The following is a 56912-nucleotide window of genomic DNA, read 5'->3' as shown; positions in this document are numbered from 1 at the left end:
TTCGGGTTGGAACGGTCGCCCTTCGCGTAGTACTCCCGCCTGCCGATCAGGAGCGACAGCACGAAGGCGGCGGTCAGGGCCAGCGAGACCCAGTTCTGCGCGTACCTGCGGAACTCCGGGAAGCACATGGCCAGTACGAGCACCAGCAGGAAGAGTCCGCCGATGATCAGGTTGAGCAGCCAGGCGGCCCGCTTGCGGCGGCGCATGGTGATGGCCAGGAAGAGGGTGAAGGCGCCCGAGGCGAAGCCCGCGGTGAGCAGGTAGGGCGTGAAGAAGTACTCGGTGTTGTGCCGGCGCAGGTCCTGGCCGAGGGAGACCCACGCGGCGCCCAGCAGGTTGATGAACGTCACGGCGCGCAGGTACCAGACGGCGAACGCCGCACAGCGGCGCGAGCGGACCGTGGTCAGGGGAGTACCCCCGGCAGATGTACGGACTTCTCCCATGAAACGCGATGATATGGGGCGCCTGGGATCCTGCCGGTAGGTGCGGCGGCCGACGGCAGGCCGACCGCCGCTGTGCTACACCCCACTGTCTCCCGCGGAGGGCTCCGGCGCCACCGAAGTCGCTTCTCCGCCGGGGGAGTTCGGCAGGGATCCGGTCGCGGCGCCGTCGGCGGGGGCGGCTTGGGCGGAGGTCTCCGCGACCGGGGCCGCGAGCCCGCCGGACCCTTCCGCGCCCGGCGCCGCACCGCCCGCCGCGTCCGCCTCCCCGGCGCCGTCCGCTTCCCCGGCGCCGTCCGTCCCCTCCGCCGGGCGTTCCGGCAGCTCCGCCGCCAGCGCCGCCGCCGCCTGCACGAACGGCAGCGCCAGCAGCGCCCCCGTCCCCTCGCCGACCGTCACCCCGTGGTCGAGCAGCGGCGTCAGCGCCATCCGGTCCAGTGCCTTGGCCTGGGCCGGTTCACCGCTGACCTGGCCGGCCAGCCACGACTCGGGGGCACGGAAGGCGGCCCGCTGGCCCACCAGCGCACACGCGGCCGACACCACTCCGTCGAGGATGACCGGCAGCCGCCGCACCGAGCACTGGAGCAGGAAGCCGGTCATCGCGGCCAGATCCGCTCCGCCGACCGCGGCCAGCAGCTCCAGCTGGTCGCCGAGGACCGGGCGGGCCCGGCGCAGCGCGTCCCTGACCGCCGCGCACTTGCGCATCCACACGAGGTCGTCGATGGCAGCTCCGCCGCGCCCGGTGACGACGGAGGCGTCCGTGCCGCAGAGCGCGGCGATCAGGGTGGAAGCGGCGGTGGTTCCGCCGACGCTCAGATCACCCAGCACGACCAGGGCGGTGCCCGAGTCGGCCTCCTCGTCCGCGATGGCCATGCCCAGCCGTACGGCCTGCTCGGCCTCCGCCGCGGTGAGTGCGTCCTCGATGTCGATCCGGCCGGAGCCGCGCCGCACCCGGTGCCGTACGACCTCGTCGGGCAGCAGCGCCGGATCGCAGTCCAGGCCCGCGTCGATGATCCGCACGGGCACGCCGAGCCGCCGGGCCAGCACCGCGACCGGGCTCTCCCCGTCCAGCACGGCCCGGACCAGCAGGTGCGCGCTGCCCGCGGGCCGCGCCGACACATCCAGCCCGGCCACCCCGTGGTCGCCCGCGAACAGCACCACACGGGCCTGGTCGACGGGCCTGACAGGTACCGCGGACTGCGCTGCCGAGAGCCACTCACCCAGCTCGTCGAGCCGGCCGAGCGCGCCGGGCGGAACGGCCAGCCGCTCCCGGCGTTCCTCGGCTTCGCGCCGTACGCCGCTGTCGGGGCGTTCGATCAGATCGGAGAAGTCGTCGAGATTCAGCGCGCTCATTCGCCGAACAGTACCGGCAGCATTCCTGGCGAGATGTCCGCGGACCGCCGCGCGGCCCATACGTTCCACTGTGCGCCGGATTGTGCTCCGGCCACGGCCGGAGCTCAGCCGCGCAGCACGACCGCCTGCCCGGCGACGACCAGCAGGACCTGCTCGCACTCGGCGGCGAAGGCCGCGTTCAGCCGCCCCAGTTCGTCGCGGAAGCGCCGCCCCGACGCGGTCGCGGGCACCACCCCCGAGCCCACTTCGTTGCTGACCGCCACGACCATGCGCCCGGTGGCCCTGACCGCGGCGACCAGCTCGCTCACCCGGGTGCTCAGCGCCTGCTCGCCGCCCTGCGCCCACCGGGCGTCGTCCCAGGCGCCCGCCCGGTCCATCGCGTCGGTCAGCCAGAGCGACAGGCAGTCGATCAGCAGCGGGGGCCCGCCGTCGTCCGCCAGCAGCGGCAGCAGTTCACAGGTCTCCTCGGTCCGCCAGGAGCCGGGCCTGCGCTCACGGTGCAGACCCACCCGCGACGCCCACTCGGCGTCGCCGTCGCGGCTGCCGCCCGTCGCCACGTACACGACCCCGGGGAAGCCCTCCAGCCGGCGCTCCGCCTCCACGGACTTGCCGGAGCGCGCACCGCCGAGCACCAGGGCGCGGCGCGGGAGATCGGGGACCGCGTGGTACTCACCGACGATCAGCGTCGTCCCGTCCGGCACCGCCCGCGCCCCGGCGGCGGCCAGCCGCCGGGTCAGCTCGGGGCCAGGCGGCACCTCGTGGCCGATGTGCACGGCGAGCACATCGGTGGTCGCACTGATGGCGCCGCTCGCCCGCAGCCTGGCCAGGGCGTCCGGCCGTCCGACGACATCGGCGGCCACCATCTCGTACGGGTCCTGGCCGTCCGGGAGCCCGGCCGGTGAGGCTCCGGGCGGCAGGTACAGCAGCCGCTCGCCCTCCGGCGACGTCACCTCGTACCCGGTGCCGGGGGAGTCCATCGCGACCGCTCGCACCCGGTGCCCGCTGATCAGCGTCAGCACCCGTCCGTCCGCCACCCGGCCGGCCGGCGGCAGCCCGGCCGGCAGCTCCACCGGCGGCCCGTCGTGCGGATGGGTGAGCAGCACCTGGCGTACCCCGGCCAGCGAGTGCCCGGCGCGGGCGGCGGCCAGCGCTGCCCCCGGGGTGAGATCGAGCAGCAGTACGCCGTCGAGGAGCAGCGCGGTCGCCGCCCGCGCCCGGTCGCCCCGGGCGGCCGCACAGACGGCGCAGGGACAGGCGGGACGGGGCAGGCCGTCGGGGGCACCGGTGCCGAGGAGAGTGAGTTCCACAGGAAGATCCTCCCGCGCCGCCGCTCCCGGTGCGCGCCCGGCTACGCTGCCAGCAGGCTGTGAGCCCGCCCGGGGAGACCCGTGCGGGATCCCGGCCGGCCGAAGACAGCGCGATATCAGCGTGGCATCCAGGAGGCGGACATGGCATGGACGTGGCGGTTCGAGAAGTCCGACGGTACGGAGACGCAGCCGTCGGTGGCGCCGGATGAGTTCACCACGCAGGGCGACGCGGAATCCTGGGTCGGCGAGGTGTGGAAGGAGCTCGCCGAAGGGGGAGCCGACCAGGTGACGCTCTTCGAGGACGGCAACAAGATCTACGGCCCGATGAGCCTGCACCCGCAGGAGCCGGCGGCGGACGCCGCGGACCCCGCGGACGCGGCGGACCCGGCCTGAGCGAGGCGGGGCAGAGGGCAGGGGCGGGGCCCGCGCGGGTGCCGCCCCGTGCCTCTGCCCCGCCCCGGCCTCACATCGTGCCGAGCGTGATCTCGGTGGTCCTCGTCTTGCCTGAGCGCTCGTAGCCGAGCTTGACCTTCTGTCCCGGCTTGTACGACGCGAGTGTCTCGGAGAGCTGCGTCAGCGACGTGACCGGGGTGGAGGCCAGCCGGGTGACGATGTCCCCGGTGCGCAGCCCGGCAGCCTTCGCCGCGCCGTTCCCCGTCAGGGCCACCACCGCGACCCCCGCGGGCTGACCGCCCGCGCTCACGACGGTGCGTCCGGTGATTCCCAGGGCCGCCCGGCCCGAGTTGGTGACCTTGCCGTCCTTGATGATCTGGTCCGCGATGTTGGTGACCATCGAGGACGGGATGGCGAAGCCGATGCCGGGCGCCGCGCCGCTGCCCAGCTGCGGGTCGGTCGCCGCCAGGGTGGGGATGCCGATGACCTTCCCGTCCAGGCCGACCAGCGCGCCGCCGCTGTTGCCGGGGTTGATCGCCGCCGAGGTCTGCACCATGTTCCCGATGGTGGCGCCGGTGCCGCCCCCGGAACTGCCCTCGCTGACGGTACGCCCGGTCGCCGAGACGATCCCCTGGGTGACGCTGCTGGAGAGCCCCAGCGGGGAACCCAGCGCGAGCACGATCTTCCCCATGTCGACCTTGGACGACTGGCTGAAGGAGGCGGCCTTCAGCCCGGACGGCACCTTGTCGAGCTTGATGACAGCCAGGTCCTGCGCGGGGTAGCTGGAGACGAGGCGGGCGTGCAGCTGTCCGCCGCCGGTCGCCGATGTGACCTTGAACTGCTTGGCCTTGCCGACCACATGGGCGTTGGTGACGATGTCGCCCTTGGCGTCGTAGACGATGCCCGAACCGAGGTCGTTGCCCGACTCGATCTGGACGACCGAGGGCAGGACGTTCTTGATCACCTGCTCGTAGTTGCTCTGCAGGGCGTTCCCGCCGGTGGCCGAGGCATCGTCGGACCCGGAGTCGGCGGCGGGCGACGAGGACGGGCCGGAACCGGCTGCGAGGGCGGACCGGGCGCCGGAGCCCGAGCAGCCGCCGAGCAGGGCGACGCCGCAGATCCCTGCGGTCAACGGCAGCAGCAGCCGCTGCACACGGCTGCGGACACGGCCACGGGCAGGACCACGGACACGGTTACGGGAGAGCTCCATGTCCGTAGTGTCGCTTTTGTCAAGAGGGGTCTGCCTGCGGTGCGCCGCCGATCAGGGGAGTGCTGCGGGCGTCAGCCCCGCACGCCGCACAGATGCAGCAGCGCCGCCACGCTCTTGTACGGTTCGGTGCGCCCGGCGCGGTCCTCGGCGGCCAGCAGCTGGTCGAGCTCGTGGGCGGCAGGCAGGACTTCGTCATTGCCCACGTTGTCGGTGAAGACCCGGACCCCGTACCAGGCGTGCAGGGGCGCGGCGATCCCGGCCAGGGTGGCGGTGAGCGCTTCGAGCCGGTCGGCGCGGACCGTCAGGCCCAGCCGGTTGGTGTAGGTGGCGCTGTCGAAGCCGGCCAGCGCGGTCGGCCAGTCGGCCGCCATCCCCGCCCGCATGGCCAGCGCGTCCGCGTTCCGTACGAGCAGCGAGAGCAGCCCGCCGGGTGCCAGCATCCGGGCCAGCCCGGCCAGCATCGCGTCGGGCTCCTGGACGTACATCAGCACGCCGTGGCAGAGCACCACGTCGAAGCTGCCGGGCAGGAAGTGCGCACCGGTCTCCCGGCCGTCGCCGTCCAGCAGCCGCATCCGCTCCCTGATGCCCTCGGGCTCGGTGGCCAGGGCCTCCCTGGCCACCTTGAGCATCGCGGGGTCGGACTCCAGACCGGTCACGGTGTGCCCGGCGCGGGCCAGGCGCAGGGCCTGAGTGCCCTGCCCCGTGCCGACGTCGAGGATCCGCAGCCGCTGGCCCACCGGGAAACGTGCCGCGAGCTGCTCGTCGAGCTGGCGCGCGACGAGCTCCTGGCGGACGGTGTTGCGGAGCCCTCCCAGACCCTTCAGCCATGCTGCCGAAGCGCCGTCGAACCCCGGTGCGCCCGTGCTCAGGGCCGCTCTCCGCGCTTGACCTGGGGCTTGGGAAGCCGCATCCGGCGCATCTGGAGCGTACGCATCAGGCCGTAGGCCAGGGCGCCGCGCTTGGGCTCGTCGGGGAAGCGCTCGTTCATCTGCTTCCGCATCCGGAACCAGATGCCGGCCGAGTCGATGATGATCAGCACGATCACGATGAGCCAGAGCAGCAGGGCGATGCTCTGCACGCCGGGCAGCTGGATGACGCTCAGGACCAGGATGACCACGGCGAGCGGCAGGAAGAACTCGGCGAGGCACCAGCGCGAGTCCACGTAGTCCCGCGCGAAGCGGCGGACCGGGCCCTTGTCCCGGGCCGGCAGATAACGCTCGTCACCGCTGGCGAGAGCCTGGCGCTGCTTGGCCATGTCCGCGCGGCGGGCCTCGCGCTGACGCTTGGAGGCCTCCTTGCGGTCGGTCGTAGGAGTGACCGCGCGGCGTCGCTGGGACTGCGCATCATTCCGCTTGGGGGTGGGGCGACCCTTGGGAGCCTGCGGGTCGCGGGGCTGCTTGGAGAGGTCCGGAGTCACCTTCGCGGTGCGGACCTTCTCTTCATTGGCGCGGCTTCGGAACACAAAACCCAAGGGTACGGGGTGGCGTGCGGGGCACCAGGACCGAGGGGGAACGATCCCGCAACGGTCTGCTGGGCCGCGTGTCCTCCGGGTGGCCGCCATGGGCCCGTACGCGGGCCGGGCGATGCCCTCCTCACGGGCGCACCCGCCGTCGTTTCCGCCGGTTCTGCCCGGTCTGCAGGGCTTTCCCGGGGTCGCTCCTACTCCCTGGGCGTGAGCGGATCCGCCTCAGGTCGTCCTGGAGGAGGAGCGCATCCGCTCCCGAACAGTGCGGTAATGGATGCAGGCCCCGTAGTGTGGGTTCAAGTGCTGGAGCTGAAGTCCGTCAGAAGGGGGCGCGCGAAGCCCATGAGCGGTGTCATGAAGCGTATGGGAATGATCTTCCGCGCGAAGGCCAACAAGGCCCTGGACCGGGCCGAGGATCCGCGTGAGACCCTCGATTACTCGTACCAGAAGCAGCTCGAACTGCTGCAGAAGGTACGCCGGGGGGTCGCCGATGTGGCCACCTCGCGCAAGCGTCTCGAACTGCAGCTGAACCAGTTGCAGGGACAGTCCGGCAAGCTGGAGGACCAGGGGCGCAAGGCCCTCGCGCTGGGCCGTGAGGACCTGGCCCGGGAGGCACTGTCGCGCCGTGCCGCCCTCCAGCAGCAGGTCACCGACCTGGAGACGCAGCACCAGACGCTGCAGGGCGAGGAGGAGAAGCTCACTCTCGCCGCCCAGCGTCTGCAGGCCAAGGTCGACGCCTTCCGTACGAAGAAGGAGACCATCAAGGCCACCTACACGGCCGCTCAGGCACAGACCCGGATCGCCGAGTCCTTCTCGGGCATCTCCGAGGAGATGGGCGACGTCGGCCAGGCCATCGCACGGGCCGAGGACAAGACGGCCCAGCTGCAGGCCAGGGCGGGCGCGATCGACGAGCTGCTCGCCTCGGGCGCACTGGACGACCAGTCCGGCATGGGCAAGGACGACATCTCCGCCGAGCTGGACCGGATCTCCGGTGGTACGGATGTGGAGCTGGAACTGCAGCGCATGAAGGCCGAGCTGGCGGGCGGGTCCTCCGGGAACCAGCAGGCCATCGAGGGCAATCAGCCGCAGGACAGGCCCCATCCGAATCTGGACAAGCAGTAGGGACGCGTCATGATCGTACGGATCATGGGTGAAGGTCAGATGGAGCTGGCCGACAGCCATCTGGCCGAGCTCAACAAGCTGGACGACGATCTGCTCACCGAGGTGGAGGGCGGCGACGAAGCGGGCTTCCGTCGCACACTCCTCGCCCTGCTCGACAAGGTCCGTGAGCTGGGCGCACCGCTCCCGGACGACTCGCTGGCCCCCTCGGAGCTGATCCTGCCGCCCGCCGACGCGACCCGCGCGGACGTCAGGGACATGCTCAACGACGACGGTCTGATCCCGGGCTGAGCCCCTTCCGGCCCGGCCGGATCCCACCGGCGGCATCCTGTCCGGCGCCCCGTCCGTCCCGCCCTCCCACCAGGCGCGGAGAAGGGCGGGGCGCCGTGCTGTGCGCACGGCTCCGGGACCTGGAGCGGCAGCGGAGAACGGGCCGTCCGGACCACGCGGCGGTACGCCGTACCGTTGCTCGACGTGACCTCCCCGTCGAAAGCCGCCACCCGCTACGCCCGGGCCAGCGGCTGGCTGCGCGCCCATCCGCTGGCGCTCGACGCCGTGCTGGCCCTGGCCGTGCTCGTCTGCATGATCACCGGTTCGTTCGCCGACACCGGCGGCCCCGACGGCCCGACCTTCGGCACCAGGAGCCCGGAGCTGCGCAGCGTCGTCCTGATGGTGGTGGGCGCCGCGGCCCTGGTGCTGCGGCGGCGCCGTCCGATGCCCGTCCTGGCGGTGACCGGAGCGGTCACCCTGGTCGAGCTGATCGCGGGGGAGCCGCCGGCGCCGGTCGCGATGAGCGCGGTCATCGCGCTCTACACCGTCGCCTCCCGCACCGACCGCCCCACCACCTGGCGGGTCGGGCTGCTCACCATGGCCGTGCTGACGGCGTCGGCCATGTGCTTCAGCCGGACCTCGTGGTACTCCCAGGAGAACCTCGGGATCTTCGCCTGGACCGGTATGGCATCGGCCGCCGGGGACGCCGTACGCAGCCGCCGCGCCTTCGTCGACGCGATACGGGAGCGGGCCGAGCGGGCCGAGCGCACCCGTGACGAGGAGGCCAGACGCCGGGTCGCCGAGGAGCGGCTGCGGATCGCCCGCGACCTTCATGATGTCGTCGCCCACCACATCGCCCTGGTCAACGTCCAGGCCGGCGTGGCGGCGCACGTCATGGACAGGCGTCCGGACCAGGCGAAGGAGGCGCTCGCCCACGTACGGGCTGCGAGCCGCTCCGCGCTGAACGAACTGCGCGCCACCGTCGGCCTGCTGCGCCAGTCCGGCGACCCCGAGGCACCCACCGAGCCTGCCCCGGGACTCGCGGTGCTCGACGCGCTGGTGGACACCTTCCGCAATGCCGGGCTCCCGGTGGAGGTGGCCTGCAGCCACGAGGGGACCGAGATGCCCGCCGCGGTCGACCTGGCCGCGTACCGGATCATCCAGGAGGCCCTGACCAATGTGCGCAAGCACGCGGGGCCCGGCGCCAGGGCCGAGGTCAGTGTGGTGCGGGTGGGCCCGGCCGTGGAGGTCACCGTCATCGACGACGGCGCGGGCGGCGAGGCGGCGGCAGGATCGGAGAGCGCCGGATACGGCACGGCTCAGGCGGGCGGGGGGCACGGTCTGATCGGGATGCGCGAACGGGCGGCCGCGCTGCGCGGCTCCTGCTCGGCGGGGCCCCGCTTCGGCGGTGGCTTCCGCGTACAGGCGATACTGCCGGTCACGGCCGGAGCGGGGGAGGACGTATGACGATCAGGGTGTTGCTCGCCGACGACCAGACGCTGCTGCGCAGCGCGTTCCGGGTGCTGGTGGACTCGGAGCCCGACATGGAGGTCGTCGGGGAGGCGGCGGACGGCGCGCAGGCGGTGGCCCTCGCCCGCTCGGAGGCCCCCGACGTCGTCCTGATGGACATCCGGATGCCCGGCACGGACGGGCTCGCCGCCACCCGCACGATCAGCACCGACCCCGAACTCACCGCGGTACGCGTGGTGATGCTCACCACCTTCGAGGTGGACGAGTACGTCGTCCAGTCCCTGCGGGCCGGCGCGTCCGGCTTCCTCGGGAAGGGCGCCGAGCCGGAGGAGCTGCTCAGCGCGATCCGTATCGCGGCGGCGGGGGAGGCACTGCTCTCCCCGGTGGCCACCAAGGGGCTCATCGCGCGATTCCTTGCCCAGGGCGGCAGTTCGGACGGATCGGACCCCGAGGCGTACGCGGGCCGGCTCGCCGCGCTCACCGTCCGCGAGCGTGAGGTGCTCGTCCAGGTCGGCGGCGGCCACTCCAACGACGAGATCGCCGAACGGCTGGCGGTCAGCCCCCTCACCGTCAAGACCCATGTGAACCGGGCGATGGCGAAGCTCGGCGCCCGCGACCGGGCCCAATTGGTGGTAATTGCCTACGAATCGGGCCTGGTCCACCCAAGGGCGTAGCGACGGCATACTCCACCTGCGGTATGTGCCGGATAAGTAAGGGACCTGGGAGCGACGAATCCGGCCCGCCGGATGGCAGAAGGTAGGAGTGGGTCACACGTGCCCCTTCATCCCTTCGGTTACACCTGCCTCGCACGCCACAGAAGAGAGACCCCATGTCCTGGCTGTCCAGATTCAGCCTCGCGCAACGGGCCCTGATCGGGCTGATATCGATCGTCGCCGTCGTCTTCGGTGCGATCGCGATACCGCAGCTCAAGCAGCAGCTGCTGCCCACCATCGAACTGCCGATGGTCTCGGTGCTCGCCCCGTACCAGGGCGCGTCCCCCGACGTGGTCGAGAAGCAGGTCGTCGAACCGCTGGAAGACACCATCAAGGCTGTCGACGGCATCAAGGGCGTCACCTCCACGGCGAGCGAGGGCAACGCCGTGATCATGGCCCAGTTCGACTACGGCAACGGCACCAAGCAGCTCGTCGCCGATGTCCAGCAGGCCGTGAACCGCGCCCGGGTGAAGATCCCGGACTCGGTCGACCCGCAGGTCGTCGCCGGTTCCACCGACGACATCCCGACGGTCGTCCTCGCCGTCACGTCCGACAAGGACCAGCAGGCGCTCTCCGACCAGCTCGACCGCTCGGTCGTCCCGGTCCTCCAGGACATCGACGGCGTCGGCCAGGTCAACGTCGACGGTGTGCGGGACCTCCAGGTCACCGTCACCCCCGACGCCAGGAAGCTGGCGACCGCCGGGCTGAACGCGGCGACGCTCAGCCAGGCACTCCAGGCGGGCGGCGCCACGCTCCCGGCCGGTGCGTTCTCCGAGGACGGCAAGAGCCGCACGGTCCAGGTCGGCGGCGGCTACACCTCGCTGAAGCAGATCGAGGACCTGCGCGTCACCGGCCAGGCCGCCCCGGGCGGTGCCTCCCCCTCGGGCCGGGCCCCGAAGCCGGTGCGCCTCGGCGACATCGCCAAGGTCGCCGAACAGCCCGCGAGCGCGGTCTCGATCACGCGCACGGACGGGAAGCCCAGCCTCTCCCTCTCGCTGACGATGGACCAGGACGGCAGCGCCGTCGCCATCTCCGACGCGGTCAAGGACAAGCTGCCCGCGCTGCGCAAGACCCTCGGCTCCGACAGCGACCTGAAGGTCATCTTCGACCAGGGTCCTTCCGTCTCGAAGTCGATCTCAGGCCTCACCACCGAGGGCGCCCTCGGCCTCCTCTTCGCCGTGATCGTGATCCTCGTCTTCCTGGCGTCGCTCCGCTCCACCCTGGTGACGGCGCTCTCCATCCCGCTCTCGGTGCTCCTGGCACTGATCGTGCTGTGGACCCGTGACCTCTCGCTCAACGTGCTCACCCTCGGCGCGCTGACCATCGCGATCGGCCGGGTGGTCGACGACTCGATCGTCGTCCTGGAGAACATCAAGCGGCATCTGAGCTACGGCGAGGAGCGCCAGACGGCGATCATCGGCGCGGTCCGTGAGGTCGCGGGCGCGGTCACGTCCTCCACCCTGACGACCGTGGCCGTCTTCCTGCCGATCGGCCTCGTCGGCGGCATGGTGGGACAGCTCTTCGGCTCGTTCTCCATCACGGTCACCGCGGCGCTGCTGGCCTCGCTGCTGATCTCGCTGACCGTGGTCCCGGTCTTCTCGTACTGGTTCCTGCGGGCGCCCAAGGGCTCGGCGGGCGTCGACCCGCAGGAGCTGCGCCGCAGGGCCGAGGAGAAGGAGGAGCGCAGCCGCCTGCAGCGCTTCTACGTCCCGGTGCTCCGCTTCGCGACCCGGCGCCGTATCACCAGCCTGGTCATCGCGGCCGTGGTGCTCGTCGCCACCTTCGGGATGGCTCCGCTGCTCAAGACCAACTTCTTCGACCAGGGCGACCAGGACACCCTCTCGCTCACCCAGAAGCTCGACCCGGGCACCAGCCTGCAGACCGCGGACGCCGCGGCCAGGAAGGTCGAGAAGGTGCTCGACGGCATCGACACGATCAAGGACTACCAGGTCACGGTCGGCTCCTCCGGCTTCGCAGCCGCCTTCGGCGGCGGTACGGGCGCCAACCAGGCCTCGTACCAGGTGACCCTGAAGAACGCGTCGGACTACGACAAGACCCAGGACCGCATCGAGAAGGGCCTGGCCGGGCTGCACGGCATCGGCGACGCCAGCGTCGGCAGCGGCGGCGGCTTCGGCGACCAGGACCTCAGCGTCGTGGTCAAGGCGGGCGACGGCGACACGCTCAAGAAGGCGTCCGAGCAGGTACGGGCCGCCGTGGCCAAGCTCGACCACGTCAAGGACGTGGAGAGCGACCTCTCGCAGAGCGTGCCGCGGATCTCCGTGAAGGCCAACTCCAGGGCAGCCGCCGCGGGGTACAACGAGACGACGCTGGGCGCTGCCGTGGGCCAGGCGGTCCAGGGCACCACGTCGGGCAAGATGATCCTGGACGACACCGAGCGGGACGTCGTCGTGAAGTCGGCGCAGCCGGCCACCACCCTCGCCCAGCTGAAGAAGCTCAGCCTCGGCGCGGTCAGGCTCGGCGACATCGCCACGGTCGAGCTGGTCCCCGGACCGGTCTCGATGACCCGCATCGACGGCGCCCGCGCCGCGACGATCACGGCGAAGCCGACCGGCGACAACACGGGCGCGGTCACCACCGCGCTCCAGTCGAAGATCGACGGCATCAAGAAGGCACTGCCCAGCGGCGCGACCGTCCAGATCGGTGGCATCTCGTCCGACCAGAGCAGCGCGTTCAAGAACCTGGCGCTGGCCATGCTGGCGGCCATCGCGATCGTCTTCATGCTGCTGGTGGCGACGTTCCGCTCGCTGGTCCAGCCGCTGATCCTGCTGGTCTCGATCCCGTTCGCGGCCACCGGCGCCATCGGCCTGCTGCTCGTCACCGGTACCCCGATGGGTGTCCCGGCGATGATCGGCATGCTGATGCTCATCGGCATCGTGGTCACCAACGCGATCGTGCTGATCGACCTGATCAACCAGTACCGCTCGCAGGGTCTCGGTGTGGTCGAGGCGGTCGTGGAGGGCGGCAGGCACCGTCTGCGGCCGATCCTGATGACCGCACTGGCGACGATCTTCGCGCTGCTCCCGATGGCGCTCGGCGTCACAGGCGAGGGCGGTTTCATCTCGCAGCCGCTGGCCGTGGTGGTGATCGGCGGTCTGATCACGTCGACGCTGCTGACGCTGCTGCTGGTGCCGACGCTCTACGCGCTGGTGGAGCTCCGCAAGGAGCGCCGGGCCGCGAAGAAGGCGGCCAAGCGCGCCAGGAAGGCGGACGGCGCGGACCCGGCAGGTGCCGAGTCGCCGTCGGACGAGCCGGAGCCCGCCAACGTCTGACCGGCACACGCACGAGCGGGCCCCGCACCGGCATCCGGTGCGGGGCCCGCCCGCGTCCTGCCAACGCCCTGGCTCTCCGGGGCTGGCGGCGGCACCACTGCGTTACGGCAGCGCCAGCATCTGCTCCAGGGCCAGCTTCGCGTACTTCTCGGTCTCCGGATCGACCTCGATCCGGTTCACCGTCTTGCCGTCGGCGAGCGACTCCAGTGTCCAGACCAGGTGCGGCAGATCGATCCGGTTCATGGTCGAGCAGAAGCACACCGTCTTGTCGAGGAAGACGATCTCCTTGTCCGGGTGGGCTGCGGCCACCCGGCGCACCAGGTTCAGCTCGGTCCCGATCGCCCACTTCGAAGCGGCGGGCGCCGCGTCGAGCGCCTTGATGATGTACTCGGTCGAGCCCACCTCGTCCGCCGCCGACACGACTTCGTGCTTGCACTCGGGGTGGACGAGGACCCGCACGCCGGGGATGCGCTCACGGACGTCGTTCACCGAGTCCAGCGAGAAGCGTCCGTGCACCGAGCAGTGCCCGCGCCACAGAATCATCCTGGCCCCGCGCAGCTGCTCGGTGGTGAGGCCGCCGTTCGGCTTGTGCGGGTTGTACAGGACGCAGTCCTCCAGCGACATTCCCAGGTCCCTCACCGCGGTGTTGCGGCCCAGGTGCTGGTCGGGGAGGAAGAGGACCTGCTCGCCCTGGCCGAAGGCCCACTCCAGGGCGCGCTGCGCGTTGGACGACGTACAGATGGTGCCGCCGTGCCGCCCGGTGAAGGCCTTGATGTCGGCGGACGAGTTCATGTACGAGACGGGTACGACCCGGTCGGCGATACCGGCATCGGTCAGTACGTCCCAGCACTCGGCGACCTGCTCGGCGGTGGCCATGTCGGCCATCGAGCAGCCCGCCGCCAGGTCGGGGAGTACGACCTTCTGGTCGTCCGTGGTCAGGATGTCGGCCGACTCGGCCATGAAGTGCACACCGCAGAAGACGATGTACTCGGCCTCCGGCCTGGCAGCGGCGTCGCGGGCGAGTTTGAAGGAGTCGCCGGTCACATCGGCGAACTGGATGACCTCGTCGCGCTGGTAGTGGTGGCCGAGCACGAAGACCTTGTCCCCGAGCTTCTCCTTGGCGGCACGTGCGCGCTCGACCAGGTCCGGGTCGGAGGGCGCGGGCAGGTCGCCCGGGCACTCCACACCGCGCTCGCTCTTCGGGTCCGCCTCGCGGCCGAGCAGCAGCAGCGCGAGCGGCGAGGGCTGTACATCGAGATCCTGACGGGGCTGGGCGGTGGTCACGACACGCACCCTTTCTTCTCAAGAAAAAACGCGCGGCTTGTGCCGCTCCGGTGGAGCCGGTGCTTTCACCGGGGCCTTTTCGTCTAAATGACGCTATCTATCATAGCTGCTTCACGTCACCTTGACGATGGCAATCTCGTCAATGTGACGTATCCCTGGACGCCCAGCTTCGTGACGCCGCGCGGGGGGTGTGCGAGCATGAAGGGGCAAAGAGAAGTACCGGGCCCGGAATGAATCCGCGGCCCTGCCGGTTGCAACGGTCGGCAAGCAGTCCGTACTTCCCCCGCCGCTCCGGCGGGGAGACCCTCCCGGGAGTGAAGCAGATGTCCGTATCGGACGAGAAGACCACGGTGAGCGACGGCATCCTCCTGTCCGACGCTGCCGCGTCCAAGGTCAAGGCCCTGCTCGACCAGGAAGGCCGTGACGACCTCGCACTCCGCGTGGCCGTCCAGCCCGGCGGTTGCTCCGGCCTCCGTTACCAGCTCTTCTTCGACGAGCGCTCGCTCGACGGCGATGTGGTCAAGGACTTCGGCGGCGTCAAGGTCGTCACCGACCGGATGAGCGCTCCGTACCTGGGTGGCGCCTCCGTCGACTTCGTCGACACCATCGAGAAGCAGGGCTTCACCATCGACAACCCGAACGCCACCGGCTCCTGCGCCTGCGGCGACTCGTTCAGCTAGTCCGCCGTTCGCGTCCCCGGACGTGTGCAGGCGCCCCGAGGGGGCGGCCCCGGAGAGATCCGGGACCGCCCCCTCGGCTGTTCCTAGCGGCCCATCCGCGGGACGGGGTCACCGGTTGCCGCGTTGACGACCTGCCTGCTGCCCAGCGGCTGCTCCAGCTGCACCTTCTGCGTCACCGGAGCGATGATGTCGGGGCAGACCGCTCCGGGCTTCCGGCTCGGCGCGGTCAGCGCCACCCGCACGGCGCTCCGGCTCTCGGTGGTCCGGATGGTGTACCGCCCGCACACCTGGCCCACGATGCGCAGGGTCAGGCTCCGGCCGTCGGCGCGGTACCCCGTCGGGGCCTGGTCCGAGCCGCCTGGCCGGTTGCTCTCCGCGGGCGGCTCCGGCTTCTTCAGATAGCGGTCCGCCACCGCCGTCGCGGTGACCGTGACGGGCCCCGCCGTACCCGCGGGCCGGGTCTCGAACAGCCATGAGGGGACGAGGAGCTGCTGTCCTCCGGCCATCCGTACCGCGAGCCCCAGCTCCGCGTGGCTGACGGTCACCTGCCGGGGCCCGGACGATCCGGCCGGCGGTGTGCACCCCGCGGACGGCGGTGCGCTCCCCGTACCGGCCCCGGCGGCCGAGCGCGCGGTGAGCGGCTCCATGGTGGCGCAGCCACCGGTCTCGCCGCCGTCCGTTGCGGCGCCGCCCGCCCCGCCCGCGGGCGCGTTGAGGCGCTTCAGTGCCCCGGCCGCGCCGATCAGCGGATACTCCGGCCCCTTGACGGGAGCCTTCAGTGAGCCGCTGCCGCCGGTCAGCCGGCCGTCCGCCCCGATCTGCAGCCCTGTCGTCCACCCGTACGTGGGCAGCCCGCCGATCTCCGGGTCGGCGTTGACCACCCGCACCGACCCCATCACCCGCCCGGCGTCGAGCTTCGCGCCGCTCTCGCCCAGCGCCTTCAGCACCGGTGCCGCCGCGGCCTTCGCCGCCTGCTCACCGACGGGCTTCCCGTCGCCTGCCGATGGCGCCCCGCCGGACGAACAGCCCTTGCCGAGTGGGCAGTTGTCACTTCCGCCGCTGCCGAACCGGGTGAACGTCCAGGCTCCCGGAGCCTGTCGGGTGACCTGGAGCAGTGGCCCCGACCCGTCCTTGCCCGCGCCCACCCTCCAGGCCTCACCCACCCGGCGTGGCGTGCCCGGCACGCCGAGCGCGCCGGCCAGCCGCGCCACCTCGGCGGCGGTGACGGTGCCATCGGCGCGGTACACCGGAGCTGTCTTCGGCGGGTCCGGGAGTGGGCCTTCGGCGCGGTAGACGGCGCCCCGCGGGTCGGGCTCCCCCGGCGCGATGCCCGGGGAACCGCCGCTGCGCGCCGACTGGTCGAGAGCCAGGGGAGGGGGGTCGGCGGCGCCGCCGGGGGCGCCGCTGGTCTCCGTGCCGCCGCTGTCGTGGCCGGCCGCGGTCGCCGCCCAGTAGGCGCCTCCGCCTCCGGCCAGCAACACCGCCGCTGCCACCGAGGTGACGGCGGCGGGGGACCGCCGCCGCCGGGGACGTGCCGTGTCGTGCTCGGGTCGTTCGCTGCTCACCGCATGCTCCTTCGACTCCGCTGCCGCCCACTGCCGTGTGGCATCTCCCCCGTGCGGGGGAACGGTGGTGGGACGGTGCGGGGGAGCTCGCGGTTCCCTCCGCGGCCTCTCCGCCGCCTGCGGGGCCGCTCAGTCGCCGTACTCGGACATGGCGTCGATGAGCCGCGCGGACGCGGGCGGCACGGTGACGCCGTGGATCAGCGACGGGGGGACGGGCGCCGGCGCGGGCCCCGCGGGAACCACCCAGTGGGGCGCCATGCGCGCGCAGTCGCCACGCAGATCGGTGAGGTCGGCTTCGGGCTCGGACGGGGCAGCGGTCCGGGACGCGGTGAAGTTCATATTCCAGCCTAGGCACGGGTCCGCCTGCGGAGAAAGCGCTACTATCGGGTAGTTTCCTCCCCGTGAGCCGCGGGCGTACGAACCGGTAGCGTGAGGTGTCCGCCTCCCTCCTCCGCAGGAGTGCTCGCCGTGCGCATCGCAGTCACCGGCTCCATCGCCACCGATCACCTCATGACCTTCCCCGGCCGCTTCGCCGACCAGCTGGTCGCCGATCAGCTCCACACGGTCTCCCTCTCCTTCCTGGTCGACAACCTCGACGTACGGCGCGGAGGTGTCGGCGCCAACATCTGCTTCGGGATGGGACAGCTCGGCACCGACCCGATCCTGGTCGGCGCGGCGGGCTCGGACTTCGACGAGTACCGCGCCTGGCTCGACCGGCACGGCGTGGACACCGGCTCGGTCCGGATCTCCGAGGTCCTGCACACCGCCCGCTTCGTGTGCACCACGGACGCCGACCACAACCAGATCGGTTCGTTCTACACGGGCGCCATGAGCGAGGCCCGCCAGATCGAGCTCCAGTCGGTCGCCGAGCGCGTCGGAGGCCTCGACCTGGTGCTGATCGGCGCCGACGACCCCGAGGCGATGCTCCGCCACACGGAGGAGTGCCGCGCCCGTTCGATCCCTTTCGCTGCCGACTTCTCGCAGCAGATCGCCCGGATGACCGGTGCGGACATCCGCACCCTGCTCGCCGGTGCCACGTACCTGTTCTCCAACGAGTACGAGAAGGGGCTCATCGAGTCCAAGACCGGCTGGACCGAGGACGAGATCCTCGACCGGGTCGGCCAGCGGGTCACCACACTCGGCGCCCGGGGCGTCCGGATCGACCGCAGGGGCGAGGAGCCCATCGTGGTCGGCTGCGCGGAGGAGGAGGCGAAGGTCGACCCGACCGGCGTGGGTGACGCCTTCCGCGCGGGCTTCCTGTCGGGGCTCTCGTGGGGCGTGAGCCTGGAGCGTGCGGCCCAGATCGGCTGCATGCTGGCCACCCTGGTGATCGAGACGCTGGGCACACAGGAGTACACCCTGCGCCGCAACGACTTCATGGACCGCTTCACGAAGGCGTACGGCGACGACGCGGCGGCAGAGGTCCGGACCCACCTCAAGTAGCGCCGGCCCGCGGCTCACGACACGCGGCGCACCCGGAAGGCGGTACCGCCGTCGACCGGGTGCGCCCCCGCGTACTCCTGTCCGCGCATCTCGCACCACGCCGGTACGTCGAGCCGGGCGGCCTCGTCGTCCGAGAGCACCGTCACCACCCCGCCCAGCGGCACGTCCCCGATGACCTTGGCCAGCTCGATCACCGGGATCGGGCACCGCTTGCCCAGCGCGTCCACGACGAGCCCGTCCGGCCCCGCCCCGCCGTCCGGTCCCGCAGCGGCACCGGGTCCCGCAGCGGTGTGCGCCGGGAGCCGCCCTCGCCGCTCGTCCCGCACCGGCCCCGCGGCGCCCGTCGCGCCGGCGCCCAGCCGCTCCCGCGCGGAACGGACCACCCCCGGCAGCACGGCGAGGAAACGGTCCACTTCCGCATCCGGCGTGCCGAGCGGGAGCGAGACGCGGACGTTCCCCTCCGAGAGCACCCCCATCGCCCGCAGTACATGACTGGGTGTCAGCGTGCTGCTGGTGCAGGACGAACCGGATGACACGGAGAAACCGGCCATATCCAGCTCGTGCAGCAGAGTCTCCCCATCGACATAGAGACAGGAGAACGTCACGAGATGCGGCAGCCGCCGCACCGGATCGCCGACGACCTCGACATCAGGCACCAGCTCGCGCACCGATGCCCTGATCCGGTCCACGAGTCCCCGCAGCCGCACCGACTCGGCCCCGGCCCCGGCCCGTACGGCCCGCAGCGAGGCCGCGGCGGCCACGATCGCCGGGACGTTCTCGAAGCCCGCGGCCCGCCCGGACTCGCGCTCGTCCGCCGGACCCTGGGGGGCGAACCTCACGCCCTTCCGTACGGCGAGCAGCCCCACCCCCGCGGGCCCGCCCCACTTGTGGGCACTGGCGGTGAGCAGCGACCAGTCCCCGCCGACCGGCCCCCACCCCAGGGACTGGGCCGCGTCCACCAGCAGCGGTACGCCCGCGGCCCGGCAGGCACCGGCCACCTCGGCGACCGGCTGCTCCGTGCCCGTCTCGTGGTTGGCGGACTGCAGACAGGCCAGTGCGGTCCCCTCGGTCAGGGCGGCGGCGTACGTGCCGGGGTCGACCGCCCCGGTCCGCCCCACCGGCACCTCGGTGACCGAACCCCCGCCCGCCTCATGGGTCGCCGCCGAATGGAGCACCGACGAGTGTTCGACCGACGAAACCACCAGATGACTGCCGACACGCCGACGGCCGGAAAGTGCTCCAGCAATTCCGGAATGGACCGCCCGGGTCCCCGACGAGGTGAATACGAGCTCGTCCGGACGGCACCCGACGGCCTCGGCCGCCGCCTCCCGGGCCGCGTCGAGCAGCAGCCGCACCCGCCTCCCTTCCCGGTACGGACGGGCCGGATCGGCCCAGCCGTCGTCCAGGGAGGCTTGCAGGGCCTGACGTGCGACGGGGTGCAGGGGCGCGGAGGACGCGGCATCGAAGTAGGACACGGCGTCACGCTAGCCGCCGGGTGCGGACGGCCCGTCCGCCGTCCCCGGGGAGGGACCGTCAGATCCCCGCCGGAAGCCGGGATTCCACCCCTTCGGGGTGTCGGACGGCGCGTTGGGCACCCTCCCCGCGCGGCCCCAAATGGCCTCCAGTAGGGTTTGGTCCGCATAAACATCCAAACCCCTGCCCGAGCAGGACCGGCGACCGACCTCGATGCGGCCGCAGCCGGCCGGCCGGGCGAGACTCTCGGGAAGGCGCTACGTGAGTCCCAACGGCTCCGACCGCTCGTCGCGGCGCCCGATGCGGCGGAAGCTGCCGCAGGTGCTGACTGCGGGCCTGATCCTTGTGACCGCTACAGGTTGCTCGTACAAGGATTTCCCCCGCCTTGGTATGCCCACCCCGGTAACGGAAGAGGCACCTCGGATCCTCTCCCTCTGGCAGGGCTCGTGGGCGGCAGCGCTCGCCACGGGCGTGCTGGTGTGGGGGCTGATCATCTGGAGTGTCATCTTCCACCGGCGTAGCCGGACCAAGGTGGAGGTACCTCCGCAGACCCGGTACAACATGCCCATCGAGGCCCTGTACACCGTGGTCCCTCTCATCATCGTCTCGGTGCTCTTCTACTTCACCGCGCGCGATGAGTCGAAGCTCCTCAACCTCTCGGCGAAGCCCACCCACACGGTCAACGTGGTCGGCTTCCAGTGGAGCTGGGGCTTCAACTACGTGGAGGACGTGGACGGCAACCCCTCCACGGGCAACGCGGCGAAGACCACGGAACTGTCCGACATCCCGGACCGTTTCACCAAGCAGTTCCCCAAGGGAGCCGAGGGCGTCTACGACGTCGGTACGCCGGCCTCCCGGAACCCGCAGACCGGCAACCCGGGGCCGACCCTCTGGCTGCCCAAGGGCGAGAAGGTCCGGTTCGTTCTTACTTCGCGCGACGTCATCCACGACTTCTGGGTGGTGCCGTTCCTCATGAAGATGGACGTTGTCCCGGGCCACACCAACTCCTTCGAGGTGACCCCCAACCAGGAGGGCACCTTCCTGGGCAAGTGCGCTGAGCTGTGCGGCGTAGACCACTCCCGGATGCTCTTCAATGTGAAGGTCGTCTCCCCGGAGCGCTACAAGCAGCACCTCAAGGACCTGGCGGCCAAGCACCAGAACGGCTACATCCCCGCCGGGATCGCGCAGACTGGCCACGCCAAGAACGCGGAGACGAACAACCTGTGAGCATCCTCAACGAACCTCAGGGTGCCGCCGCAGCAGACGACTCCTACGAGAGCGAGCTGCCGGTACGGCGCAAAGAGCCGGGAAACATCGTCATCAAGTGGATGACCACCACTGATCACAAGACGATCGGCACGATGTATCTGGTCACATCGTTCGCCTTCTTCTGCATCGGCGGTGTGCTGGCGCTCGTCATGCGCGCCGAGCTGGCCCGTCCGGGTACGCAGATCGTGTCGAACGAGCAGTTCAACCAGGCGTTCACGATGCACGGCACGATCATGCTGCTGATGTTCGCGACGCCGCTCTTCGCCGGATTCGCGAACTGGATCATGCCGCTGCAGATCGGGGCGCCCGATGTGGCGTTCCCGCGGCTGAACATGTTCGCGTACTGGCTGTACCTCTTCGGCTCGCTCATCGCGGTCGGTGGATTCATCACCCCGCAGGGCGCGGCCGACTTCGGCTGGTTCGCCTACTCCCCGCTGTCGGACGCCGTCCGGTCACCGGGTGTCGGCGCCGACATGTGGATCATGGGTCTGGCCTTCTCCGGCTTCGGCACGATCCTCGGGTCGGTCAACTTCATCACCACGATCATCTGCATGCGCGCCCCCGGCATGACGATGTTCCGTATGCCGATCTTCGTGTGGAACGTCCTGCTGACCGGTGTGCTGGTCCTGCTGGCCTTCCCGGTTCTCGCTGCCGCACTCTTCGCGCTGGAGGCGGACCGCAAGTTCGGCGCTCATGTATTCGATGCGTCAAATGGCGGCGCGCTCCTATGGCAACACCTCTTCTGGTTCTTCGGCCATCCAGAGGTGTACATCATCGCGCTGCCATTCTTCGGAATTATTTCCGAAGTGATTCCGGTGTTCTCCAGAAAGCCGATGTTCGGATACATCGGCCTGGTCGCCGCGACGATTTCGATCGCCGGTCTCTCCGTGACCGTGTGGGCGCACCACATGTACGTCACCGGCGGTGTGCTCCTGCCGTTCTTCTCCTTCATGACCTTCCTGATCGCAGTGCCGACCGGTGTGAAGTTCTTCAACTGGATCGGCACGATGTGGAAGGGGTCGCTGTCCTTCGAGACACCGATGCTCTGGGCCGTCGGCTTCCTGATCACCTTCACCTTCGGTGGTCTGACCGGCGTCATCCTGGCCTCGCCCCCGATGGACTTCCACGTCTCCGACTCGTACTTCGTCGTCGCGCACTTCCACTACGTCATCTTCGGCACCGTGGTCTTCGCGATGTTCTCCGGATTCCACTTCTGGTGGCCGAAGTTCACGGGCAAGATGCTGGACGAGCGGCTCGGCAAGATCACCTTCTGGACGCTGTTCGTGGGCTTCCACGGCACGTTCCTGGTGCAGCACTGGCTGGGTGTCGAGGGCATGCCGCGGCGGTACGCGGACTACCTCGCCGCCGACGGCTTCACCACGCTGAACACCATCTCGACCATCAGCTCCTTCCTGCTGGGCCTGTCGATCCTGCCGTTCTTCTACAACGTCTGGAAGACCGCCAAGTACGGCAAGAAGGTCGAGGTCGACGACCCGTGGGGCTACGGCCGTTCGCTCGAGTGGGCGACGTCCTGCCCGCCGCCCCGGCACAACTTCACGACCCTCCCGAGGATCCGTTCCGAATCCCCGGCGTTCGACCTGCACCACCCGGAGATCGCGGCTCTCGACCAGCTCGAGAACCACGGCTCCGGTGACAAGGTCCTGTCCGGCGGCAAGGAGGCAGGCAAGTGAAGGTCCAAGGCAAGATGTTCATCTGGCTGGCCGTCTTCATCCTCGCCGTGGCGGTCGTCTACGGCGTGTGGTCGAAGGAGGCAGCCGGAACGACGGCCCTCTTCATGGCCTTCGGGCTGAGCATCATGATCGGCTTCTACCTGGCCTTCACGGCCAAGCGGATCGACGCCGGCGCGATGGACGACAAGGAAGCCGATGTCGCGGACGACGCCGGTGAGGTGGGGTTCTTCGCCCCGCACAGCTGGCAGCCGATCTCGCTGGCCGTCGGCGGCGCGCTCGCCTTCCTCGCCATCGCCATGGGCTGGTGGCTGCTGTACTTCTCGGCACCGCTCGTGGTGATCGGCCTGTGGGGCTGGGTCTTCGAGTTCTACCGCGGGGAGAACCAGAACCAGTAGGGGCTGCGCCCCACCGCTGGACCGAACGGGGAGGCCCGGACGCCGATCAGGTGTCCGGGCCTCCCCGTTTGCAGTCATCCGGCGTGCCGTTACCGGGGGATCTTCTTAACGTGTGCATATGAGCCATGCACCTCGAACCCGTACGGTCCTGAGCTGCACGCTGCTGGTCGTGTCCCTTGGGGCAGCGGCGACCGCGTGCGGCAGTTCCGGCAACAGTCCACTCTCCGCGCCGCCGTTCGACGCGGCCGACTCGATCTCCTTCAACGGCCTCCAGAGCAAAGGCAAGGCCGACCCCGACAAGCCGCTGGAAATCACCTCCAAGGACGACGACGGCCGCATCACCGATGTGACGGCCACCGACAGCACAGGGCGCCAGCTGGCGGGCGAACTCTCCGCCGACGGCAGCAGGTGGCACAGCACCGCCCCGCTGGCCGCAGGTGTGCACTACACGGTCCGGGTCGCCACCGAGGACGACGACGGCGCGCCGGGCGGCCGCACGATGTCCTTCGACACGGCGACCGCGTCCCACCGGCTGAACGTCACCTTCGGCCCCAAGGGCGGCGAGTACGGAGTGGGCCAGCCGGTCACCGCCCAGCTCAGCGCCCCGGTCAAGGACAAGGCGGCCAGGGCGCAGGTCGAGCGGGCCCTCAAGGTGGACTCGGTGCCCTCCGCCGACGGCGCCTGGTACTGGGTGGACAGCAAGACGCTGCACTACCGCCCGAAGGAGTACTGGCCCGCGCACGCCACGATCAGCGTGCACAGCAACCTCAACGGCATAAAGGTGAGCGACAAGCTGTACGGCGGCGCCGCCAAGCCGCTCAAGCTGAGGACCGGCGACCGCCTGGAGGCGATAACCGACGCCTCGGCGCACCAGATGACCGTCAAGCGCGACGGTCACGTGATCAACACCATCCCGGTGACCACCGGCAAGCCGGGCTTCTCCACCCGTAACGGCGTCAAGGTCGTGCTGGGCAAGACCTACTTCGTCCGTATGACCAGTTCCAGCATCGGGATAGCCGCCGGCAGCTCCGACTCGTACGACCTGCCGGTCTACTACGCGACGCAGGTCACACTCAGCGGTGAGTACGTGCACGCGGCGCCCTGGTCCGAAGGATCGCAGGGGTCCGCCAACACCAGCCACGGCTGCACCGGGATGAGCACCGGCAACGCCGCGTGGTTCTTCAACCACGTGCGCCAGGGCGACATAGTCAAGGTCGTCGGCAGCGACGGCGACACGATGACGCCGTTCGACAACGGCTACGGCGACTGGAACCTGTCCTGGGCCAAGTGGGCCAAGGGCAGCGCGCTGACGAACGGAAAGCAGAGCACCGCAGCACCCGAGCAGACGGCCCGGCTGAGGCCCGCCGCGCTCTGACCCGCAGCCGGCACCGTTCCTCCGTGGGGGAGGGTCTGCGGACCCGGGTCAGGTCCCCGCGGAGACGGTGCCCGCCGCGAGCCGGCCGCGCACCAGGGCGGCCAGTGCGCCCGCGAACTCCACCGGTTCCACCGGAAGGGTCACCGCGGCGTCCGCGCGGCTCCAGGTGGCCAGCCAGGCGTCCTGCGGCCGCCCCATCAGCAGCAGCACGGGCGGGCAGTGGAAGACCTCGTCCTTGATCTGCCGGCAGACGCCCATACCGCCCGCCGGGACGGACTCGCCGTCCAGGACGCAGGCGTCGATCCCGCCCCTGTCCAGGGCGCCGAGCACCGCATCGAGCGTCGCGCACTCCAGGTACTGCACCGGCGGCACGTCCGCGGCCGGCCTGCGACCCGCCGCGAGCCGTACCTGTTCCCGGGTATTCGCGTCGTCGCTGTAGACCAGGACCGTGGCGCTCGGCTGCATTGTTCCTCCGTGACGGCTGTGTCTTCGGGATCTGCGGGATCTGCGGGGCCCGCGGGGCCCGTTGGGGTTGGACCTTGGCGCGGATGCTACTCCGTCCGACACCCCGTCAACACCGTTACGGCCTGCCTCGCGATGGGCTGTTCGGGCTGGACACGAGCGCCTGACACACCGAACGGCACCCCCCAGGGTGAGGGCGGGATAAGCGACCGACATAATGTCGGTCGTGGCGACAGCAACGACAGTAGAAACCGGGCACGCGCACCCGTCGGTCAATCGGCCGAACCTCACCAGCGTCGGAACCATCATCTGGTTGAGTTCCGAGCTGATGTTCTTCGCGGCCCTCTTCGCGATGTACTTCACCCTGCGATCGGTGACGGGTCCCGAGCACTGGAAGGATATGGCGTCCTCGCTGAACGTTCCTTTCTCGGCGACGAACACCACGATCCTTGTGCTCTCCTCCCTCACATGCCAGCTCGGCGTCTTTGCCGCCGAGCGCGGCGATGTGAAGAAGTTGCGCTCGTGGTTCTCGATCACGTTCGTGATGGGTGCGATCTTCATCGGAGGCCAGATCTTCGAGTACACCAGCCTGGTGAAGGAGGACGGCCTCTCGCTCTCCTCCGACCCGTACGGCTCGGTGTTCTACCTGACCACAGGCTTCCACGGCTTGCATGTGACAGGCGGCCTGATCGCCTTCCTGTTCGTTCTCGGCAGGACATACGCGGCCAAGAGATTCACGCACCAGCAGGCGACCGCAGCCATCGTCGTGTCCTATTACTGGCACTTCGTCGATGTCGTGTGGATCGGCCTCTTCGCGACGATCTACCTGATCAAGTAATCGGGCCCGACGCCCCACTCATCCAGACCGACGCAGAAGATCCTGACACCGGGGTAATCCGTGAAAAAGCTCTCCGCACGACGACGCCACCCGTTGGCGGCGGTCGTCGTCCTACTCCTCGCGCTGGCGGCCACCGGGGGGCTGTACGCCGCGTTCGCTCCCGCGGGCAAGGCGCAGGCCGACGACACCTCCCAGTCCCTCGCCATCAGTGAGGGCAAGAAGCTGTTCTCCGTGGGCTGCGCAAGCTGCCACGGAATGGGCGGCCAGGGCACATCCGACGGTCCCAGCCTGGTCGGCGTCGGCTCTGCCGCCGTGGACTTCCAGGTCGGCACCGGCCGTATGCCTGCCCAGCAGCCCGGCGCCCAGGTGCCGAAGAAGAAGGTCATCTACTCGCAGGGCGAGATCGACCAGCTCGCCGCGTACGTGGCCTCCCTCGGCGCCGGACCCATCGCGCCGACCTCGAAGCAGTACAGCGACCAGGGTGCCGACATCGCAGCCGGTGGCGACCTGTTCCGCACCAACTGTGCCCAGTGCCACAACTTCACGGGCGAGGGCGGTGCCCTGACGCACGGCAAGTACGCCCCGAGCCTCGAAGGCGTGGACCCCAAGCACATCTACGAGGCCATGCAGACCGGCCCGCAGTCCATGCCGAACTTCCCCGACACGACGATGCCGGAGAAGCAGAAGCAGAACATCATCGCGTACATCAAGACCGTCAACGGCGACAACTCCGCCAGTGAGGGCGGCCTGAAGCTGGGCGGCCTCGGTCCGGTCAGCGAAGGTCTCTTCGGCTGGATCTTCGGACTCGGTGCGCTGATCGCAGTTGCCATCTGGGTCGCGGCCCACACCGCTAAGGCCAAGAAGTCATGAGTAGCCAAGAGAATTCCGAAGAGAACCTGCCGAGTGAGCAGGGCACCGCGCACGGCGCGGTGGACACCGTGGACGACCCGTTCGCGGACCCGGGTCTGCCGGCCCACAAGCCGCGCATCCAGGACATCGACGAGCGGGCCGCCAAGCGTTCCGAGCGCGTGGTCGCCTTCCTGTTCACGCTCTCGATGCTGGCGACGATCGGGTTCATCGCGTCCTACGTGATCTTCCCGGTCGACAAGCTCGTCTTCATCTTCCCGTTCGGGCACGTGAGCGCGCTCAACTTCTCTCTGGGTCTGACCCTGGGCGTGGCGCTCTTCACGATCGGCGCCGGCGCGGTCCACTGGGCCCGCACGCTGATGTCGGACGTCGAGATGCCGGCCGACCGTCACCCGATCGAGGCCCCGGCCGAGGTCAAGGCGCAGGTCATGGCCGACTTCGCGGCAGGTGCCGCCGAGTCCGGCTTCGGCCGGCGCAAGCTCATCCGCACCACCCTGTTCGGCGCCATGGCCATGGTGCCGCTCGCCGGTGTGATGCTGCTGCGCGACCTGGGCCCGCTGCCGGAGAAGAAGCTCCGCAAGACCCTGTGGGCGCGCGGCAAGGTGCTCATCAACATGAACACCAACCAGCCGCTGCGTCCCGAGGACGTGGCCGTAGGTTCGCTGACGTTCGCGATGCCGCAGGGCCTGGAGGAGTCCGACGAGGACTTCCAGACGCAGATCGCGAAGGCCGCCCTGATGATCGTCCGCATCCAGCCGGACAACATCAAGGACAAGAAGGAACGCGAGTGGGCCCACGACGGCATCGTCGCTTTCTCGAAGATCTGCACCCACGTCGGCTGCCCGATCAGCCTGTACGAGCAGCAGACGCACCACGTGCTCTGCCCGTGCCACCAGTCCACCTTCGACCTGTCCGACGGCGCCCGCGTCATCTTCGGCCCGGCCGGCCACCCGCTTCCGCAGCTGCGGATCGGTGTGAACGGCGAGGGTAATCTCGAAGCGCTCGGCGACTTCGCAGAGCCCGTCGGTCCTGCCTTCTGGGAGCGCGGATGAGCACCGTGACGGATACACAGCGCAAGGCGCCCGCCGGCGAGCGGGTGGCCGACTGGGCCGATGGCCGGCTGGGCATCTACGGCCTGGCCAAGACCAACATGCGCAAGATCTTCCCGGACCACTGGTCCTTCATGCTCGGTGAGATCTGCCTCTACAGCTTCATCATCATCATCCTCACGGGTGTCTATCTGACGCTGTTCTTCCACCCGAGCATGAACGAGGTCGTCTACAACGGCCCGTACGTGCCGCTCCAGGGCATCCACATGTCCGAGGCGTACGCCTCGACGGTGAACATCAGCCTGGAGGTCCGCGGCGGCCTGCTGATCCGGCAGATCCACCACTGGGCGGCGCTGGTCTTCCTGGCCGGCATGCTGGTGCACATGATGCGCGTGTTCTTCACGGGCGCCTTCCGCAAGCCGCGCGAGATCAACTGGCTCTTCGGCTTCCTGCTTCTGGTGCTCGGGATGTTCACCGGCTTCACCGGCTACTCCCTCCCGGACGACCTGCTGTCCGGTACGGGTGTGCGGTTCATGGAGGGCGTCATGCTCTCCATCCCGATCGTCGGCTCGTACCTGTCGATGTTCCTGTACGGCGGCGAGTTCCCCGGCGGGGACTTCGTCTCCCGGTTCTACTCGGTCCACGTACTGCTGCTGCCGGGCATCATGCTCGGCCTGCTGGTCGGCCACCTGATCCTGGTCTTCTACCACAAGCACACGCAGTTCGCGGGTCCCGGCAAGTCCAACAAGAACGTCGTCGGCATGCCCCTGCTGCCGGTCTACATGGCCAAGGCCGGAGGCTTCTTCTTCCTGGTCTTCGGTGTCATCGCGGCCATGGCGGCGATCGCCTCGATCAACCCGATCTGGGAGATCGGCCCCTACCGCCCGGACCAGGTGTCGACCGGCGCCCAGCCCGACTGGTACATGGGCTTCTCCGAGGGCCTCGTCCGCATCATGCCGGGCTGGGAGATCAACGCCTGGGGTCACACGCTCGTCCTGGGCGTGTTCATCCCGATCGTGGTCTTCCCGCTGGTCCTCGTCGGTATCGGTGTCTACCCGTTCATCGAGTCCTGGATCACCGGGGACAAGCGTGAGCACCACATCCTGGACCGCCCGCGCAACGCTCCGACGCGTACGGGGCTCGGCGTCGCCTGGATCACGCTCTACCTGATCCTGCTCGTCGGCGGCGGCAACGACCTCTGGGCCACGCACTTCGACCTGTCGATCAACGCGATCACCTGGTTCGTCCGGATCGGGATGTTCGTCGGACCGGTCATCGCGTTCATCATCACCAAGCGCTGGTGCCTCGGCCTGCAGCGCCGCGACCGGGAGAAGGTGCTGCACGGACGTGAGTCCGGCATCATCAAGCGCCTCCCGCACGGTGAGTTCATCGAGGTCCACGAGCCGCTCAACGCCGAACAGCTGCACACCCTCACCGCGCACGAGCAGTACAAGCCGCTCGAGATCGGCCCCGAGGTCGACGAGAACGGTGTCGCGCGCAAGGTGTCGCGTCTGACCAAGGTGCGAGCCAAGCTGAGCAAGGGCTACTACGGCGAGCACAGCCAGATCGAGAAGCCCTCTGCCGACGAGTACAAGGAGATCACCAGCGGCCACGGTCACCACTGATCACCTGACCGACTGAAAAGTCGCCACAGCAGGAGCCCCGTCCATTCGCTGGACGGGGCTCTTCGCGCTCCCCGGACCTGGATAAGCTGGCCGCACCCCTATTCGACGGTGGACCCCAGGAGTGGACCATGAGCGTTGTGACCCCGGTCGGCGGCGACAGCGTGGCGGCCCATTCCTGGCCGGGCGTACTCGACTCCCTGCTCCGCGGTGTCGACCAGAGCGCGGACGCCACCGCCTGGGCGATGGACCGCATCATGAGTGGTGAGGCGTCCGATGCGCAGATCGCCGGGTTCGCCGTCGCCCTGCGCGCCAAGGGCGAGACGGTCGCCGAGATCAGCGGTCTGGTGCGGGCGATGTACGCGCACGCCAGGCTGATCGACGTACCGGGGCCGAGCGTCGACATCGTCGGCACCGGCGGCGACGGTGCCAACACCGTGAACATCTCGACCATGTCCTCGATCGTCGTGGCGGGCACCGGCGCCAGGGTCGTCAAGCACGGCAACCGCGCCGCGTCGTCCCAGAGCGGCGCCTCCGACGTCCTGGAGAAGCTGGGCGTCAATCTGCAGCTGACCCCGGAGCGGGTCGTCGAGGTCGCGGCCGAGGCGGGCATCACGTACTGCTTCGCGGTGAAGTTCCACCCCGCCCTGCGGTACGTGGCAGCGGCCCGCAGGGAGCTGGGTATCCGCACCACCTTCAATTTCCTGGGCCCGCTCACCAACCCGGCGAAGGTCCGCGCGCAGGCGACCGGTGTCTCCGACGCGCGGGTGGCGCCCATCATCGCGGGTGTGCTGGCCGAACGCGGCTCGTCGGCCCTGGTGTTCCGCGGTGACGACGGGCTCGACGAGCTGACCACCACGGCCACGTCCAGGGTCTGGACGGTGGCGGACGGCGGAGTGCGCGAGGAGCCCTTCGACCCGCGTGACGTGGGCATCGGGCTGGTCCCTGTGGAGGCGCTGCGCGGCGGCGACGCCTCGTACAACGCGGATGTGGCCCGCAGGCTGCTGGCGGGTGAGGCCGGTCCCGTACGGGACGCCGTCCTGCTCAACTCGGCGGCGGCGCTGGTCGCGCTGGACCCGGGCCCCGGCACTCTCGACGAGCGGATCGCCGCGGGCATCGCCCGGGCGGCCGAGTCCATCGACTCCGGAGCGGCGGGCCGGGCGCTGGAGCGCTGGGTCGCGGCCAGCAACGCCTGACCTCCCCGTACGCGCACACACCGGGACGCAGTCCCGCAGCTTCCGGGCCGGTGACCGGTCTCATGCTGTGGACTGCGTCTTGGCGCGTCCGGATACGTATGGCAGGATTCTCTTCAGGTCATGAGTGACAGCGACTACGGCCCCAGCCCGCTGTCCGGCAACCCTCCGTCCGTGGCGGGGTGCCCTGGGTGAAGACCAGGCCGTGGGCAGTGAAGTCCTCGGCAAGCGCGGATCCCTCGACAGGGATCCTGGTCGTCGAGGGAGTTCTTCCGTGGTTCAGCGAATGCGATAGGGCACTAGCCCCCTTCTCCGCACCTTTCTCCGCACTGCTGTGTGCATACGCAGTGCATTCGCCTGCCCTTTTCCGGGAGTTCGTCATGTCTGTCCCCAGCGCTGCCGTCAACCAGTCGGTTTGTCAGGATTCCTCCGGTAACCTCCCCGTGCTGGGGCGGGACGTCCTCGTCCCGCTCGTGACCGGCGGCGAGGTCACCTACGCGGCCCTCGACTACGCGGCCAGCGCACCGGCCCTCCAGCGGGTCTGGGACGACGTGGCGGCCTACGCCCCCTACTACGGCAGCGTGCACCGGGGCGCCGGGTACCTCTCGCAGCTCTCCACGGACCTCTTCGAGAACAGCCGGACGACCGTCGCGGAGTTCCTCGGCTGCCGCGCCGGCGATCAGGTGGTCTTCACCCGCTCGACCACGGACTCGCTCAATCTGCTGGCCGCCGTGATCCCGGCCGGCTGCGAGGTCTTCGTCTTCGAGACCGAGCACCACGCCTCGCTGCTGCCCTGGCGCGACTCCGCGGTGACCTACCTGAACGCCCCGCACACCCCGCAGGAGGCCGTCGAGACGCTGGAGCGCGCCCTGGCGGCCCGCGCGTCGAAGCAGGCGCCCGCCCTGGTCTGCGTCACCGGCGCCTCGAACGTCACCGGGGAGCTGTGGCCGGTCAGGGAGCTGGCAGCCGCCGCCCACGCCCACGGCGCGCGCATCGTGCTGGACGCGGCGCAGCTCGCCCCGCACCACCCGGTGGACATCGCGGAGCTGGACGTCGACTGGGTCGCCTTCTCCGGTCACAAGCTGTACGCCCCGTTCGGCTCCGGGGTGCTCGCCGGCCGCTCCGACTGGCTGCGCGACGCCGAGCCGTACCTCGCGGGCGGCGGCGCCTCCCGCACGGTGGCACGGCGCGCCGATGGCGGCGTGGACGTCGAGTGGCACACCACCGCCGCCCGCCACGAGGCCGGATCGCCGAACGTCATCGGCGTCCACTCCATCGCCTCCGCCTGCCGGGCGCTCACCGATGCGGGCTTCGACTCCCTGGTCGAGCGCGAGCAGACCCTGGTCACCAAGGTCCTCGACGGGCTCGCCGAGGTGGCGGAGGTCAAGGTCCTCTCGCTCTTCGGTGACCGCGCCCCGCGGGTCGGCGTGATCTCGTTCGTGGTGGAGGGCTGGAACAGCTCGCACTTCGCCGCTGCGCTCTCCGCCGAGTACGGCATCGGGGTGCGCGACGGTCTCTTCTGCGCCCACCCGCTCGTACGGACCCTGCTCGGCAGCGACCCGCAGGACCAGGGTGAGTGCGGGGCTCCGGAGGGCGAGCCGGGCGAGCGTTCGCTCAATGCCGTCCGGGTGAGCTTCGGCGCCGGTACACCCGACGAGCACGTGGACCGTTTCGTGGGCGCGGTGAAGGAACTGGTGCAGGACGGCGCCCGCTGGAACTACCGCACCGAGGACGGCCGCTGCGTGCCGGCTGTCTGACCGCACCGCTCACCGCGGGGCCGCCGTCCACGGCCGTCCGGCGCGGCGGGGCCCCCGGGCCCCGTGCGCGGCCGGGCGGCCGTCTACGCGTCCAGGCCGATGGCGAAGGCCGCTTCCAGGTCGTGCTGGGAGTAGGTACGGAACGCCACATGGGTGTCCGTGGCCTCCACCCCGGGGATCTTGCTGATGCGGCCGGGGATGATGTCCGCCAGGTCGTCGTGGCGGGCCACCCGGACCAGCGCGATCAGGTCGTACGTACCGGTGACGGAGTACACCTCGCTGATGTTCTCCAGGGCGGCGAGCGATTCGGCGATCTCGGGGATCCGGTCCACGCTGGTCTTGATGAGCACGATCGCGGTGATCACGGTTTGCTTTCTCCCTCGGTGGCCGTCGCTGGGAGATTCACTCTAGTCGTACGCCAGTACCTCACCGCCGCGTAGCCGAAGCCGATCACGAACCCCACCAGGTGCGCGGTGTAGGCGACGCCGGGGCCGGTGCCGGACTGCTGGCCGGCCGCGAGCCACTGCAGGACGAACCAGAAGACCAGCACGATCCAGGCCGGGAAGCGCAGCGGGAGGAAGAGCAGGAACGGGAAGATGCTCGTCACCCGGGCCCGCGGGAAGAGGCTCAGGAAGGCGCCGAGCACCGCCGAGATGGCGCCGGACGCCCCCACCAGTGTCTGGTCGGACCCGGAGTGCGTGAGCGCGTACGCCGTCAGGGCGAGGTATCCGCTGACGAGATAGAAGACGGCGAAGTGCAGGCGGCCCATGCGCTCCTCGGCCATCGCGCCGAAGACGTAGAGGAACAGCATGTTGCCCAGCAGGTGCAGCCAGTTCGCGTGGATGAAGAGTGCGGTGAGCGGGGTGAGCAGGGCAGCCGCCGCACCGCTCATCAGTTCGGTGGGAACGACGCCCCAGTGTTCGAAGTACGCGCTCTGGGCGGCGAGCAGATTGTCACCGGTGCCGTAGGCCGGATCGAGGCCCGAGACCGGGCTCATCAGGAAGACCAGGCAGCAGAGGCCGATCAGGCCGTAGGTCACCACCGGCCCGCCGCGTGCGTCCCCGCGCCTGCGGGGCGCCTTCCGTCCGGGTGCGTCCCGCCACGTGAGCATCCACCGAGCATGGCCCAACCGGTCGCAATCGGGCAGATCGCCTCGCCGTGTTCCGCGCGGTCGGCAGGTCCGCCCCCGGGGTATGCCGTAGGCCGTAGGGTTGCGGTGAGTACATCCGCAGTCCGATGGCGCACCGCGACCGAGGCAGTACGAACGAAGAGGACGGCACGTATGACGACGGTTCCCATGCCGACCGCCGCTACACGGTGGCGCTGCACACTCTGCGGCAATCTCACCCGGTTCGATGTGACGCGCTCGTCGAAGGTCGTCGAGTACATACATCTCGACCTGGCCGGTGAGCCCAAGGTGGAGGAGCGCGAGGTGGTCAGTGAGACCATCGAGTCGGTGCGCTGCCGCTGGTGCAACGCGGTGGACCAGATCGAGCTGGTGGACAGGCCGGGCGGCGGCTCCTGAGGGAGCCCCCTGACGAGTGACAGTGGGGTGACGGATGGTGGAGCCTGATCGCGGTGCGGAGCCGGCCGACGCGGCCGGCGACGCCGCAGAGGCGCTCGACCGTCCGCTGCCCGAGGCGGTGCGGCGGCGGGTCGTCGCGCTGGTCTCCGACGCCTTCGGCGGGCTGACCGTCCCCGAACTGCCGGCGCAGCTGCGGCAGTACGCCCGCTTCACCCCCACCAGACGTGCCAAGTTCGCGGGCAACGCGATGGCCGCGGCCCTGGAGGGCGACCCGCTGTTCCGCCGGCGCATCGGCGAGCGGCTGAAGGAGTCGCAGTCCGAACTGACCGGCGCGCTCGAATCCGGCTCGCCCCCCGCGGCCGCCGACCCGGTGGATGTGGCGGCGGCCGCCTACGTGCTGCGCCCGGCCGGCTGGGTGAAGCTCGTCGCCGCCGCGGGCGAGGAGGCCCAGCGCGTCGTCGCCGAGCGCGCCGACGAGGCGGTCCAGCACGAGCTGGAGCGGCTCCGTGCCGAGCTGGCCGAGGCGCGGGCGCACACCAGGACCGAGAACGAAAGGCTGCGTACGGAGCTGGACACCGCGCGCAGGGATGCTGAATCGCTTCAGCGCAAGCTGCGCAGCGCACAGAGCGACGTGAAGCGGGGCGAGGCGGCGCTGCGCAGGTCGGGCTCCGAGATCGACACGATCAGGTCGGAGGCGGCGGCCCAGGTCGCATCGGCGGAGAGCGAGTCGCGACGGCTGAAGGCACGGCTCGGAGAGGCGGAGGCAGCCGTCGAGGCGGGCCGCCGCACCGTTCGCGAGGGGCGTTCCGCCGAGGACATGCGGCTGCGGCTGCTGCTCGACACGGTGCTCGACGCGGCCCAGGGGCTGCGGCGCGAACTGGCCCTGCCGCCGGTGACCTCGCGCCCGGCCGACTCGGTCGACGCGGTCGAGCCCGGCCTGCTCTCGCCGAAGGACGTCGCGGCCAGGGCGCTCTCCGACACCGATCCGGCCCTGCTGGACCAGCTGCTCTCGCTGCCGCAGGCCCACCTGGTGGTGGACGGCTACAACGTCACCAAGACCGGCTATCCGCAGCTGCCGCTGGAGAAGCAGCGGTTGCGCCTGCTCGGGGGCCTCTCGGTGCTCGCGGCGCAGACGGGCGCCGAGATGACCTGTGTCTTCGACGGGGCCGAACTGGCCGCGCCAGTGCTGCTCGCGCCGCCGCGCGGCGTGCGGGTGCTGTTCAGCAAGCCCGGGGTGACGGCGGACGAGGTGATCCGCCAGCTCGTCAGGGCGGAGCCGTCGGGGCGCCCCGTGGTGGTCGTGTCGGCCGACCGCGAGGTCGCCGACGGCGTGGCGAGATCGGGTGCCAGGCCGGTCGCGTCCGTCTTGTTGCTGAAGAGGCTTTCGCGCGTCTAGTTAACTCCTGTGCGCAATGCCCGACTTAGGGATGCGCATATTCCAGCACAGCGTCAAGTGACCGTTACTGCCCGTGCGATGTCTGTAAAATATGCGTGCGGTGACCGAGATTTTCGGCTACAGGATTTGAACTGATCACAAGAAGGTCACTAAGGTCGGGCCTCGAACCTTCGCGCGGTTGATCACTCATCCGGGGTGGCAGCGAAGGGGCCGTCGATCCCCCACGGTTCCGCTACGTGTCCGGCGGCTCTGAGGAAGAAGGAGCTCGCCTCCGTGGCGTCCCACCGTCGTCCCAAGCAGCCGAGCCGCACACGTGTGACCGTGCTCACCGCGACCGCTGCCGCAGCCGTGGCCCTGACCGCTCAGGCCGCGCACGCAGATCCGAAGCCGTCCAAGAGCGAGGTCAAGGCGAAGGTCGACAAGCTCTACGAGGACGTCGACGCGGTCAGCCAGAAGTACGACGGTGCCAAGGACCAGCAGGACAAGCTCAAGAAGCAGGTCGACGACCTCCAGGACAACGTGGCGCGGGGTCAGGCCGACCTCAACAAGCTGCGCGGCCAGCTCGGTTCGATGGCGAGCGCCCAGTACCGTTCGGGCGGCATCGACCCGTCCGTCCAGCTCTTCCTCTCGTCCGACCCGGACAGCTTCCTGGACAAGGCCACCGCGCAGGACCAGCTGAGCGGCCAGCAGGCCGACGCGGTCAAGAAGATCCAGGCCAAGCAGCGCAGCCTCGCCCAGCAGCGTTCCGAGGCGCAGGACAAGCTCAAGGACCTGGCGTCGACGCGCGAGGAACTCGGCAAGAAGAAGCAGGAAGTCCAGGACAAGCTCGCCACCGCGCGCAAGCTGCTCAGCAGCCTGACCGCCGCCGAGCGCGCCTCGATCGACGCGTCCAACCAGCGCGCCAACCGCGCCAGCGACCGCGCGGACCTCGGCGACGCGGTGCCGGCCTCCGCGCGCGGCGCTGCCGCACTCAACGCCGCGAAGACCCAGATGGGCAAGCCGTACGTGTACGGCGCCACGGGCCCCGCCTCCTTCGACTGCTCCGGGCTGACGTCCTGGGCGTACGCGCGGGCCGGCGTCACGATCCCGCGCACCTCGCAGGCCCAGGCCAACGCCGGCCAGCGCATCTACTCGCAGAGCGCCCTCAAGCCGGGCGACCTGGTGCTCTTCTACGGCGACCTGCACCACATCGGCATCTACGCCGGCAACGGCCAGGTGCTGCACGCCCCGCACACCGGCGCGGTCGTCCGGTACGAGGCGATGGGCAACATGCCCTTCCAGTTCGGCGTCCGTATCTGATCCGGACCGGCCCGGCCCGTACTCCAACGCGCCGCTGACACCGCCCAATCGGGCGAATTACGGTGCCCGCAGCTGACACCCCGCCCCGTCGGTGACCTTGTGGTCTCCAGCGGGGCGTCACTCTGTGTGGACGGCGGGGTCGTTGGCCACAGTGTGGTCGCGCGGCTACTGTCCGGCGTGCGGTGCCCGGTTGAGGGTCCGCCCATCGGGGCGGCAGGGACCGCACGCAGCGGAAGGAGTGCGGCTCCTGTGGTGTCCCATCGCCGTGCCACCCAGTCCGGCCTCGTGACGAGTGTCCGGATCACCGTGCTGTCCGCCGCCCTGGCGACGGCAGCGGCAGGCCTCGGGGCCGCACCGGCGGGCGCCGAGCCGCACCAGTCGGCGGCGGCGGCCAAGAGCAAGGTCGACGGCCTGTACGCCCAGGCCGAACGGGCCACCCAGCAGTACGACAAGGCCGACGAGCAGGCCACGCAGCTGCACAGGCAGGTCGCCGATGCCCAGGACGGCGTCGCCCGCGGCCAGGAGCGGCTCAACCGGATGCGCGGCGCCCTGGGCGCGCTGGCGGGCGCCCAGTACCGCGCGGGCGCCGTCGACCCCTCGCTCGCCCTGCTGCTCTCCTCCGACCCCGACTCGTACCTCGCCAGGGCCGCGGCCCTGGCGCAGATCGGGGACGTACAGGCGGGCGAACTGCACCGCATCCAGCAGGCCCAGCGGGAGCTGACCCAGCGGCGCGCCGACGCGACCCGCAAACTCTCCGAACTCCGGCACAGCCGCACCGAGGTCGCCCGCCACAAGCGCACGGTCGAGGGCAAGCTCGCCCGTGCCCGGCAGCTGCTCGACGCGCTGCCCACGGCGCAGCGCGCCCGGTACGACCAGGTCTCACGGTCGGAGCGGGAGGCCCTGCCCGCCCTCGGCGCCCTGCCCGTGCCGGGGCGGGCGGGGGCCGCCGTGGCCGCGGCCCGCAGCGCGCTCGGCAGGCCGTACGTCTGGGGCGCCAACGGCCCTTCTGGCTTCGACTGTTCGGGGCTGATGCAGTGGGCGTACGCACACGCGGGCGTCTCGCTGCCGCGCACCTCGCAGCAGCAGCGGTACGCGGGACGGCAGATCCCGCTCTCCCAGGCGCAGCCGGGCGACCTGGTGGTGTACCGCAGCGACGCCAGCCACGTCGGGATGTACATGGGCAACGGCCAGGTGCTGCACGCTCCCTACCCGGGGGCCAGGGTCCGCTACGACCCGGTCGGCATGATGCCGATTTCGTCGGTGACCCGGGTCTGAGCCCCACCGTCCTTCCGTCCGGACCCGGGCGGACCCGGGCACGTACGATCGGCGGCGTGCGAAGCCGGGGGAGCGGGACGGGACGGATGCGGGCCGCGGGCTGCGCGCTCGTCCTTCTGCTGCTGCTCCCCGGCTGCACCGGGCCCGCAGGCCCGTCCGCCCCCGGAAGCACCGAACGCGGCATCCGCCGGGCCCTCGACCGCCGGGCGGCCGCAGTCGTCGGCCATGACGAGAGCGGCTACCTGTCCGTCGTCGACCCGCGGGCGAAGGGGCTGCGGACGGCGCAGCGGGCCGAGTTCCGCAATCTCGCCGCGGTGCCGCTGAGTTCCTGGCAGTACCGGCTGGAGGATGTCCGGCAGGAGGGCTCCACCGCCACCGCGCGGGTCGAGCTGCGCTACCGGATCACCGGGTACGACAGCGCGCCGGTGGCCTCCGCGCGCACGCTCAAGCTGGTCGAGCGCGGTGGCCACTGGTACCTCGACGACGACAGGGCCGATCCCGGCACCGGGCAGCAGCTCTGGCAGCAGGGCCGGGTCAGGGTCGCCCGCGGCAAGCACAGCCTGGTGCTCGGCGTCGGCGGGTCGAGCGGGCTGCTCCGTGAGGTGGCGGCCGTCGCGGACCGCGCCGTCCCGGCCGTCGACGAGGCGTGGCACCGGAAGTGGGCGGGGCGCGTGGTGGTGCTCGTGCCGTCCTCACTGGACGCGATGGGCGCGCTGCTCGGCTCGCCCGCCGCCACCTACCGGGGTATCGCGGCCGTCACCACCGGAGAGGCGGGCGGCGCCGCGGCAGCACCCGCCGACCGGGTCATCGTCAACCCCGAGGCGTACGCACTCCTGGGCTCGCTGGGCCGGCAGGTGGTCATGACCCACGAGACGACCCATGTCGCCACCCGCGCCGCGACCTCCGCGGCCACCCCGCTCTGGCTCTCCGAGGGATTCGCCGACTGGGTCGCCTACCGGGGCAGCGGCAGCGGCCCCCGCGAGACGGCACCGGAACTCCAGCGTGCGGTGCGCTCCGGCTCCCTGCCCGCGACCCTGCCCACCGACGCGGACTTCGGCTTCAGCGACGGCGCCGACCGGCTCGCACGGGCCTACGAGGGCGGCTGGCTGGCCTGCCGGCTGATCGCCTCGCACTGGGGTGAGCAGAAGCTGACGGACTTCTACCGTGCGGTCGGGGCCCACGGGCAGAGCGGCGGCGCGGTGGAGCAGGCCATGAACGAGGTGCTCCGGACGGATCCGGACGCCTTCACGGCGCGGTGGCGCGCGTACCTCAGGGAGCAGCTGGACTGAGCGGTTCACGGCCGGAGCCGGTGTCCCCGGCCGGTCCTGGGCCGCCCGGCGTCCCGGCGGCGGACGATTCCTCCCCGCCCCGCGCGTCGTCCCCGGCCGGTTTCCGCCCGCGGCGCGGGACCGTGCGCCGCCACAGGGTGCGGGCGGCGGTCAGCGCGGCGGCGACCAGCAGACCGTTCCGTACGAACATCAGCACAAGACCGGTCGCGTCCCCGGCCACCACGTGGTCGAAGCCGAGCGGGAACTCCAGGAAGGTCGCCGCGGTGGCGCCCGCCACCAGCAGGACCGGGACCGCCATCCGGCTCGTGCGGAAGGCCAGGCAGGCCGCGCCGAGGCCGACCAGCCACACCAGGTACTGGGGGCTGATCACCCTGCTCGTCGTGGTGAAGAGCAGCACAGCGGTGAAGGCCGCGTCGCAGGGTGTGGCCGGCGAGTACTCCCTGGCCCGCAGCCGCCACAGCAGCAGCCAGCCGAAGGCCGCGCAGGTGAGCCCCAGCGCGAGGGCGCTCACCAGGTGGACGTACGGGCCCACGAACTCCACCGAGCCGTAGGTGAGCAGCACCTGCCCCCGCCAGCCGCACTGCCTGGCCACCTGGAAGACCAGCCCGCCCAGCGACTCGACCTCGGTGCCCCGTTCGCGCTGGAAGGTGAGGAAGGCGAAGGCGCCCGGTACCGCCGTGCCGGCGAGCAGCAGCAGGGCCCCGGCCGTCGCGGCGAAGGCCGTCAAGGACAGGCGCGCCGTGCGGCCCCGGGGCACGCCGGTGAGCAGCAGCGCGGGCCAGACCTTGAGCAGCGTGCCGAGTGCGGCCAGCGCCCCCGCGGTGCGCGGACGGCGGGCTGCGGCCAGCAGCGCGGCCACCGCGACCGCGGTCACCATCAGGTCGTATCTGGCGTAAGCCGTCGGGCCGAGCAGCGGAAGGCCCGCCACCCACACCCAGGCGCCGGCCGGACGCCTGCCCGGCCGGCGGGCCGTGTACAGGAGCAGGCCCAGCACCACCGCGTCGGCGGCGAGGGTCAGCACGAAGAAGGCCAGCGCGTAGCCCAGGAACGGCAGCAGGGCGGGGGAGAGGACGGCGAGCGCCGCACCCGGCGGGTACTGCCAGGTCACGTCGGAGAGCGGGAAGGTGCCGGTCCGGAGCACCTCGTACCAGCCGTGGTAGATCCCCGATACGTCGACGGTGACGTCGGCTCCCGGCAGAGTCAGCACCTTGAACACACAGAGCAGCAGCAGCGCCCTGGTCGACGCCCACACGAGGGAGAGGGCCACGCGGGAGGCCGCCGCGCCGCGTGTGCCCCGGATGACCGCCCCGTCCGCTGTGACGGCCTGCGCCGTGGTGTGCTCCGACATCGGGGCCATGATGCGTGCGAGGGCGTGCGGGAGCGGTGAGGCAGGGCCGTTGGGTACTGTCGGCGGCGATGCACAAGACGTTGATCGTGACCAATGACTTCCCGCCCCGCCCCGGCGGGATCCAGGCCTTCCTGCACAACATGGCGCTGCGCCTGGACCCCGGCCGGCTCGTCGTCTACGCCTCCACCTGGAAGCGGGGCTCCGCGTCGGACGCCGCGGCGGCCACCGCGGCGTTCGACGCGGAGCAGCCGTTCACGGTCGTACGCGACCGGACCACGATGCTCCTGCCCACCCCGCGCGTCACGGCGCGCGCGACCGGACTGCTGCGCGAACACGGCTGTACGTCGGTGTGGTTCGGGGCGGCGGCCCCGCTCGGGCTCATGGCTCCCGCGCTGCGCGCGGCCGGCGCCGAACGCATCGTCGCCACCACCCACGGCCACGAGGCGGGCTGGGCCCAGCTGCCCGGTTCGCGGCAGTTGCTGCGGCGGATCGGCGAAGGCACGGACACGCTCACCTACCTCGGTGAGTACACCCGCTCGCGGATCTCCGCCGCGCTCACCCCGTCGGCCGCGGGCCGGATGGTGCAACTGCCGCCCGGTGTCGACGAGAAGACCTTCCACCCCGGCTCGGGCGGTGCGGCGGTCCGCGCCCGGCTCGGGCTCACCGACCGGCCGGTGATCGTGTGCGTCTCCCGGCTCGTACCGCGCAAGGGCCAGGACACCCTGATCCTCGCCATGCCCCGGATTCTGCGGCGGGAGCCGGACGCCGTGCTGCTGATCGTGGGCGGCGGCCCGTACGCGGCGGACCTGGAGAAGCTGGCGGAGCGGACCGGCGTCGCGGACGCGGTGCGCTTCACCGGCCCGGTGCCCTGGGCGGAGCTGCCCGCGCACTACGGGGCGGGTGACGTCTTCGCCATGCCGTGCCGTACGCGCAGGGGCGGGCTCGACGTGGAGGGCCTCGGCATCGTCTATCTGGAGGCCTCGGCCACCGGGCTTCCTGTGGTGGCGGGCGATTCGGGCGGCGCGCCCGACGCGGTGCTCGACGGTGAGACCGGCTGGGTGGTACGGGGCGGCTCGCCCGGCGAGACGGCGGAGCGGATCGTCACCCTGCTGCAGGACCCGGAGCTGCGGCGGCGGATGGGCGAGCGCGGCCGGGCCTGGGTCGAGGAGAAATGGCGCTGGGACCTTCTGGCAGGGAAGCTCAGGGAACTGCTCTGACACGGCCGGGGTGCGGGCCGCACCCCGGCCCGCACCCCGTTCCGCCGGTCGAGCGCCGGTGTTCCGCCGGTCAGCCCCGGTAGATCGCTTCGATCTCGTCGGCGAAGTCCTTCGCCACCACGGCGCGCTTGAGCTTCAGCGAGGGCGTGATGTGACCCGCCTCCTCGGTGAGCTGCGCGGGCAGGACCCGGAACTTGCGGACGGACTCGGCCTTCGAGACCGCCGCGTTGCCGTCGTCCACGGCCCGCTGGATCTCGGCGAGCAGCTCGGGGTCGTCCCTCAGCGACAGCGCGGTGGACCCGGCGGGCTTGCCGCTCTCCTCGGCCCACCGCGTCAGGAACTCCTCGTCCAGCGTGACCAGCGCACCGATGAACGGCCGTCCGTCACCGACGACCATGCACTCGGCGACCAGGGCATGCGCGCGGATCCGGTCCTCGATCACCGCGGGGGCGACGTTCTTGCCGCCTGCGGTGACGATGATCTCCTTCTTGCGGCCGGTGATCGCGAGATAGCCGTCCTCGTCGAGCGTGCCGATGTCCCCGGTGTGGAACCAGCCGTCGGCCAGCGCCTCCGACGTCGCCGTCTCGTTGTTCCAGTAGCCGCTGAACAGGTGCTCGCCGTGCAGCAGCACCTCGCCGTCGTCCGCTATCCGCACCACCGAGCCGGGCAGCGGCTGGCCGACCGTGCCGATCTTCTGGCGGTCCCACGGGTTGAACGCGGTCGCCGCACAGGACTCGGTGAGGCCGTACCCCTCAAGCACCGTGAAGCCGATGCCCCGGTAGAAGTGGCCGAGCCGTTCGCCGAGCGGTGCGCCCCCGGAGATCGCGTACTCGCCTCGGCCGCCGAGGACGGCGCGCAGCTTGCTGTAGACGAGCCGGTCGAAGACCTTGTGCTTGATCCGCAGCCCGGCGGACGGGCCCTGCGGGGTGCCGAGCGCGCGGCTGTAGGCGATGGCCGTGCCTGCGGCCCGGTCGAAGATCTTTCCCTTGCCGTCGGCCTGCGCCCTGGCGCGCGCCGAGTTGTAGACCTTCTCGAAGACGCGGGGGACGCCCAGGATCAACGTCGGCCTGAAGGAGGCCAGTTCGTCAGTGAGGTTCTTGATGTCCGGTACGCAGCCGATCTTGATCGGCGCCATCACGGAGGACACCTCGACCAGCCGGCCGAAGACGTGCGCAGCGGGCAGGAAGAGCAGCACCGAACACTCGCCGGTACGGAACAGCGGTTTCAGCCGCTCCACGATGTTGCCGCACTCCGCGAAGAAGCTGCGGTGGGTCAGCACACATCCCTTCGGGCGTCCTGTGGTGCCCGAGGTGTAGACGATGGTCGCCGGGTCGTCGGCGCGCGCCAGGGAGCTGCGCTCGTCCACTGTCGCGTCGGTGACCCCGGCGCCGCCCGCCCGGAGCTCGTCGACGGCGCCCTTGTCGATCTGCCAGACGTGCTTCAGGGACGGCAGCGCGTGGCGTACGGACTCGACGGTCCCGGCGTGCGCGTCGCTCTCCACGAGCACCGCGACCGCACCGGAGTCGCCGAGTATCCACTGCACCTGCTCGGCCGAGCTGGTCTCGTACACCGGCACCGTGATGGCGCCCGCACTCCAGATCGCGAAGTCCAGCTGGACCCACTCGTACCGGGTGCGGGACATCAGGGCGACCCGGTCCCCGGGCTGCACCCCGGCGGCGATCAGACCCTTCGCGGCGTCCTGGACCTCGGTGAGGAACCGGGCGGCCGTGACATCGGTCCAGGCGCCGGCCACCTTGCGGCCCATGACCGCGACATCGGGATGCTGAGCGGCGTTGCGGCGGACGAGATCCGTCAGATTGCCGTCCGATGGGACCTCGTACAGCGCCGGAAGGCTGAACTCACGCAAGACTGCTGCTCCTCTGGTCGACATCGCTGTCGCCACGACTGGACCTGACCGCCCGGACGTTACCCATGGGTAAGCGGTTCCCGATAGGGGGTTCCGGTCAGATGTTCCATGCGTCACACGACACCGCCGTGCTTCGCGCAGACTAGTCCACACATGTCGCGGGGCGGCGGTATTCGCAGGTCCGGCACCCTCTATCCAGGTTGTGCCCACGCGTCCTAGGGTGATCTCCATGCGCGTGCATGTGGTCAGTGACGTCCATGGCAACACCAGCGGCCTCGCGAGGGCGGGTGAGGGGGCCGACGCCCTGATCTGCCTCGGCGACCTCGTCCTCTTCCTGGACTACGCCGACCATTCCCGGGGGATCTTCCCCGACCTCTTCGGTGTCGAGAACGCCGACCGCATCGTCGAGCTGCGCACCGCCCGCCGGTTCGACGAGGCGCGCGACCTCGGCCGCAGGCTCTGGGGCGGGGTGGACCGTGACACCGCGATCGAGACGGCGGTGCGCGGCCAGTACGCCGAGATGTTCGCGGCCTTCCCGACCCCGACGTACGCGACCTACGGCAATGTCGACATCCCGCCGCTCTGGCGCGAGTACGCGCGCCCCGGCACCACCGTCCTCGACGGCGAACGCGTCGAGATCGGCGGTCGCGTCTTCGGCTTCGTGGGCGGCGGTCTGCGGACCCCGATGCGCACGCCCTACGAGGTCAGCGACGAGGAGTACGCGGCCAAGATCGAGGCCCTCGGGGATGTCGACGTGCTCTGCACGCACATCCCGCCGGAGGTCCCCGAGCTGGTGTACGACACGGTGGCCCGCCGCTTCGAGCGGGGCAGCCGCGCCCTGCTCGCCGCCATCGTGCGCATCCGGCCGAAATACGCGCTCTTCGGTCATGTGCACCAGCCGCTGTCCCCCCGGGTGCGCGTCGGCAGGACCGAGTGCGTGAACGTCGGCCACTTCGCTTCGACCTCGCGGCCATGGGTCATGGAGTGGTAGCGGTCGGGGGCCCGGTGCGCACGCGATAGCCTTCACAGCGCATGCACCACCGGATTCCGTACTGGAGGAGCCACGGCGATGGCTGAACACACCAGCTCAAGCATCACGATCGAGGCCGCACCGGCCGACGTCATGGGCGTGATCGCCGACTTCGCCCGCTACCCGGAGTGGACCGGCGAGGTGAAGGAGGCCGAAGTCCTCTCCACCGACGCCGAGGGCCGTGCCGAGCAGGTCAGGCTGGTGCTCGACGCCGGCGCGATCAAGGACGACCACACCCTGGCGTACACCTGGACCGGAGCCGACGAGGTCAGCTGGACGCTCGTCAAGTCGCAGATGCTCCGCGCCCTCGACGGCACCTACCTCCTGGCCCCCGCGGGCGCCGCCACGGAGGTCACCTACCGGCTGACCGTCGACGTCAAGATCCCGATGCTCGGGATGATCAAGCGCAAGGCCGAGAAGGTCATCATCGACCGCGCCCTGGCCGGTCTGAAGAAGCGGGTCGAGTCCGGCGCCGCACCGCAGTCCGAGGGCTGAGACCCGATGCGTACGGTCCTCGTCACCGGCCTCGGCGGCGCGGGCCGCACCACCGTCGCGGCGGCCACCGCGCTGGCAGCCGCCCGCGAGGGCGAACGGGTCCTGCTGCTCTCCGCCGACCCGGAGCCCGGGGAGAGCCTCTCCGCCGCCCGCGCCGCCGGGGTCCGGGCCGAGCGCATCGACTCCGGCGCCCACTTCCGTACCGAACTGCTCGCCCTCCAGGAGCGCGGCACCACCGTCCTCGACCTGCTCGGCGCTTCCAGGGTCGAGGAGGAGGAGCTCACCGAGCTGCCGGGCGCCGCGCAGTTCGCGCTGCTGCACGCGCTGCGGACGGCCGACAGCGCCGCGTGGGACCTGACCGTCGTCGACATGCCGCCCGTCCAGGAGGCCCTGGCGGTCCTCGCCCTCCCCGAACAGCTCCGCCGCTACCTGCGCAGACTGCTGCCCCCCGAGCGGCAGGCCGCCCGGGCGCTGCGCCCGATGCTGGCCCAGCTCGCGGGAGTGCCGATGCCCGCGCAGTGGCTGTACGAGACCACCGCCAGGTGGGAGGCCGAACTGGCCGCCGTCCAGGCCAGGATCGAGGGCCCGGACACCACCGTGCGGCTGGTGGCGGAGCCGGGGCCCGCTGCGACCCGGGCGCTGCGGACCGCACGCACCGGCATCGCGCTGCACCGGCGCGCTCTGGACCTGGTCGTGGCGAACCGGGTGCTGCCCACCGGCTCCGCCGATCCCTGGCTCGCCGCCCTCGCGGCGGAGCAGCAGGACCACATCAAGGAGCTGTCCGCCTGCTTCGGTGACGTGGACGTACAGGAACTTCCCCATCTGGGCCGGGCGCCGAGCACCGCCGGAGAGCTGGCCCCGCTGGAGCGCCCTGCCGCCCCCCGCGCGGAGCCACCGCGGTGGACCGTCGAGGACCGGCTCGCCGACGACGGCGTCCTGGTCTGGCGGCTGCCGCTGCCCGGCGCCGTCAAGGAGGAGCTCGGGCTGGTCAGGCGCGGTGACGAACTGCTGCTCACCGCCGGGCCGTTCCGCAGGACCGTCCCCCTGCCGTCGGCGCTGCGCCGGTGCACGGTCGAGGGCGCGGGGCTCACGGACGGTGTCCTCGGTATCCGGTTCGCGCCGGATCCGCGACTGTGGCCCCAGAGCCGCTGACGGAGCCCGTGAACGCCCCGCAACCGTTCGGGTAACGTCGGGAGTACGGTCATAAGCACACCCGTATCCCGTCGCAGGAGTCCGCCATGAGCGAAGCCCCCGAGCAGCCCGCCCCCGACTCGGACCCCTGGGCGGACGCCTGTGCCGAGGACCTCGCCGAGGAGAAGGCCCGCCGCCGCGCCCAGTACGGGAGCGCCCAGGGGTCGGCCGCCGACGAGCTGCGGAAGCTCTTCGACGCGGTCGCGGGCAAGGTCTCCGACTTCCAGACATCGGTCCCCGGTATGGCGGCCCAGGGCGCTGTCCAGCAGTTCCTCAGCCAGGCGAAGGCCGTGGTCGAGCCGGTCGTCGAGCGCAACCCCGATGTCTTCGACCACCTGGCGGCCGCCGGTGGCGAACTCCTGGCCGCCTACCGCTCGGCGGTGGAGAAGCAGGAGCAGCGCTGGACCACAGGGCGGGCCGCTGCCGCGGAGAAGGACCAGGGCAAGGGCGACGGGGGCGACGAGGGCCCCGGATCCGCGGAGCGCATCGACCTGGACTGATCACCCCGGTGCGGCGCCCCTCGGGTACGGTTGCCCCTCAGCGGGGCTCGACCGAAAACTGAGGGACTCAATGGGACTCACCATCGGCGTCGACATCGGCGGCACGAAGATCGCGGCCGGAGTGGTCGACGAAGAGGGCACCATTCTCGATGTGCACAAGGTGCCCACCCCGCCGACCGCCGAAGGCATCGTCGACGCTATCTGCGCGGCAGTCTCCGAGGCCGGCAAGGGGCACCAGATCGAGGCGGTCGGTATCGGGGCGGCCGGATACGTCGACGACAAGCGCGCGACCGTCCTCTTCGCGCCGAACATCAACTGGCGGCACGAGCCGCTCAAGGACAAGGTCGAGCAGCGCGTCGGCCTTCCCGTGGTCGTGGAGAACGACGCCAACGCCGCGGCCTGGGGCGAGTACAAGTTCGGGGCGGGGCAGGGGCACGAGGACGTCATCTGCATCACGCTCGGCACCGGGCTCGGCGGCGGCATCATCATCGGCAACAAGCTGAGGCGCGGACGCTTCGGGGTGGCCGCGGAGTTCGGCCACATCCGCGTCGTCCCTGACGGCCTGCTCTGTGGCTGCGGCAGCCAGGGATGCTGGGAGCAGTACGCGTCCGGGCGGGCTCTGGTCAGGTATGCGACGCAGCGCGCCAACGCCACCCCGGAGAACGCACAGGTGCTCCTCGGGCTCGGCGACGGCACCCCCGAGGGCATCCAGGGCAAGCACATCAGCACGGCCGCCCGCCAGGGCGACCCGGTGGCTGTCGACTCGTTCCGCGAGCTGGCCCGCTGGGCCGGAGCCGGCCTGGCCGATCTGGCCTCGCTCTTCGACCCTTCGGCCTTCATCGTCGGCGGCGGGGTGTCGGACGAGGGCGAACTGGTCCTCGACCCGATCCGCAAGTCGTTCCGGCGCTGGCTGATCGGCGGGGCCTGGCGACCGCACGCCCAGGTGCTCGCCGCCCAACTGGGCGGCGAGGCCGGGCTGGTGGGCGCCGCGGACCTGGCCCGCCAGGGCTGATCCGTACCGTCGGACCGCGCGGCGGACGGGTCCTGCCGCACCCCGGGTGGTGCGGCAGGACCCGTCCGCCGCGGCCCGTCGTAGGGTGTCGCCCATGGCGATCACTACGCTGCCCGGATCCCGTACGGAGAGCGGCTCTGCCGTCGTCCGGGTCCTCAGCTACAACATCCGTTCGATGCGCGACGACGAGAAGGCGCTGGCACGGGTGATCCGTGCCTGCGACCCCGACCTGGTCCTCATCCAGGAGGCGCCGCGGTTCTTCCGCTGGCGCAAGGCCGCGGCCCGGCTCGCTGCCGCCACCGACCTGGTGACACTGGGCGGCGGAGCCACGGCCGCGGGGCCCCTGCTGCTCTGCTCGCTGCGCGCGACCGTGGAGCGCACCGAGGACGTGCTGCTGCCGCGCACCCCGGGGCTGCACCAGCGCGGTTTCGCGACCGCTGTGGTCCGTATCGGCGGCGCCCGGCTCGGCGTACTCAGCTGCCATCTGAGCCTGCGGTCCGACGAGCGCCGAACGCAGGCGGGGCTGCTGCTCGACCGCCTCGGTGCGATGGACGTCCCGCACGCGGTGGTCGCCGGCGACCTCAACGAGCGCCCGGAGGGCCGGAGTTTCGGCCGGCTGGCGGCAGCGCTCCAGGACTGCTGGACCGCGAAGCCGTGGGGCGGCGAGCACACCTACCCCGCGGCGGGCCCGGACCGGCGGATCGACGCGGTCTTCGCGACGCAGGGGGTCGAGGTACTGGGGTGCGGGGTGCCGCAGGACATCCCGGAGGCGGATCTCCGGGCGGCATCGGACCACCTCCCGGTACTGGCAGCGCTCCGGGTGCCGGCCGGCCCCTCCGGCAGCTGAGGCTGTGGGCGAGGGGACGGGGCGGCGGGCATGACCGGCAGCTGAGACGACCGGCGGACCGGCCGGGCGGGACCCGGCCCACCGCAGTCAGGTGCGGCTGCCGGCCCCGCCCGGGGCAAGACCTGGGGCTGTCCGCGAAAGCTGTCCGCGGAACCGCGAGCCGGACGCGGCGCCGCGGATACCTCCTAGACCACCGCGCCCCGTCCGGGATCGTCCTCGTCCTCGTCCCCCGGCCCCATCCGCGCCACCAGCACCGCGAACCCGCCGAGGAACCCGCCGATACCGAGTGTCGTGAGCCACCACGTCATGTCCCAGCTCAGCACCACGGCGAGGATCAGCAGCACCGGCCCGCCCACGACGGCCAGCCAGGCGAACTTGGCCGTGACGTCCGCCTCGGGAAGCTCCGGGTCGGGCTGGACGAAGTGGCCTTCCCCGTCGTCGCCGAAGCCGGCGTCCGACGGCTCCGCCAGGCTGTGGTCGCGTGGTCCGCCGACGCCGGGCGCGAACACGACGGAGCTGCCCAGCGGCCGGTCGGAGCCGCTCTCCGGGGCCGTTCCGGTCTCCGCCTCCGGCTTCCCGTCCCCGGGCTCCAGGGCGCCGTCGGCGTTGACCCCCTCCTCCAGCAGGGCGAGGTCCTCCACCGATTTGAAGGGCTTGGTGCCCGCAGGGTCCGCCGGCTCCTCGCCGTATCCCGCGACGATCGCGGCCCAGACCGCTTCCTCGTCGATCGGCTGCGGCTCGCGCTCCGCCTCGTTCTCAGCCACCGGTGGTGCTCCCCTTCATCCCGACGCTCGGAGCGAGGCGGCCGATGAACGCGTGGCTCTTCTCGAAAATCCGCTCCGCGTCATGGTCCAACGTCGCCACGTGGTAGCTCTGTTCCAGCAGGACCTCCTCGATGTCCGTCGAGGAGACCCGGCTGAGGATACGGACCGAGTCGGCAGGCCGCACCACATGGTCCTGGGCGCTGTGCAGCAACAGCAACGGCTGCGTGACCTGCGGCAGTTCGCGGTCGACGAGCCGGCAGAACCGCCGCAGCGAGTGGGCGCAGTCCAGCGGGACCCGGTCGTATCCGATCTCTTCGGAGCCGCCCAGGGCGATGTCACTGGTGACCCCCTTCGTGGTGCGCACCAGATGCCGGGCGACCGGGAGCGCCTGCGCGGCGAGGCCGTGCACCTTGTTCAGCGGATTGACCAGGACGATGCCGCTCACCGAGTGGCCGTGCTTGGCGGCCAGCCGCAGGGCCAGGGCCCCGCCCATCGAGAGGCCGAGGACGAAGACCCGCTCGCACCGGTCGAGCAGGGCGCGCAGCTCCCTGTCCACCTCCGCGTACCAGTCCTGCCAGCCGGTGACCTGCATGTCCTGCCAGCGGGTGCCGTGCCCCGGAAGCAGCGGCAGCGAGACGGTCAGCCCGCGTGCGGCCAGATACCCGGCCCAGGGGCGCAGCGACTGCGGCGATCCGGTGAATCCATGACAGAGAAGGACACCGGTCTCTCCGCCTTCGTGGCGGTAGGGCTCGGCTCCAGGAAGCACCGGCACCGGGGTCTCCTGTTCGTCAGGTCTCGAAGGGTGTACTTCACCGTACGCGACCGGACCGACACCGACCAGGGCCGTCACCCTGCGACGGGGGGCGGATGGCCGGGAGCGCACGCCCCCCGCGGGTTATGGTCGGTCCGACCGTCACAGGAAGGCATCCGAGTTGATCTACGGCGCAATGAAGTTCGCCATCGGGGGATCGCTGAAGGTCGCCTTCAGGCCCTGGGTGGAGGGGCTTGAGAACATCCCCGGCGAGGGGCCCGCCATCCTCGCGAGCAACCATCTGTCGTTCTCGGACTCCTTCTTCCTGCCCGCCGTCCTGGACCGCAAGGTCACCTTCATCGCCAAGGCCGAGTACTTCACCTCGCCCGGAGTGAAGGGGAAGCTCACCGCTGCCTTCTTCAAGGGCGTCGGCCAGCTGCCGGTCGACCGCTCGGGCAGCCGTGGTGCGGGCGAGGCCGCCGTCAGGAGCGGCGTCGAGGTGCTGGCGAGGGGTGAGCTCTTCGGGATCTACCCCGAGGGCACCCGGTCGCCGGACGGCCGCCTCTACCGGGGCAAGCCCGGAGGTCTGGCCCGGGTGGCGCTGGCGTCCGGAGCGCCGGTCATCCCGGTCGCGATGATCGACACGGAGAAGATCCAGCCGCCCGGGCAGGTGGTGCCGAAGCTGATGCGTCCGGGTATCAGGATCGGGAAGCCGCTCGACTTCAGCCGCTACTACGGCATGGAGAACGACCGCTTCATCCTGCGCTCGGTGACGGACGAGGTCATGTACGAGATCATGAAGCTCTCCGGCCAGGAGTACGTCGACATCTACGCGACCGCAGCCAAGCGCAGGATCGCGGACGAGGACAAGGCCCGGAAGGCCGCCGAGGCCGGGGAGAAGCGCGAGGGGACGGACGGGTCCGGCAGCTAGCCGTACCGTCCGCCGGGGGGTGTCATGGCGAAGGACCGGCGCGAGCGCGCCGTGCGGATGTCGGTGGAGCTGCCCCTGTGGCGTGCCCTGACCGCGTACCGCGTACTGACGATGGTCTACGCGATCCTGCTGTTCGCCTTCGCGTACGGGCAGTTCCGCCGGCAGTGGGTGGCCGTCGTCTACTTCGCGGTGCTGAGTGTCTGGACCCTGGCCACGCTGCCCAGGGTGGCCGGGGCCGCCCGCTGCACCAAGCGCTTCCTGGGGGCCGATCTCACCGTCGCCCTGGCGGGCATCCTGCTGACGCCGGTCGCCGACTCGCACGCCCGGGTCGTCGGAGGTGCCACGACGATGCCCTCCATCTGGACCGCGGGTTCCGTCCTCGCCTTCGCGATCAAGGGTGGCTGGCGATGGGCGGCCTTCGCCTCGTCCCTGGTGGCGGTCGCCAATGTCACCGAGCGCGGCGAGCCCAGCGGGACCACCGTCCACAACGTGGTCCTGGTGTGGATCGCGTCCATCGCCATCGGCTACATCGTCGAGGTGGCCCGGGCCTCCGAGCGGACCCTCGCCCGCGCACTGGAGATCCAGGCGGCCACCCGTGAGCGGGAGCGGCTGGCCCGCGACATCCATGACAGCGTGCTCCAGGTCCTGGCCATGGTGCAGCGGCGCGGGGCCGAGCTCGGCGGGGATTCTGCCGAGCTCGGCCGGATGGCGGGGGAACAGGAAGTGGCTCTGCGCACCCTGGTCTCCAGCGGTCTCGTCCCCCTGGCCAGGGACCCCGCCGAAGGGGACACCGGTGAGGGCGGCCCGGCCGCCGGGGACCTGGCGGCCGGGGGCGGGGCGGACACGGAGCCCTGCGATCTGCGGGCGCTCCTCGCCCCGCACGCCGGGTCCCGGGTGTCCTTCGCGGAACCGGGGGCTCCGGTACTGCTCGCGCCCACGGCCGCGAAGGAGCTCGCCGCGGCTGTCAGTGCCGCCCTGGACAATGTCCGCAGACACGCGGGCAGCGCCGCCCGGGCGTGGATCCTGGTGGAGGACGAACAGGACGGGGTGATCGTGACGGTACGGGACGACGGCCCCGGCATCCCGGAGGGGAGGCTCGCGGTCGCCGAGGGGGAGGGGCGCCTCGGCGTCGCCCTCTCCATCCGCGGCCGGCTGCGGGAGCTGGGCGGCACCGCCGAGCTGATCTCGGTGCCGGGGCAGGGGACCGAGGTGGAACTGCGCGTTCCAAGGGACGGACGGGGAGCGGGACATGAGTGAGCAGGGGCAGATGAGCGGGCAGCGGACGGTCAGGGTGATGGTGGTCGACGACCACCCGATGTGGCGGGACGCGGTCGCCCGGGACCTGGCGGCGGCCGGTTTCGATGTGGTCGCCACCGCGGGCGACGGGCCGCAGGCGGTGCGCAGGGCCGGGGCGACCACCCCCGACGTCCTGGTGCTCGACCTCAATCTGCCCGGTATGCCGGGCGTCCAGGTCTGCAAGGAGCTGGTCGCGGCCGACCCCGGGCTCCGCGTCCTGGTGCTCTCGGCGAGCGGGGAGCACGCCGACGTACTGGAGGCGGTGAAGTCCGGCGCCACCGGCTATCTGCTGAAGTCGGCCAGTACCCAGGAGCTGTCGGACGCCGTGCGCAGCACCGCGGCCGGCGACCCGGTCTTCACTCCGGGGCTGGCCGGCCTGGTGCTCGGCGAGTACCGCAGGCTCGCGTCCGACCCCGCGCCCTCGGCCGCCGACGAGCCGAACGCCCCGCGGCTCACCGAGCGGGAGACCGAGGTGCTGCGGCTCGTCGCGAAGGGGCTGAGCTACAAGCAGATCGCCGAACGCCTGGTCATCTCGCACCGCACCGTCCAGAACCACGTGCAGAACACCCTCGGCAAGCTCCAGCTGCACAACCGCGTCGAGCTCGTGCGCTACGCCATAGAGCGCGGCCTCGACGATGCCTAAGGGCTGTCCCGTAATCCCCGGCGGGCGCACGACGACAGCTACGGCGCCTCGCCGCGTTGTCGGAACGCCCGAATACATCCAGTATGCGAGCGCCCCTCCGCCTTGCGATGCACCGCATCTGACGCCCCGCGCTGATCCACCAGGGATTACGGGACAGCCCTTAGGGTGTCCGGGCGCAAGGTCAACTGCGCGCAGCTGGAAGGGAATTGACCTTCCGCCCTCTCTCTTTGTGACCTGGGTCACCGTAGCGTGGACGGCAGCGGGTGTCCTCCACTGCGAAGGGACGTGGTTCCATGCGGGTCGGAGTGCTGACCGGGGGCGGCGACTGCCCCGGGCTCAACGCGGTCATCCGGGCCGCCGTGCGCAAGGGCGTGCAGGAGTACGGCTTCGGATTCACCGGATTCAAGGACGGCTGGCGCGGCCCCCTGGAGGGCGACACCGTCGCACTCTCCATCCCGGAGGTGCGCGGGATCCTGCCGCGCGGCGGCACCATCCTGGGGTCGTCCCGCACCAACCCGTTCGGTACGGAGGACGGCGTCCGCCGGGTGCGGGAGAACCTCGCGAGGAGCGAGGTCGACGCGCTGATCGTGATCGGCGGCGAGGACACGCTCGGGGTGGCGGGCCGTCTCTGGGACGAGTACGGGATCCCGTGCGTCGGCGTACCGAAGACCATCGACAACGACCTCTCCGCCACCGACTACACCTTCGGGTTCGACACGGCGGTCGGGATCGCCACCGAAGCCATCGACCGGCTCCACACCACAGCCGAATCGCATATGCGCGTCCTGGTGGTCGAGGTGATGGGCCGGCACGCGGGGTGGATCGCCCTGCACTCCGGCCTGGCCGGCGGCGCCAACGTGATCCTCATTCCCGAGCAGCGCTTCGACATCGACCAGGTCTGCTCCTGGGTGACGTCCCGCTTCCGCGCCTCCTACGCCCCGATCGTGGTCGTCGCCGAGGGGGCGATGCCCCAGGGCGGCGAAGCGGTGCTCAAGAACGGCACGCTCGACTCCTTCGGCCACACCCGGCTCTCCGGGGTCGGCGAGTGGCTCGCCACCGAGATCGAGCGGCGGACCGGCAAGGAGGCCCGCACCACCGTGCTCGGCCATGTCCAGCGCGGTGGCACCCCCAGCGCCTTCGACCGCTGGCTGGCGACCCGCTTCGGCCTGCACGCGATCGACGCGGTGCGCGACGGGGACTTCGGCATGATGGTCGCCCTCCACGGGACGGACATCGTGCGGGTGCCGATCGCGGCGGCGACCGCGCGGCTCAAGACGGTCGACCCCGCGCTGTACCGGGAGGCCGGGGTCTTCTTCGGCTGAGCGGACCCGGGCTCCGGGCCGTATATTCGCACCGGACGGCCTGTATCAACCGATTCCGGGAGGAAGCCGTGGAAATCCTGGCATTCGGTGTGCAGGCCGACGAGCGCCCGCTGATCGAGGCGGCCTTCGCCGGACACTACGACGTGCGCTGCGTGGACGTCTTCCTGAGCGAGGACACCGTCCCGATCGCGGCCGGATACCGGGTCATCAGCACCAGCGTCAACGCCGACCTCGGCCCGGGCGTCCTGCGGCACCTCGCGGCGGGCGGCACCAGGCTGATCGCCCAGCGCTCCACCGGCTTCAACAACATCGACCTCGATGTCGCCCACGACCTCGGTCTGACCGTGGCCCGGGTCTCGTCCTACTCTCCGTACTCGGTGGCCGAATTCGCCTGGACCCTCGCGATGGCCCTCAACCGCCGCGTCGTCCGGGCCGCAGGACGCACCCGCGACTTCGACTTCCGCCTCGACGGCCTGATGGGACGGGACCTGCGCGGACGGACCGCGGGGGTGCTCGGTACCGGCAGGATCGGCGAGGCGTTCACCCGGATCGCTCACGGATTCGGCATGGAACTGCTCGGCTGGGACACCGCGGAGAACCCCGCCTGCACCGCACTCGGCATGCGGTACGTGGCGAAGGACCGGCTGCTCGCCGATTCGGACGTGATCACGCTCCACGTCCCCCTGGTGCCGTCGACGCACCACCTCATCGGCGCCGACGAACTGCGCGCCATGAAGGACGACGCGATCCTGGTGAACTCCAGCCGCGGGGGCCTCGTCGACACCGGAGCCCTGGTCGACGAGTTGCGCCGGGGCCGCTTCACCGGTGTGGGGCTCGATGTCTACGAGGCGGAGGCGGGGCTCTTCTTCCTGGACAAGTCGCTTGACGTGGTCGAGGACGACACCCTGGCCCGGCTGGTCACCTTCCCGAATGTGCTGGTGACCTCGCACCAGGCCTACTACACACGGGAGGCGGTGGGCCAGATCATCGCCGCCACCGTGCGCAACGTCGAGGACTTCGTGGCCGGGCGCCGCAGCGAGAACACCCTGGTACCGCTCACCGGAGGGTGAGCGGAGGCACCCGGTCCACCCGCCCCGGCCCGGCGCCTCCGCCCGGCTGCGCCATGACCCCGGCCAGCAGTCCCGTCACGATCCCGGCCCCCTCCTTCGTCAGTACCGACTCCGGATGGAACTGCACGCCCGCGAACCCGTCGCCCCGCAGCGCGTGCACCTCACCACTGACCGGGTCACGGCTCAGCTCGGTCCGGCGCACGGCCAGTGCCGCCGCCGTGTCCGCGTCGCACCGCGCTGTGTACGAGTTGTAGAAACCGACGGTCTCCGGCCTGCCGAAGAAGTCGATGCGCTCCTGGGCGCCCTGATGGGGGACCGCCTTCCGGACGATGTCCAGGCCCAGCCCGGCCGCCAGCAGCTCATGGCCCAGACAGACCCCCAGCAGCCCGTACCGGTGGTCGCGGAGCAGCTCCGCGGCGAGATCCCGGAGGAACAGCATCCGGGGGTCGGCCCGGTCCGACGGGTCGCCGGGCCCCGGGCCGAGCACCACAGGACCGCGGTGACCCCGCACCCTCTCCCGCAGGCCGGGCTCGTCGTACCGGCGTACCGTCACGCCGAGCCCCGACGACCGCAGCAGATGCGCCAGCATCGAGGTGAATGTGTCCTCCGCGTCCACCACCAGCGCGTGGCCCGTCACCGCGGGCGTCGTCTCCCGCATCCGCAGCCAGAACGGCGCGAGGCCGGCCCGCCGGGACTCCAGGGCCGCCCGCACCCGCGGGTCCTCCGCGAGTCCCGGCCCGGCGGCCTCCCGGCGGGGCCGCCCCTCGCGCACCCCCAGAGCCGTCAGCACCCCCGCCGCCTTGGCGTGTGTCTCGGCGACCTCGCTCGCCGGGTCCGAGTGGCGGACGAGAGTGGCACCGACCGGAACCCGCAGGGCGCCCCCGGCCGAGATGTCCGCCGTACGGATCAGGATCGGCGAGTCCAGCGTCTGCGCCCCGCCGGCGTCCCGGCCGATCAGCGCCAGCGCGCCCCCGTAGTAGCCGCGCCCGTCCGCCTCGTACCGCTCGATGACCCGGCAGGCGTTCTGCACGGGCGAACCGGTGACGGTCGCGGCGAACATCGTCTCCTTCAGCACCTCCCGCACATCCATCGAGCTCCGGCCGCGCAACTCGTACTCGGTGTGCGCGAGATGGGCCATCTCCTTCAGCCGCGGCCCGACGACGACCCCGCCCATGTCCCCGACGGTGCACATCATCTTCAGTTCCTCGTCCACCACCATGGAGAGCTCGTCGGTCTCCTTGCGGTCCCCGAGGAACTCCAGCAGCCCCTCGGTGGTCGGGCCCCCGGGCGGGTAGCGGAAGGTCCCGCTGATCGGGTTCATCACGACCGTCCCGCCCGACATCCGGACATGCACCTCCGGGCTCGCGCCGACCAGAGTGCGCTCCCCGGTGTGCACCACGAAGGTCCAGTACGCGCCGCGCTCACCGTCGAGCAGCCGCCGGAACAGGGCCAGCGCGTCCGCCCTGCCGAAGCCCGGAACGGACCCCGTGTAGGTACGCCGGACGACGAAGTTCGCCCCCTCGCCCCGGCCGATCTCGTCCTCCACGACCCGTCCGACGATCTCGCGGTAGGCCTCGTCGCTGACGTCGAAGCCGCCGTCCTCGACCCGGACCCCGTGCGCGGGCAGCGCGCCGAGCACCTCGGCGAGCGGCAGTTCGTACGTCTCGTCGGCGACCAGGACCGCCAGCGGCGTCCCGTCGTCCCGTACGTCGAAACCGCGCTCGCCGATCTGCCGGAACGGCACCAGCGCCAGCACGGGGCCGCTCCCGTCCGCCGGGATGTCGGCGAGCCGTGCCACCTCGTGGACCTCGCCGGTCAGCAGCTCGACGACGTCGTGGTCGCGGCCGGGGG

Annotated in this window: 53 protein-coding genes and 1 riboswitch (2 of these 54 running past the window's edge); of the genes, 35 read left to right on the top strand and 18 right to left on the bottom strand. The window is 71.0% G+C overall.

Features of this window, described 5'->3' with window-relative positions:
- The 3 genes from OG917_RS09285 to OG917_RS09275 all read right to left on the bottom strand — a co-directional run.
- Positions 1–443, bottom strand: partial view of a phosphatidylglycerol lysyltransferase domain-containing protein gene (locus OG917_RS09285; protein ID WP_328317079.1) — the 5' portion only. Its footprint begins 1324 nt before the window's first position; only the first 443 of its 1767 coding nucleotides appear in the window; the start codon lies at positions 441–443; the stop codon falls past the left edge of the window.
- A 75-nt stretch (positions 444–518) separates the two neighbouring features.
- Positions 519–1793, bottom strand: coding sequence for a nicotinate-nucleotide--dimethylbenzimidazole phosphoribosyltransferase (locus OG917_RS09280; RefSeq protein ID WP_443058930.1), 1275 nt, complete (start codon positions 1791–1793; stop codon positions 519–521).
- 104 nt (positions 1794–1897) lie between these two features.
- Positions 1898–3100, bottom strand: a complete 1203-nt coding sequence (locus OG917_RS09275) for a bifunctional adenosylcobinamide kinase/adenosylcobinamide-phosphate guanylyltransferase (protein ID WP_328317078.1) — start codon at positions 3098–3100, stop codon at positions 1898–1900.
- 141 nt (positions 3101–3241) lie between these two features.
- Here OG917_RS09275 and OG917_RS09270 point away from each other — a divergent pair, with 141 nt between their 5' ends.
- Positions 3242–3493, top strand: coding sequence for a hypothetical protein (locus tag OG917_RS09270; RefSeq protein WP_328317077.1), 252 nt, complete (start codon positions 3242–3244; stop codon positions 3491–3493).
- A gap of 70 nt (positions 3494–3563) precedes the next feature.
- On the opposite strand, the gene OG917_RS09265 is transcribed toward OG917_RS09270, so the two are convergent.
- From OG917_RS09265 to OG917_RS09255, 3 genes are all read right to left on the bottom strand, one after another.
- A complete protein-coding gene (locus tag OG917_RS09265) occupies positions 3564–4703 on the bottom strand; it encodes a S1C family serine protease (RefSeq protein ID WP_328317076.1) in 1140 nt (379 codons plus the stop codon).
- A gap of 71 nt (positions 4704–4774) precedes the next feature.
- Positions 4775–5527 carry a methyltransferase domain-containing protein gene (locus OG917_RS09260; RefSeq protein WP_328321759.1) on the bottom strand — a complete coding sequence of 251 codons (753 nt, stop codon included), beginning with the start codon at positions 5525–5527 and terminating at the stop codon, positions 4775–4777.
- Positions 5528–5568: 41 nt separating this feature from the next.
- Positions 5569–6165 carry a DUF3043 domain-containing protein gene (locus OG917_RS09255; protein WP_328317075.1) on the bottom strand — a complete coding sequence of 199 codons (597 nt, stop codon included), beginning with the start codon at positions 6163–6165 and terminating at the stop codon, positions 5569–5571.
- Between the two features lie 345 nt (positions 6166–6510).
- Here OG917_RS09255 and OG917_RS09250 point away from each other — a divergent pair, with 345 nt between their 5' ends.
- The 5 genes from OG917_RS09250 to OG917_RS09230 all read left to right on the top strand — a co-directional run bounded on the left by OG917_RS09250 (position 6511) and on the right by OG917_RS09230 (position 13030).
- Positions 6511–7290 carry a PspA/IM30 family protein gene (locus OG917_RS09250; protein ID WP_443058929.1) on the top strand — a complete coding sequence of 260 codons (780 nt, stop codon included), beginning with the start codon at positions 6511–6513 and terminating at the stop codon, positions 7288–7290.
- A gap of 9 nt (positions 7291–7299) precedes the next feature.
- The gene (gene pspAA / locus OG917_RS09245; RefSeq protein ID WP_328317073.1) at positions 7300–7578 is read left to right on the top strand and encodes a PspA-associated protein PspAA; all 279 of its coding nucleotides are present in this window, start codon (positions 7300–7302) and stop codon (positions 7576–7578) included.
- Positions 7579–7761: 183 nt separating this feature from the next.
- Entirely contained in the window at positions 7762–9024 is a 1263-nt protein-coding gene (locus OG917_RS09240; protein ID WP_328317072.1) for a sensor histidine kinase, read from the top strand.
- Entirely contained in the window at positions 9021–9701 is a 681-nt protein-coding gene (locus tag OG917_RS09235; protein ID WP_328317071.1) for a response regulator transcription factor, read from the top strand. Before OG917_RS09240 ends, OG917_RS09235 begins: the two co-directional genes overlap by 4 nt.
- 155 nt (positions 9702–9856) lie before the next feature.
- Entirely contained in the window at positions 9857–13030 is a 3174-nt protein-coding gene (locus tag OG917_RS09230) for an efflux RND transporter permease subunit (protein ID WP_328317070.1), read from the top strand.
- 102 nt (positions 13031–13132) lie between these two features.
- On the opposite strand, the gene nadA is transcribed toward OG917_RS09230, so the two are convergent.
- A complete protein-coding gene (gene nadA, locus OG917_RS09225) occupies positions 13133–14323 on the bottom strand; it encodes a quinolinate synthase NadA (protein ID WP_328317069.1) in 1191 nt (396 codons plus the stop codon).
- A gap of 314 nt (positions 14324–14637) precedes the next feature.
- Between nadA and OG917_RS09220 the strand changes: the two genes are divergently transcribed.
- Positions 14638–14994, top strand: a complete 357-nt coding sequence (locus OG917_RS09220) for a HesB/IscA family protein (protein ID WP_164264231.1) — start codon at positions 14638–14640, stop codon at positions 14992–14994.
- Positions 14995–15077: 83 nt separating this feature from the next.
- Here OG917_RS09220 and OG917_RS09215 read toward each other — a convergent pair whose 3' ends face one another.
- Both OG917_RS09215 and OG917_RS09210 read right to left on the bottom strand, forming a co-directional pair.
- Positions 15078–16559, bottom strand: coding sequence for a hypothetical protein (locus OG917_RS09215; RefSeq protein ID WP_328317068.1), 1482 nt, complete (start codon positions 16557–16559; stop codon positions 15078–15080).
- Positions 16560–16688: 129 nt separating this feature from the next.
- A complete protein-coding gene (locus OG917_RS09210) occupies positions 16689–16898 on the bottom strand; it encodes a hypothetical protein (protein WP_328317067.1) in 210 nt (69 codons plus the stop codon).
- Between the two features lie 129 nt (positions 16899–17027).
- Here OG917_RS09210 and OG917_RS09205 point away from each other — a divergent pair, with 129 nt between their 5' ends.
- Positions 17028–18002 (top strand): carbohydrate kinase family protein, encoded by a 975-nt coding sequence (locus OG917_RS09205; RefSeq protein ID WP_328317066.1) that lies wholly within the window; start codon positions 17028–17030, stop codon positions 18000–18002.
- Positions 18003–18016: 14 nt separating this feature from the next.
- On the opposite strand, the gene OG917_RS09200 is transcribed toward OG917_RS09205, so the two are convergent.
- Complete coding sequence (locus tag OG917_RS09200; RefSeq protein ID WP_328317065.1) at positions 18017–19477, bottom strand: cysteine desulfurase/sulfurtransferase TusA family protein; 1461 nt, start codon at positions 19475–19477, stop codon at positions 18017–18019.
- Between the two features lie 259 nt (positions 19478–19736).
- Between OG917_RS09200 and ctaC the strand changes: the two genes are divergently transcribed.
- The 4 genes from ctaC (at position 19737) to OG917_RS09180 (ending at position 24205) form a co-directional block, all read left to right on the top strand.
- Positions 19737–20702: an aa3-type cytochrome oxidase subunit II gene (gene ctaC, locus OG917_RS09195; RefSeq protein ID WP_328317064.1), complete on the top strand. Its 966-nt coding sequence runs from the start codon at positions 19737–19739 to the stop codon at positions 20700–20702.
- Positions 20699–22435: an aa3-type cytochrome oxidase subunit I gene (ctaD, locus tag OG917_RS09190; RefSeq protein WP_328317063.1), complete on the top strand. Its 1737-nt coding sequence runs from the start codon at positions 20699–20701 to the stop codon at positions 22433–22435. Before ctaC ends, ctaD begins: the two co-directional genes overlap by 4 nt.
- Complete coding sequence (locus tag OG917_RS09185; protein ID WP_328317062.1) at positions 22432–22830, top strand: cytochrome c oxidase subunit 4; 399 nt, start codon at positions 22432–22434, stop codon at positions 22828–22830. Before ctaD ends, OG917_RS09185 begins: the two co-directional genes overlap by 4 nt.
- Before the next feature lie 118 nt (positions 22831–22948).
- Positions 22949–24205: a L,D-transpeptidase gene (locus OG917_RS09180; RefSeq protein WP_328317061.1), complete on the top strand. Its 1257-nt coding sequence runs from the start codon at positions 22949–22951 to the stop codon at positions 24203–24205.
- Between the two features lie 48 nt (positions 24206–24253).
- Here OG917_RS09180 and OG917_RS09175 read toward each other — a convergent pair whose 3' ends face one another.
- A complete protein-coding gene (locus OG917_RS09175; RefSeq protein WP_328317060.1) occupies positions 24254–24670 on the bottom strand; it encodes a hypothetical protein in 417 nt (138 codons plus the stop codon).
- Between the two features lie 214 nt (positions 24671–24884).
- On the opposite strand from OG917_RS09175, the gene ctaE reads away from it, so the two are divergent.
- The 6 genes from ctaE (at position 24885) to OG917_RS09145 (ending at position 31993) form a co-directional block, all read left to right on the top strand.
- Positions 24885–25505, top strand: a complete 621-nt coding sequence (gene ctaE, locus OG917_RS09170; RefSeq protein ID WP_164264241.1) for an aa3-type cytochrome oxidase subunit III — start codon at positions 24885–24887, stop codon at positions 25503–25505.
- A gap of 60 nt (positions 25506–25565) precedes the next feature.
- Complete coding sequence (qcrC, locus tag OG917_RS09165; RefSeq protein WP_328317059.1) at positions 25566–26375, top strand: cytochrome bc1 complex diheme cytochrome c subunit; 810 nt, start codon at positions 25566–25568, stop codon at positions 26373–26375.
- Complete coding sequence (gene qcrA / locus OG917_RS09160) at positions 26372–27424, top strand: cytochrome bc1 complex Rieske iron-sulfur subunit (protein WP_328317058.1); 1053 nt, start codon at positions 26372–26374, stop codon at positions 27422–27424. The genes qcrC and qcrA overlap by 4 nt, the downstream gene beginning before the upstream one ends.
- Entirely contained in the window at positions 27421–29046 is a 1626-nt protein-coding gene (gene qcrB, locus OG917_RS09155; RefSeq protein WP_328317057.1) for a cytochrome bc1 complex cytochrome b subunit, read from the top strand. Before qcrA ends, qcrB begins: the two co-directional genes overlap by 4 nt.
- A 128-nt stretch (positions 29047–29174) precedes the next feature.
- Positions 29175–30239, top strand: coding sequence for an anthranilate phosphoribosyltransferase (trpD, locus tag OG917_RS09150; protein ID WP_328317056.1), 1065 nt, complete (start codon positions 29175–29177; stop codon positions 30237–30239).
- Positions 30240–30355: 116 nt separating this feature from the next.
- Positions 30356–30473, top strand: a riboswitch (SAM riboswitch).
- Positions 30474–30616: 143 nt separating this feature from the next.
- A complete protein-coding gene (locus tag OG917_RS09145; RefSeq protein ID WP_328317055.1) occupies positions 30617–31993 on the top strand; it encodes an aminotransferase class V-fold PLP-dependent enzyme in 1377 nt (458 codons plus the stop codon).
- Positions 31994–32076: 83 nt separating this feature from the next.
- Here the strand turns inward: OG917_RS09145 and OG917_RS09140 are convergent, their stop codons facing one another.
- A complete protein-coding gene (locus OG917_RS09140; RefSeq protein ID WP_164264247.1) occupies positions 32077–32358 on the bottom strand; it encodes an Lrp/AsnC ligand binding domain-containing protein in 282 nt (93 codons plus the stop codon).
- Complete coding sequence (locus tag OG917_RS09135) at positions 32355–33104, bottom strand: rhomboid family intramembrane serine protease (RefSeq protein WP_328317054.1); 750 nt, start codon at positions 33102–33104, stop codon at positions 32355–32357. The genes OG917_RS09140 and OG917_RS09135 overlap by 4 nt, the downstream gene beginning before the upstream one ends.
- Before the next feature lie 171 nt (positions 33105–33275).
- Here OG917_RS09135 and OG917_RS09130 point away from each other — a divergent pair, with 171 nt between their 5' ends.
- The 5 genes from OG917_RS09130 to OG917_RS09110 all read left to right on the top strand — a co-directional run bounded on the left by OG917_RS09130 (position 33276) and on the right by OG917_RS09110 (position 38777).
- Positions 33276–33518 (top strand): hypothetical protein, encoded by a 243-nt coding sequence (locus tag OG917_RS09130; protein WP_328317053.1) that lies wholly within the window; start codon positions 33276–33278, stop codon positions 33516–33518.
- A 34-nt stretch (positions 33519–33552) separates the two neighbouring features.
- Positions 33553–34914, top strand: a complete 1362-nt coding sequence (locus OG917_RS09125) for an NYN domain-containing protein (protein WP_328317052.1) — start codon at positions 33553–33555, stop codon at positions 34912–34914.
- A 273-nt stretch (positions 34915–35187) separates the two neighbouring features.
- Positions 35188–36213: a C40 family peptidase gene (locus tag OG917_RS09120; protein ID WP_328317051.1), complete on the top strand. Its 1026-nt coding sequence runs from the start codon at positions 35188–35190 to the stop codon at positions 36211–36213.
- 249 nt (positions 36214–36462) lie between these two features.
- Positions 36463–37488: a C40 family peptidase gene (locus tag OG917_RS09115; RefSeq protein ID WP_328317050.1), complete on the top strand. Its 1026-nt coding sequence runs from the start codon at positions 36463–36465 to the stop codon at positions 37486–37488.
- An 86-nt stretch (positions 37489–37574) separates the two neighbouring features.
- Positions 37575–38777 carry a hypothetical protein gene (locus tag OG917_RS09110; RefSeq protein ID WP_328321757.1) on the top strand — a complete coding sequence of 401 codons (1203 nt, stop codon included), beginning with the start codon at positions 37575–37577 and terminating at the stop codon, positions 38775–38777.
- Here the strand turns inward: OG917_RS09110 and OG917_RS09105 are convergent.
- Positions 38758–40125: a glycosyltransferase family 87 protein gene (locus tag OG917_RS09105; protein WP_328317049.1), complete on the bottom strand. Its 1368-nt coding sequence runs from the start codon at positions 40123–40125 to the stop codon at positions 38758–38760. The genes OG917_RS09110 and OG917_RS09105 overlap by 20 nt on opposite strands.
- Before the next feature lie 68 nt (positions 40126–40193).
- Here OG917_RS09105 and OG917_RS09100 point away from each other — a divergent pair, with 68 nt between their 5' ends.
- A complete protein-coding gene (locus OG917_RS09100) occupies positions 40194–41342 on the top strand; it encodes a glycosyltransferase family 4 protein (protein ID WP_328317048.1) in 1149 nt (382 codons plus the stop codon).
- Positions 41343–41412: 70 nt separating this feature from the next.
- On the opposite strand, the gene OG917_RS09095 is transcribed toward OG917_RS09100, so the two are convergent.
- Positions 41413–43209: an AMP-dependent synthetase/ligase gene (locus OG917_RS09095; protein WP_328317047.1), complete on the bottom strand. Its 1797-nt coding sequence runs from the start codon at positions 43207–43209 to the stop codon at positions 41413–41415.
- Positions 43210–43438: 229 nt separating this feature from the next.
- On the opposite strand from OG917_RS09095, the gene OG917_RS09090 reads away from it, so the two are divergent.
- The 6 genes from OG917_RS09090 to OG917_RS09065 all read left to right on the top strand — a co-directional run bounded on the left by OG917_RS09090 (position 43439) and on the right by OG917_RS09065 (position 48284).
- A complete protein-coding gene (locus OG917_RS09090; protein WP_328317046.1) occupies positions 43439–44200 on the top strand; it encodes a metallophosphoesterase family protein in 762 nt (253 codons plus the stop codon).
- Between the two features lie 78 nt (positions 44201–44278).
- Positions 44279–44734: an SRPBCC family protein gene (locus OG917_RS09085; RefSeq protein WP_328317045.1), complete on the top strand. Its 456-nt coding sequence runs from the start codon at positions 44279–44281 to the stop codon at positions 44732–44734.
- A 6-nt stretch (positions 44735–44740) separates the two neighbouring features.
- A complete protein-coding gene (locus OG917_RS09080; RefSeq protein ID WP_328317044.1) occupies positions 44741–45886 on the top strand; it encodes an ArsA family ATPase in 1146 nt (381 codons plus the stop codon).
- Positions 45887–45972: 86 nt separating this feature from the next.
- Positions 45973–46425, top strand: a complete 453-nt coding sequence (locus OG917_RS09075; RefSeq protein ID WP_328317043.1) for a DUF5304 domain-containing protein — start codon at positions 45973–45975, stop codon at positions 46423–46425.
- 70 nt (positions 46426–46495) lie between these two features.
- Positions 46496–47437, top strand: a complete 942-nt coding sequence (locus OG917_RS09070) for an ROK family glucokinase (RefSeq protein ID WP_328317042.1) — start codon at positions 46496–46498, stop codon at positions 47435–47437.
- A 94-nt stretch (positions 47438–47531) separates the two neighbouring features.
- Complete coding sequence (locus tag OG917_RS09065; RefSeq protein ID WP_328317041.1) at positions 47532–48284, top strand: endonuclease/exonuclease/phosphatase family protein; 753 nt, start codon at positions 47532–47534, stop codon at positions 48282–48284.
- 185 nt (positions 48285–48469) lie between these two features.
- On the opposite strand, the gene OG917_RS09060 is transcribed toward OG917_RS09065, so the two are convergent.
- Together OG917_RS09060 and OG917_RS09055 are read right to left on the bottom strand one after the other, a co-directional pair.
- Positions 48470–49048, bottom strand: a complete 579-nt coding sequence (locus OG917_RS09060) for a hypothetical protein (RefSeq protein ID WP_328317040.1) — start codon at positions 49046–49048, stop codon at positions 48470–48472.
- Positions 49041–49820, bottom strand: coding sequence for an alpha/beta hydrolase (locus OG917_RS09055; RefSeq protein WP_328317039.1), 780 nt, complete (start codon positions 49818–49820; stop codon positions 49041–49043). Before OG917_RS09055 ends, OG917_RS09060 begins: the two co-directional genes overlap by 8 nt.
- A gap of 160 nt (positions 49821–49980) precedes the next feature.
- Here OG917_RS09055 and OG917_RS09050 point away from each other — a divergent pair, with 160 nt between their 5' ends.
- The 5 genes from OG917_RS09050 (at position 49981) to OG917_RS09030 (ending at position 55061) form a co-directional block, all read left to right on the top strand.
- Positions 49981–50730 carry a lysophospholipid acyltransferase family protein gene (locus OG917_RS09050; RefSeq protein ID WP_328317038.1) on the top strand — a complete coding sequence of 250 codons (750 nt, stop codon included), beginning with the start codon at positions 49981–49983 and terminating at the stop codon, positions 50728–50730.
- A 24-nt stretch (positions 50731–50754) separates the two neighbouring features.
- On the top strand, positions 50755–51987 hold the full coding sequence (macS, locus tag OG917_RS09045; RefSeq protein WP_328317037.1) for a MacS family sensor histidine kinase: 1233 nt from the start codon (positions 50755–50757) through the stop codon (positions 51985–51987).
- Positions 51980–52669, top strand: a complete 690-nt coding sequence (locus OG917_RS09040) for a response regulator transcription factor (RefSeq protein WP_328317036.1) — start codon at positions 51980–51982, stop codon at positions 52667–52669. The genes macS and OG917_RS09040 overlap by 8 nt, the downstream gene beginning before the upstream one ends.
- Positions 52670–52962: 293 nt before the next feature.
- The gene (locus tag OG917_RS09035) at positions 52963–53991 is read left to right on the top strand and encodes a 6-phosphofructokinase (RefSeq protein WP_328317035.1); all 1029 of its coding nucleotides are present in this window, start codon (positions 52963–52965) and stop codon (positions 53989–53991) included.
- A gap of 68 nt (positions 53992–54059) precedes the next feature.
- A complete protein-coding gene (locus OG917_RS09030; protein WP_328317034.1) occupies positions 54060–55061 on the top strand; it encodes a 2-hydroxyacid dehydrogenase in 1002 nt (333 codons plus the stop codon).
- Here OG917_RS09030 and OG917_RS09025 read toward each other — a convergent pair.
- Positions 55048–56912 carry the 3' portion of an anthranilate synthase family protein gene (locus tag OG917_RS09025; RefSeq protein WP_328317033.1) on the bottom strand. Its footprint extends 58 nt past the window's final position, so only the last 1865 of its 1923 coding nucleotides appear in the window; its start codon lies beyond the right edge, outside the window — the gene reads right to left on this strand; the stop codon is at positions 55048–55050. The two genes, OG917_RS09030 and OG917_RS09025, sit on opposite strands and share 14 nt — an antisense overlap.

The sequence above is a fragment of the Streptomyces sp. NBC_00388 genome (genome assembly GCF_036061255.1).
In the GTDB taxonomy this organism is placed as follows: domain Bacteria; phylum Actinomycetota; class Actinomycetes; order Streptomycetales; family Streptomycetaceae; genus Streptomyces.
Note: the sequence above shows the minus strand (reverse complement) of the source record. Positions and strands in the feature narration are given on the sequence as shown.

What these genes read in the sequence shown, in the direction of transcription:
- OG917_RS09280 (WP_443058930.1), bottom strand. Translation starts at nt 1,793, where the DNA reads ATGAGCGCGCTGAATCTCGACGACTTCTCCGATCTGATCGAACGCCCC.
- OG917_RS09270 (WP_328317077.1), top strand. Translation starts at nt 3,242, where the DNA reads ATGGCATGGACGTGGCGGTTCGAGAAGTCCGACGGTACGGAGACGCAG.
- OG917_RS09265 (WP_328317076.1), bottom strand. Translation starts at nt 4,703, where the DNA reads ATGGAGCTCTCCCGTAACCGTGTCCGTGGTCCTGCCCGTGGCCGTGTC.
- OG917_RS09250 (WP_443058929.1), top strand. Translation starts at nt 6,511, where the DNA reads ATGAGCGGTGTCATGAAGCGTATGGGAATGATCTTCCGCGCGAAGGCC.
- pspAA (WP_328317073.1), top strand. Translation starts at nt 7,300, where the DNA reads ATGATCGTACGGATCATGGGTGAAGGTCAGATGGAGCTGGCCGACAGC.
- OG917_RS09235 (WP_328317071.1), top strand. Translation starts at nt 9,021, where the DNA reads ATGACGATCAGGGTGTTGCTCGCCGACGACCAGACGCTGCTGCGCAGC.
- OG917_RS09230 (WP_328317070.1), top strand. Translation starts at nt 9,857, where the DNA reads ATGTCCTGGCTGTCCAGATTCAGCCTCGCGCAACGGGCCCTGATCGGG.
- OG917_RS09220 (WP_164264231.1), top strand. Translation starts at nt 14,638, where the DNA reads ATGTCCGTATCGGACGAGAAGACCACGGTGAGCGACGGCATCCTCCTG.
- OG917_RS09210 (WP_328317067.1), bottom strand. Translation starts at nt 16,898, where the DNA reads ATGAACTTCACCGCGTCCCGGACCGCTGCCCCGTCCGAGCCCGAAGCC.
- OG917_RS09180 (WP_328317061.1), top strand. Translation starts at nt 22,949, where the DNA reads ATGAGCCATGCACCTCGAACCCGTACGGTCCTGAGCTGCACGCTGCTG.
- OG917_RS09175 (WP_328317060.1), bottom strand. Translation starts at nt 24,670, where the DNA reads ATGCAGCCGAGCGCCACGGTCCTGGTCTACAGCGACGACGCGAATACC.
- ctaE (WP_164264241.1), top strand. Translation starts at nt 24,885, where the DNA reads ATGTCGGTCGTGGCGACAGCAACGACAGTAGAAACCGGGCACGCGCAC.
- qcrA (WP_328317058.1), top strand. Translation starts at nt 26,372, where the DNA reads ATGAGTAGCCAAGAGAATTCCGAAGAGAACCTGCCGAGTGAGCAGGGC.
- qcrB (WP_328317057.1), top strand. Translation starts at nt 27,421, where the DNA reads ATGAGCACCGTGACGGATACACAGCGCAAGGCGCCCGCCGGCGAGCGG.
- trpD (WP_328317056.1), top strand. Translation starts at nt 29,175, where the DNA reads ATGAGCGTTGTGACCCCGGTCGGCGGCGACAGCGTGGCGGCCCATTCC.
- OG917_RS09145 (WP_328317055.1), top strand. Translation starts at nt 30,617, where the DNA reads ATGTCTGTCCCCAGCGCTGCCGTCAACCAGTCGGTTTGTCAGGATTCC.
- OG917_RS09135 (WP_328317054.1), bottom strand. Translation starts at nt 33,104, where the DNA reads ATGCTCACGTGGCGGGACGCACCCGGACGGAAGGCGCCCCGCAGGCGC.
- OG917_RS09130 (WP_328317053.1), top strand. Translation starts at nt 33,276, where the DNA reads ATGACGACGGTTCCCATGCCGACCGCCGCTACACGGTGGCGCTGCACA.
- OG917_RS09125 (WP_328317052.1), top strand. Translation starts at nt 33,553, where the DNA reads ATGGTGGAGCCTGATCGCGGTGCGGAGCCGGCCGACGCGGCCGGCGAC.
- OG917_RS09110 (WP_328321757.1), top strand. Translation starts at nt 37,575, where the DNA reads ATGCGGGCCGCGGGCTGCGCGCTCGTCCTTCTGCTGCTGCTCCCCGGC.
- OG917_RS09105 (WP_328317049.1), bottom strand. Translation starts at nt 40,125, where the DNA reads ATGTCGGAGCACACCACGGCGCAGGCCGTCACAGCGGACGGGGCGGTC.
- OG917_RS09100 (WP_328317048.1), top strand. Translation starts at nt 40,194, where the DNA reads ATGCACAAGACGTTGATCGTGACCAATGACTTCCCGCCCCGCCCCGGC.
- OG917_RS09090 (WP_328317046.1), top strand. Translation starts at nt 43,439, where the DNA reads ATGCGCGTGCATGTGGTCAGTGACGTCCATGGCAACACCAGCGGCCTC.
- OG917_RS09085 (WP_328317045.1), top strand. Translation starts at nt 44,279, where the DNA reads ATGGCTGAACACACCAGCTCAAGCATCACGATCGAGGCCGCACCGGCC.
- OG917_RS09080 (WP_328317044.1), top strand. Translation starts at nt 44,741, where the DNA reads ATGCGTACGGTCCTCGTCACCGGCCTCGGCGGCGCGGGCCGCACCACC.
- OG917_RS09075 (WP_328317043.1), top strand. Translation starts at nt 45,973, where the DNA reads ATGAGCGAAGCCCCCGAGCAGCCCGCCCCCGACTCGGACCCCTGGGCG.
- OG917_RS09070 (WP_328317042.1), top strand. Translation starts at nt 46,496, where the DNA reads ATGGGACTCACCATCGGCGTCGACATCGGCGGCACGAAGATCGCGGCC.
- OG917_RS09065 (WP_328317041.1), top strand. Translation starts at nt 47,532, where the DNA reads ATGGCGATCACTACGCTGCCCGGATCCCGTACGGAGAGCGGCTCTGCC.
- macS (WP_328317037.1), top strand. Translation starts at nt 50,755, where the DNA reads ATGGCGAAGGACCGGCGCGAGCGCGCCGTGCGGATGTCGGTGGAGCTG.
- OG917_RS09040 (WP_328317036.1), top strand. Translation starts at nt 51,980, where the DNA reads ATGAGTGAGCAGGGGCAGATGAGCGGGCAGCGGACGGTCAGGGTGATG.
- OG917_RS09035 (WP_328317035.1), top strand. Translation starts at nt 52,963, where the DNA reads ATGCGGGTCGGAGTGCTGACCGGGGGCGGCGACTGCCCCGGGCTCAAC.